The sequence below is a fragment of the Salegentibacter lacus genome (genome assembly GCF_020164555.1).
GTDB lineage: Bacteria > Bacteroidota > Bacteroidia > Flavobacteriales > Flavobacteriaceae > Salegentibacter > Salegentibacter lacus.
In genome coordinates this window covers 1-57,018 of the sequence record NZ_JAIQZB010000023.1, presented here as the reverse complement: position 1 = coordinate 57,018, position 57,018 = coordinate 1, and the positions used below count along the sequence as shown (strand labels likewise).

General features: G+C 36.1%; 54 protein-coding genes. 31 read left to right on the top strand and 23 right to left on the bottom strand.

What is annotated here, in order from left to right; all coding sequences use genetic code 11:
- Nucleotides 1-235 precede the first annotated feature (235 nt).
- The 8 genes from LB465_RS16005 to LB465_RS15970 all read right to left on the bottom strand — a co-directional run bounded on the left by LB465_RS16005 (nt 236) and on the right by LB465_RS15970 (nt 7,018).
- Complete coding sequence (locus tag LB465_RS16005) at nt 236-715, bottom strand: peptide-methionine (S)-S-oxide reductase (protein WP_224470930.1); 480 nt, start codon at nt 713-715, stop codon at nt 236-238.
- Nucleotides 716-724: 9 nt separating this feature from the next.
- Nucleotides 725-1,978 (bottom strand): NAD(P)/FAD-dependent oxidoreductase, encoded by a 1,254-nt coding sequence (locus LB465_RS16000; protein ID WP_224470929.1) that lies wholly within the window; start codon nt 1,976-1,978, stop codon nt 725-727.
- A gap of 263 nt (nt 1,979-2,241) precedes the next feature.
- Nucleotides 2,242-2,697 carry a KTSC domain-containing protein gene (locus tag LB465_RS15995; RefSeq protein ID WP_224470928.1) on the bottom strand — a complete coding sequence of 152 codons (456 nt, stop codon included), beginning with the start codon at nt 2,695-2,697 and terminating at the stop codon, nt 2,242-2,244.
- Nucleotides 2,698-3,030: 333 nt separating this feature from the next.
- The gene (locus LB465_RS15990; RefSeq protein ID WP_224470927.1) at nt 3,031-3,246 is read right to left on the bottom strand and encodes a VF530 family protein; all 216 of its coding nucleotides are present in this window, start codon (nt 3,244-3,246) and stop codon (nt 3,031-3,033) included.
- 2 nt (nt 3,247-3,248) lie between these two features.
- Nucleotides 3,249-4,550: a DEAD/DEAH box helicase gene (locus tag LB465_RS15985; protein ID WP_224470926.1), complete on the bottom strand. Its 1,302-nt coding sequence runs from the start codon at nt 4,548-4,550 to the stop codon at nt 3,249-3,251.
- Nucleotides 4,551-4,761: 211 nt separating this feature from the next.
- Nucleotides 4,762-5,223 (bottom strand): cold-shock protein, encoded by a 462-nt coding sequence (locus LB465_RS15980; RefSeq protein ID WP_224470925.1) that lies wholly within the window; start codon nt 5,221-5,223, stop codon nt 4,762-4,764.
- Between the two features lie 220 nt (nt 5,224-5,443).
- Nucleotides 5,444-6,148, bottom strand: coding sequence for a TVP38/TMEM64 family protein (locus LB465_RS15975; protein WP_224470924.1), 705 nt, complete (start codon nt 6,146-6,148; stop codon nt 5,444-5,446).
- Nucleotides 6,149-6,157: 9 nt separating this feature from the next.
- Nucleotides 6,158-7,018 (bottom strand): SdiA-regulated domain-containing protein, encoded by an 861-nt coding sequence (locus tag LB465_RS15970; protein ID WP_224470923.1) that lies wholly within the window; start codon nt 7,016-7,018, stop codon nt 6,158-6,160.
- Nucleotides 7,019-7,790: 772 nt separating this feature from the next.
- On the opposite strand from LB465_RS15970, the gene LB465_RS15965 reads away from it, so the two are divergent.
- A complete protein-coding gene (locus tag LB465_RS15965) occupies nt 7,791-10,094 on the top strand; it encodes a penicillin-binding protein 1A (RefSeq protein ID WP_224470922.1) in 2,304 nt (767 codons plus the stop codon).
- 234 nt (nt 10,095-10,328) lie between these two features.
- Here the strand turns inward: LB465_RS15965 and LB465_RS15960 are convergent, their stop codons facing one another.
- Nucleotides 10,329-11,843 (bottom strand): DEAD/DEAH box helicase, encoded by a 1,515-nt coding sequence (locus LB465_RS15960; RefSeq protein ID WP_224470921.1) that lies wholly within the window; start codon nt 11,841-11,843, stop codon nt 10,329-10,331.
- 159 nt (nt 11,844-12,002) lie between these two features.
- On the opposite strand from LB465_RS15960, the gene LB465_RS15955 reads away from it, so the two are divergent.
- Both LB465_RS15955 and LB465_RS15950 read left to right on the top strand, forming a co-directional pair.
- On the top strand, nt 12,003-12,701 hold the full coding sequence (locus LB465_RS15955; RefSeq protein WP_224470920.1) for a Crp/Fnr family transcriptional regulator: 699 nt from the start codon (nt 12,003-12,005) through the stop codon (nt 12,699-12,701).
- A 120-nt stretch (nt 12,702-12,821) separates the two neighbouring features.
- A complete protein-coding gene (locus tag LB465_RS15950) occupies nt 12,822-13,385 on the top strand; it encodes a hypothetical protein (protein WP_224470919.1) in 564 nt (187 codons plus the stop codon).
- Between the two features lie 57 nt (nt 13,386-13,442).
- On the opposite strand, the gene cysM is transcribed toward LB465_RS15950, so the two are convergent.
- Together cysM and epsC are read right to left on the bottom strand one after the other, a co-directional pair.
- Nucleotides 13,443-14,327, bottom strand: a complete 885-nt coding sequence (gene cysM, locus LB465_RS15945; RefSeq protein ID WP_224470918.1) for a cysteine synthase CysM — start codon at nt 14,325-14,327, stop codon at nt 13,443-13,445.
- Entirely contained in the window at nt 14,327-15,115 is a 789-nt protein-coding gene (gene epsC / locus LB465_RS15940) for a serine O-acetyltransferase EpsC (RefSeq protein ID WP_224470917.1), read from the bottom strand. Before epsC ends, cysM begins: the two co-directional genes overlap by 1 nt.
- A gap of 445 nt (nt 15,116-15,560) precedes the next feature.
- On the opposite strand from epsC, the gene LB465_RS15935 reads away from it, so the two are divergent.
- Nucleotides 15,561-16,805, top strand: coding sequence for an MFS transporter (locus tag LB465_RS15935; RefSeq protein ID WP_317198444.1), 1,245 nt, complete (start codon nt 15,561-15,563; stop codon nt 16,803-16,805).
- Here LB465_RS15935 and LB465_RS15930 read toward each other — a convergent pair.
- Genes LB465_RS15930 through LB465_RS15920 form a run of 3 tightly spaced genes read right to left on the bottom strand, consistent with a single transcriptional unit; the run spans nt 16,794 to nt 21,431 of the window.
- Entirely contained in the window at nt 16,794-18,647 is a 1,854-nt protein-coding gene (locus tag LB465_RS15930) for a T9SS type B sorting domain-containing protein (RefSeq protein WP_224470916.1), read from the bottom strand. The two genes, LB465_RS15935 and LB465_RS15930, sit on opposite strands and share 12 nt — an antisense overlap.
- Nucleotides 18,648-18,665: 18 nt before the next feature.
- Nucleotides 18,666-19,187: a DUF6155 family protein gene (locus LB465_RS15925; RefSeq protein ID WP_224470915.1), complete on the bottom strand. Its 522-nt coding sequence runs from the start codon at nt 19,185-19,187 to the stop codon at nt 18,666-18,668.
- Nucleotides 19,188-21,431: an FUSC family protein gene (locus LB465_RS15920; RefSeq protein ID WP_224470914.1), complete on the bottom strand. Its 2,244-nt coding sequence runs from the start codon at nt 21,429-21,431 to the stop codon at nt 19,188-19,190.
- A 283-nt stretch (nt 21,432-21,714) separates the two neighbouring features.
- Between LB465_RS15920 and LB465_RS15915 the strand changes: the two genes are divergently transcribed.
- A complete protein-coding gene (locus LB465_RS15915; protein WP_224470913.1) occupies nt 21,715-22,710 on the top strand; it encodes an NADP-dependent oxidoreductase in 996 nt (331 codons plus the stop codon).
- A gap of 100 nt (nt 22,711-22,810) precedes the next feature.
- Here LB465_RS15915 and LB465_RS15910 read toward each other — a convergent pair whose 3' ends face one another.
- From LB465_RS15910 to LB465_RS15895, 4 genes are all read right to left on the bottom strand, one after another.
- Nucleotides 22,811-23,557 carry an SDR family oxidoreductase gene (locus tag LB465_RS15910; RefSeq protein ID WP_224470912.1) on the bottom strand — a complete coding sequence of 249 codons (747 nt, stop codon included), beginning with the start codon at nt 23,555-23,557 and terminating at the stop codon, nt 22,811-22,813.
- A 179-nt stretch (nt 23,558-23,736) separates the two neighbouring features.
- Complete coding sequence (locus LB465_RS15905) at nt 23,737-24,825, bottom strand: ArsO family NAD(P)H-dependent flavin-containing monooxygenase (protein ID WP_224470932.1); 1,089 nt, start codon at nt 24,823-24,825, stop codon at nt 23,737-23,739.
- A 55-nt stretch (nt 24,826-24,880) separates the two neighbouring features.
- Nucleotides 24,881-25,213, bottom strand: coding sequence for an ArsR/SmtB family transcription factor (locus LB465_RS15900; protein WP_224470911.1), 333 nt, complete (start codon nt 25,211-25,213; stop codon nt 24,881-24,883).
- 100 nt (nt 25,214-25,313) lie between these two features.
- Complete coding sequence (locus tag LB465_RS15895; protein ID WP_224470910.1) at nt 25,314-26,024, bottom strand: SDR family oxidoreductase; 711 nt, start codon at nt 26,022-26,024, stop codon at nt 25,314-25,316.
- 267 nt (nt 26,025-26,291) lie between these two features.
- On the opposite strand from LB465_RS15895, the gene LB465_RS15890 reads away from it, so the two are divergent.
- From LB465_RS15890 to LB465_RS15875, 4 genes are all read left to right on the top strand, one after another.
- Entirely contained in the window at nt 26,292-26,666 is a 375-nt protein-coding gene (locus LB465_RS15890) for a hypothetical protein (RefSeq protein ID WP_224470909.1), read from the top strand.
- A gap of 101 nt (nt 26,667-26,767) precedes the next feature.
- Entirely contained in the window at nt 26,768-27,385 is a 618-nt protein-coding gene (locus LB465_RS15885) for a YqaA family protein (protein WP_224470908.1), read from the top strand.
- 260 nt (nt 27,386-27,645) lie between these two features.
- Nucleotides 27,646-28,422, top strand: a complete 777-nt coding sequence (locus LB465_RS15880; RefSeq protein WP_224470907.1) for a DUF1206 domain-containing protein — start codon at nt 27,646-27,648, stop codon at nt 28,420-28,422.
- A 91-nt stretch (nt 28,423-28,513) separates the two neighbouring features.
- Nucleotides 28,514-28,672, top strand: coding sequence for a YqaE/Pmp3 family membrane protein (locus LB465_RS15875; protein ID WP_224470931.1), 159 nt, complete (start codon nt 28,514-28,516; stop codon nt 28,670-28,672).
- An 80-nt stretch (nt 28,673-28,752) separates the two neighbouring features.
- Here the strand turns inward: LB465_RS15875 and galE are convergent, their stop codons facing one another.
- Complete coding sequence (gene galE / locus LB465_RS15870) at nt 28,753-29,793, bottom strand: UDP-glucose 4-epimerase GalE (protein ID WP_224470906.1); 1,041 nt, start codon at nt 29,791-29,793, stop codon at nt 28,753-28,755.
- Between the two features lie 155 nt (nt 29,794-29,948).
- Here galE and LB465_RS15865 point away from each other — a divergent pair, with 155 nt between their 5' ends.
- The 6 genes from LB465_RS15865 to LB465_RS15840 all read left to right on the top strand — a co-directional run bounded on the left by LB465_RS15865 (nt 29,949) and on the right by LB465_RS15840 (nt 36,838).
- Nucleotides 29,949-30,233 (top strand): DUF3817 domain-containing protein, encoded by a 285-nt coding sequence (locus tag LB465_RS15865; RefSeq protein WP_224470905.1) that lies wholly within the window; start codon nt 29,949-29,951, stop codon nt 30,231-30,233.
- 3 nt (nt 30,234-30,236) lie between these two features.
- Entirely contained in the window at nt 30,237-31,544 is a 1,308-nt protein-coding gene (locus tag LB465_RS15860; protein WP_224470904.1) for a mechanosensitive ion channel family protein, read from the top strand.
- Nucleotides 31,545-31,667: 123 nt separating this feature from the next.
- Nucleotides 31,668-32,756: an endonuclease/exonuclease/phosphatase family protein gene (locus tag LB465_RS15855; RefSeq protein ID WP_224470903.1), complete on the top strand. Its 1,089-nt coding sequence runs from the start codon at nt 31,668-31,670 to the stop codon at nt 32,754-32,756.
- 246 nt (nt 32,757-33,002) lie between these two features.
- A complete protein-coding gene (locus LB465_RS15850) occupies nt 33,003-34,847 on the top strand; it encodes a flavohemoglobin expression-modulating QEGLA motif protein (RefSeq protein ID WP_224470902.1) in 1,845 nt (614 codons plus the stop codon).
- On the top strand, nt 34,847-35,896 hold the full coding sequence (locus tag LB465_RS15845) for a glutathione synthetase (protein WP_224470901.1): 1,050 nt from the start codon (nt 34,847-34,849) through the stop codon (nt 35,894-35,896). Before LB465_RS15850 ends, LB465_RS15845 begins: the two co-directional genes overlap by 1 nt.
- 21 nt (nt 35,897-35,917) lie before the next feature.
- On the top strand, nt 35,918-36,838 hold the full coding sequence (locus LB465_RS15840) for a M14 family metallopeptidase (RefSeq protein ID WP_224470900.1): 921 nt from the start codon (nt 35,918-35,920) through the stop codon (nt 36,836-36,838).
- A 108-nt stretch (nt 36,839-36,946) separates the two neighbouring features.
- Here LB465_RS15840 and LB465_RS15835 read toward each other — a convergent pair whose 3' ends face one another.
- The 3 genes from LB465_RS15835 to corA are packed head-to-tail and all read right to left on the bottom strand — an operon-like array spanning nt 36,947 to nt 39,530.
- Nucleotides 36,947-37,273: a hypothetical protein gene (locus LB465_RS15835; RefSeq protein ID WP_224470899.1), complete on the bottom strand. Its 327-nt coding sequence runs from the start codon at nt 37,271-37,273 to the stop codon at nt 36,947-36,949.
- A 45-nt stretch (nt 37,274-37,318) separates the two neighbouring features.
- Complete coding sequence (locus LB465_RS15830) at nt 37,319-38,440, bottom strand: lactonase family protein (protein ID WP_224470898.1); 1,122 nt, start codon at nt 38,438-38,440, stop codon at nt 37,319-37,321.
- Nucleotides 38,441-38,453: 13 nt separating this feature from the next.
- A complete protein-coding gene (corA, locus tag LB465_RS15825) occupies nt 38,454-39,530 on the bottom strand; it encodes a magnesium/cobalt transporter CorA (protein ID WP_224470897.1) in 1,077 nt (358 codons plus the stop codon).
- A 275-nt stretch (nt 39,531-39,805) separates the two neighbouring features.
- On the opposite strand from corA, the gene nhaA reads away from it, so the two are divergent.
- From nhaA to LB465_RS18380, 10 genes are all read left to right on the top strand, one after another.
- Nucleotides 39,806-41,131, top strand: coding sequence for a Na+/H+ antiporter NhaA (nhaA, locus tag LB465_RS15820; RefSeq protein ID WP_224470896.1), 1,326 nt, complete (start codon nt 39,806-39,808; stop codon nt 41,129-41,131).
- A gap of 75 nt (nt 41,132-41,206) precedes the next feature.
- On the top strand, nt 41,207-43,612 hold the full coding sequence (locus LB465_RS15815) for a heavy metal translocating P-type ATPase (protein WP_224470895.1): 2,406 nt from the start codon (nt 41,207-41,209) through the stop codon (nt 43,610-43,612).
- Between the two features lie 60 nt (nt 43,613-43,672).
- On the top strand, nt 43,673-43,867 hold the full coding sequence (ccoS, locus tag LB465_RS15810; RefSeq protein WP_075326798.1) for a cbb3-type cytochrome oxidase assembly protein CcoS: 195 nt from the start codon (nt 43,673-43,675) through the stop codon (nt 43,865-43,867).
- Between the two features lie 2 nt (nt 43,868-43,869).
- Nucleotides 43,870-46,071 carry a cytochrome-c oxidase, cbb3-type subunit I gene (ccoN, locus tag LB465_RS15805; protein WP_224470894.1) on the top strand — a complete coding sequence of 734 codons (2,202 nt, stop codon included), beginning with the start codon at nt 43,870-43,872 and terminating at the stop codon, nt 46,069-46,071.
- Nucleotides 46,072-46,073: 2 nt separating this feature from the next.
- On the top strand, nt 46,074-46,262 hold the full coding sequence (locus tag LB465_RS15800; protein WP_224470893.1) for a CcoQ/FixQ family Cbb3-type cytochrome c oxidase assembly chaperone: 189 nt from the start codon (nt 46,074-46,076) through the stop codon (nt 46,260-46,262).
- Nucleotides 46,259-47,140: a cbb3-type cytochrome c oxidase N-terminal domain-containing protein gene (locus LB465_RS15795; protein ID WP_224470892.1), complete on the top strand. Its 882-nt coding sequence runs from the start codon at nt 46,259-46,261 to the stop codon at nt 47,138-47,140. The genes LB465_RS15800 and LB465_RS15795 overlap by 4 nt, the downstream gene beginning before the upstream one ends.
- 24 nt (nt 47,141-47,164) lie before the next feature.
- Complete coding sequence (ccoG, locus tag LB465_RS15790) at nt 47,165-48,580, top strand: cytochrome c oxidase accessory protein CcoG (RefSeq protein WP_224470891.1); 1,416 nt, start codon at nt 47,165-47,167, stop codon at nt 48,578-48,580.
- A gap of 95 nt (nt 48,581-48,675) precedes the next feature.
- A complete protein-coding gene (locus LB465_RS15785) occupies nt 48,676-49,122 on the top strand; it encodes a FixH family protein (RefSeq protein WP_224470890.1) in 447 nt (148 codons plus the stop codon).
- Nucleotides 49,123-49,824, top strand: a complete 702-nt coding sequence (locus LB465_RS15780) for a sulfite exporter TauE/SafE family protein (protein ID WP_224470889.1) — start codon at nt 49,123-49,125, stop codon at nt 49,822-49,824.
- Nucleotides 49,825-49,840: 16 nt separating this feature from the next.
- Nucleotides 49,841-49,975: a hypothetical protein gene (locus LB465_RS18380; RefSeq protein WP_262902922.1), complete on the top strand. Its 135-nt coding sequence runs from the start codon at nt 49,841-49,843 to the stop codon at nt 49,973-49,975.
- A 195-nt stretch (nt 49,976-50,170) separates the two neighbouring features.
- Here the strand turns inward: LB465_RS18380 and hemN are convergent, their stop codons facing one another.
- Complete coding sequence (gene hemN / locus LB465_RS15775) at nt 50,171-51,526, bottom strand: oxygen-independent coproporphyrinogen III oxidase (protein WP_224470888.1); 1,356 nt, start codon at nt 51,524-51,526, stop codon at nt 50,171-50,173.
- 132 nt (nt 51,527-51,658) lie between these two features.
- Here hemN and LB465_RS18375 point away from each other — a divergent pair, with 132 nt between their 5' ends.
- From LB465_RS18375 to LB465_RS15750, 6 genes are all read left to right on the top strand, one after another.
- On the top strand, nt 51,659-51,793 hold the full coding sequence (locus tag LB465_RS18375; protein ID WP_262902921.1) for a hypothetical protein: 135 nt from the start codon (nt 51,659-51,661) through the stop codon (nt 51,791-51,793).
- 205 nt (nt 51,794-51,998) lie between these two features.
- On the top strand, nt 51,999-52,463 hold the full coding sequence (locus LB465_RS15770; protein WP_224470887.1) for an SRPBCC family protein: 465 nt from the start codon (nt 51,999-52,001) through the stop codon (nt 52,461-52,463).
- A gap of 77 nt (nt 52,464-52,540) precedes the next feature.
- Nucleotides 52,541-53,608, top strand: a complete 1,068-nt coding sequence (locus LB465_RS15765) for an AI-2E family transporter (protein ID WP_224470886.1) — start codon at nt 52,541-52,543, stop codon at nt 53,606-53,608.
- Between the two features lie 193 nt (nt 53,609-53,801).
- Nucleotides 53,802-54,635, top strand: coding sequence for a DUF1853 family protein (locus LB465_RS15760; RefSeq protein WP_224470885.1), 834 nt, complete (start codon nt 53,802-53,804; stop codon nt 54,633-54,635).
- An 86-nt stretch (nt 54,636-54,721) separates the two neighbouring features.
- Nucleotides 54,722-55,600, top strand: coding sequence for a cation diffusion facilitator family transporter (locus LB465_RS15755; protein WP_224470884.1), 879 nt, complete (start codon nt 54,722-54,724; stop codon nt 55,598-55,600).
- Between the two features lie 108 nt (nt 55,601-55,708).
- Nucleotides 55,709-56,869: a baeRF7 domain-containing protein gene (locus LB465_RS15750; RefSeq protein WP_224470883.1), complete on the top strand. Its 1,161-nt coding sequence runs from the start codon at nt 55,709-55,711 to the stop codon at nt 56,867-56,869.
- The last annotated feature ends 149 nt before the right edge of the window (nt 56,870-57,018 follow it).

Genomic DNA, 57,018 nt, shown 5'->3' with positions numbered 1-57,018 from the left:
AGAAGGTATCAAAGCTTACCAAGAAAAAATACTACTTAATAAACAAAAAAGCTTATTCAAAATGGCAAAAGAAATGAACATGGTAATCAGCTATAAAACAGCAACTTGAAAAATACGTCAATGGTAACTTGTTTCAGGATCTAACATGTTTATAATTAATTTCATATTAGAAGCTGAAACAAGTTCAGCTTGACAAAATTTAGACTTTTCAGACAGCCTTTTTTATGCCAAATCCTTAAAAAAACCTTTTCCTCAGTAAGTTAAGTTTTGGATGGATAAAACTTCTACAAAAAGGTCTATATGGGCCTTTCAGATAATAATCCCGGATCTCTTCCCTGGAAGCATCGAACATAGCAAATGGCAAAACCTTCGTGATTATTTCTTCCTCGAAATCTGGTTGCAAATTCAGAATAGTTTCTGAAGCTTTATCTTTAGCATTCTTATCAAAATAATATATCGCCGATCTGTACTTTTCCCGCATACTGTGATTAGATGTGCTTTGGTGCGTATGTAAGTGAATTTCGATTAAACGAGCGATTGAAATTTCTTTAGGATTAAAATGAGCGATAATTGCTTCAGAATAACCTGAATATTTCCCGGTTGAGGCTATATAACCCTGTTCTACCAGTTTCACCCCAACTACTTGTTGAAAAACAGCTTCGGTACACCAATGGCAGCCACCGCCAAATCCTATTTTTTCTAAAGTCGCACTCATAATTAATAATTAGTTTGAACTGCCTTCCAGATTCTTTATTAACCCTAAAGCTGCACGCTCACCAGAAAGTATCGCTGCGTTTTGGGAAGCATTTAATAACTGATCTCCGGCGAGAAAAATAGTATCATTCAATTGAGTCTCCGTCGGATCCATTTCATAATGTAGATCATCTATTTTTGGAAGTGCTTTTTTAATAAAATAATATTTTAAAAACCTTGCTTCCCCTACTCCACAATATCTTTTTAAATCCTGCTCCACTTTATTTTGAAGTTCCGCTTGAGGTAAATCGGTCTTTTTAACCACGGTAACAGAAAGTAATTCTTTTCCTCCATTAGAACCGGTGGCTACGCTGGTATGATAGAAGATATTATTAATTATGGCGTCTTCATCGGTAATCAAGCCAATCAGAGGTTTCTCTATTACTCGCTTTTTTGTTTCGAAATAAAAAGTATGGCAGGATCTCCAATTGGTTTCCTGATTTTTTAGATTACTAACCAGTTTATTGGCTTCGGTAGCGATAATCGTGAATTGGGTCTCAACGAGCTCTCCATTTTCCAAAATAATTTCTCCCTCTTTAACTTGCTTTACCGGAGTATTAAAATGAATTTTGGTAGTTTCTATATCATTAGCCAAATGTTCGGAAATCTCTCCCATTCCCTGCTTCGGGATTACAGCCAGCCCTTCTCCAAACATTTTGAATACAAATTCAAACATCCTACTGGAAGTTTCCAGGTTTGGTTCCAGAAAGATACCGCTGAAAAAAGGTTTAAAAAATTTAATGATTATAGCTTCTGAAAAACCTTTTTGCTGAAGATATTCTAAACTTGTTGCTGCCTTGCTTCTAAAAATGTCTTCCACCTTTTTCTTCTTGAGGTCGCCATAGAGCCTTAAAATCTTTAGTTTATCTGAAAGATTACCGATTCCGGCGAAAATTGTAGGCATCAATAAGGAAGCATCACGCAAAGGATCTCCAACAGTACTGGATTTTCCATTTTCAAAAATCACCGCACCGGGTAGTAATTTTTGCAAATCCAATTTCTTATAATCCAGATATTGTTTAGCTTTTGGGTAAGCACTGAGAAGTACCTGAAACCCACGATCTAATTGATAACCTTCCACCATGTCGGTTTTAATTCGGCCGCCCACCCTATCTGAAGCTTCATAAATTTCAGGGGAATACCCGTGATCTTTCAAAACTTTTGCAGCAATAAGTCCGCTAAGACCTGCGCCAACAACTTTTATTTTATAATCCCTTTTTTCCATGATAAAACTTTCGTTGATACATTCAAAAATACTGTTTTTAAAAACGTACAGGGCATTTACAATTGTTAAGGATAGAAAGAAGAGGGAAAACGTAGTTCAGTAAACTGTCTCGGAGCAAGCTAAAGAGGTATGCATAGTGAGCGATTTTTTAATTTACGAGACAAACCTTGGTGTATTTTAATCTCTATTGTCGAGTAAAATCCATAAAAAACCCACGACTATAAAAGCGTGGGTGCATTCTAAAAAGATAAATTTTGATTAACCTAAGCAGTTTCCAACTCAAGGTCTTTTTTAGATTTTCTATATAAAAAAGAGTTATAAATATTTCTTTTGGCGAATCTCACCTGCTTATCTGAACTGATGAACTTGATAAAAAGTTTCTTATTTACACCAAAATATTCGTAGGTAGTTCCATTAGTAAAAGAGATCTCCAGTAAATTTCCTTTGTGCTGGTAATCGGCAATTCCAGCTTCGCTTATGGTGCGATTATATTCTTCCAGATTTGCATCTCGGGTTTGCGGTGCGATGCTTACCAAAAAATGATAACCATCTATAATTTCTTTACTCTTTATTTCAGCTTCTGCGTGCATTTCATCAGTTTCCCTAAATTTATCGGGATGCCATTCTTTAACCAGATTTCGGTAGCTGGTTTTAAGTTCTTTAAGGTCTATCTCTTTTTCAACATTAAAGAGCTTTTTATAGTGATTTACACGCTTCATTACTTTAAATTTTAAATAAGCGGCAAAACTACTTCTTTTTTTCGGATAATTGACGGGTTAATCTCCTCCCCTTTCTTAAATCTATTTAATAGTTTTGAAAATACATCCAATCGAGCAAATGGTAAGTAACAATGCCGGCAATAATAGCTATTATCAACTTTATTACGTTAGGTTTTAACCATTCTAAAATGCTTTCCATCAAAATATCTATAAAAATTCACTAATAACTGCCCCAAATCGAACTATCAAAGATATTTTTAATTCCTGAGTTTAGTTTACGGTAATCCACATATTTGATGTTAAAACTTAATATTTACTCTTCTACCACCGAATTTAAAGGGATTCAAGGTATAAATTCTCTACTTTGGTTCTGGCCCATGGCGTTTTTCTTAAGAATTTTAAACTGGATTTTATAGAAGGATCCTGGGTAAAACATTTAATATTTATACGCTTACCCATTTCTTCCCAGCCATAACGTTCCACCAGGAATTCCAGAATCTCTGCGAGCTTTATTCCATGCAACGGATTGTTAGGTTGGCTATTTTCCATAATTAAATATAACGGACTCTTACTTTTTTCTTCTTTAGCCTGGAATTATTAAGCGCTGCGATAAGTGCTTCAGCTTTTTCTTCGGGCACAGCAACAAATGCACAATCCTGTTTAAGCTCGATAAGCCCAAGTTCTTCTTTTTTAAGATTTCCCTGTTTTAAGAAAAGTCCGGCAATATCTCCTTTTGAAATTTTATCTTTTCTTCCTCCCGAAATGAACAACGTAGTTTTTTCAACTACATTGGTATCGGTTTTTGAATCCTGAATTTTATAATCATTTGAATTGATAAAATCTGGAAGCGTTTTTCTATCAGAAAGTACATAAGCAATTCCCTCCTGGTGCATTCTCGCGGTACGCCCATTTCTATGGGTGAATTCTGAAGCTTTATATGGTAATTGATAATGAATTATAAAATCGATTTCGGGAACATCAATCCCCCGCGCAGCAAGATCTGTGGCGATTAGTATTCTATGGGTTCCATTTCTGAACTTAATAAGTGATCTTTCCCTATCCTTTTGTTCCATTCCCCCGGAGAAAATCCCATGCTCAATGTTATTTTTATCCAGAAAATCACTTACTTCCGCAATACTATCTTTCAAATTACAAAAAATAATTCCTGAACCTTTAGCATTTTCAGAAAGTAAATTCACCAGGCTTTGAAGTTTCGTTTTGGGATTTACCCGTATGGTTTTAATCTCCAGGGAAGACTGCTCCCCTTTTAAATAATCTATTCGCTTCGGGTTTTTTAGCCCAACAAATCCTGGAACATCAATGTTTTGCGTTGCTGAAGTTAAAATTCGCTTCTGCAAACCGGAAAGTTCCCCAATAATCTCTTTCATTTCGTTTTCAAAACCTACTTCTAAAGATTTATCAAATTCATCTAAAACAAGGGCTTTAATATTTTTTGTAGCAAAGGTTTCCCGTCTAAAATGATCGGCAATTCTTCCTGGAGTACCTATTAAAATGGCCGGTGCGTGTTGCAGTTCTATTTTATCTTTAGAAAAAGCCCTGCCGCCGTAAACGGCATTTGCTTTAAATCCGGCACCCATTTCCCGGGTAACCTGTTCTATTTGAATAGCCAACTCTCTTGAAGGTACTAAAATCAATGCCTGTACTTCTGCCAGATCGGGATCTAAAATTTCGAGTAAGGGTAATAGGAATGCCAGAGTTTTACCCGATCCTGTTGGGGAGAGCAGCACCGTGTTTGGGTTTTCGGCAATAGTTTTGAAAGCTTCCTGCTGCATAGCATTAAGCTGAGAAATCTCCAATTTGTTCAGGATTTCCTGTAAATTCTTAGTTTGCATGTAATTTTGAAATAATAAAGCCTTAAAAAAGACTTTGAAGGGATAACCCCTATTTTAGGAAAGTTAAGTAAAAAAATAAAGGTTCAGCAATAATAGATTACCGAACCTTTTTATGAGAGTTGAGAATTACTCGATAATTGAGATTTAAATGCTCCAGGGCTTGCCTCGAAATTAAACAATTGTTCAATATAAATACCTCTTGAGCTTGCTCTTAGGTAGTTTTTTGTTGTTTAACGCGAACGGCATTCATACCTTTCATTCCTCGTTCCAGTTCAAAAGTCACTTTGTCGTTTTCATCAATCTCATCGATTAATCCAGTAACGTGAACAAAATATTTTTCGTTGTTTTCTGAATCTATAATAAATCCGAAACCTTTAGAATGATCAAAGAAAGAGACCTTTCCGTTTCTTTGCGGATCTTCTTCCGGCATATCCTCTTTCTTAGGAACACCAATTTCTATACTATCAGCCTCAACTTCAACTTTTTGAGAAGGATCCGGCGGAGTATCGGTAAGATTTCCATCAGCATCTACATAAGCGATCATATCTTCAAAATTACCGCCTTTGTTGGAGTTTTCTTTGCGCTCCTGCTTCTTAGCTTCCTTTTCTTTCCGTTTTTTTATTTTCTTTTTTTCTTTTTCAGTTTTACTGAATGTCTGCTGCGATTTGCCCATTAATTAATTTTAATTAGTAATTGAGTGAGTAAGCTTGAATTTTTTTCTTGAAGATTTTTGTGGTAGTAACCCGGCTTGTATTGCCATTAATCTTCAGTAAATGTAAAGAATCCTAATTAGGACACTGCTTAAACTTTTACAAAGATAAGTGATAGAAATTAAATTACTTAATTTGAAGCGAATAAATAATTTATGATTTCACTAAAACACTGCTTCCCTACTATTTTTTGCGCTTTTTCTTATCCCACCACACGTATAAAACAAAAATAACCAAACTTACAATAGATCCCCAGAGAAGCCCGGTTTTTAGGCCATCGGTGCTTTTACCTATAATTGCAATAAAAATGGTGAGCGGGGCAATACCTACAAGGGTTGCACCAATAAAACGCCAGTAACCCATTTTAAGAATTCCTCCTACAAAGCTAATGGCATCGTTAGAAAGAAAAGGATTTATCCTGGTAACGATTACCGCCCAAAAGCCGTAATCATCAATAAAATCCTCAATTTTATTTTCGTTCTTGGGTCCTATTAGTTTCTGAACGATGACCGGTCCAAAATAACGCCCAATAAAATACCCTACACTGGAAGCCGAAAAAATAGCTGCGAAAATAATAAGGCTTCCAAAAAAAGGTCCATAAGCCAAAATTGAAACCACCATTAATGCTACTGAAGGGATCACGATTAAAAACATTTGTGCCACCATAGCCAGGATAAGCATTGTTGGGCCCATCCACCCAAATTCTGAAACCCACTCGGTAATACGTTCTTCGTCGTTACTGGTTAAAACCTCCCAGGCATTGGTGAAAAACTCCCGGACCCCGGGAATAAAAAAATAAGCCGCGATTAAGGCAGCTATTATAATTCCGGAAACAATTAGCGGGGCTTTACTTTTCTTTACTGAGGTGGTTTCAACAGAATCGGGCATAGTATTTATTTAATCGTTTAATTTGACTCTTAAAATATTTGCGGGTTGTCTTCTACTTTCATTGGAAATATACAGGCGATTTTCATCATCAAAAGTTAGCCCTTCTGGTTGAGGAAAATTTTCAGGATCAAGAAGATGAATTTTCACCTCGTTTCCATCCTGGTCTAGAATAATCAACTTTGGCTGATTCCCTTCCATAACATACAATTCTCCTGTAACTGGATGAAATCTAATAGAAGATGGCCTAATAATTCCAGAAGACGGTCCTCCTCTCAATTGTTTATAGATGTCATCGTTTCCGTCAAGGGTAAAATGGCGTTCCTTATTTAATTTTTTCGTAGCAAGATCAAAAGTGTAAATTCCTTTGGTAGCTTTCCTATTATTATATTCTTTTACGGCGAATAATAAACGATTGCTTTTAGCATCAAACTCAAGACTTTCCATCTCGTTAATATCTAAGCCGGAAATATGGTAAGTATCAATTTCGGGATTTTCTTCCCTAAAATTCACAACTTTATATAATTTACCATCACTTCTTGCAACATAGGCCGTATCTTCTATTACGGTAATATCTTCATAGTCTCCGCCTTCCCCAAAAGGAATTCGGGATGTAATTTCTGAAGTTTTTAGGTTATAAATAAAAATAATTCCATCTTCATCCTGGATGCAGGCAACCTCGTTATTTCCCAAATAGCTTATCCCAGAAACTTCCTGAAGAATTGATGGTAAATCCCATTTTTCTTCTATAACATAGGTTTTGTTGTCATCGTCAAAAGACAAGTAACTATTGTTTTTAAAAGCCCAGAAAATAAGTCCGGCGAGGATAAAAACCCCAGCAACAATCCCTACTACTATTTTATTCAATTTCATAAAATGCGCTCCAACTTAAATTCTAAAATAGGTTTAATATTAAAGTCTGCCACGATAATTAATTATTATTAACATCCGGTTTTTAAAATTAGCTAAAAAAATAGGCTGAAACCTTCCCAAAAAATACCCTATTTGTTAAAGATAAGTTAATTTAGTACTATTTATAACATAGTACTGTAACAAACCAAACTCAATGGAGTCTATTAGATATAAACCTTTAAATTTTAGCAATTATGAAAACTTTTGAAACAATCAGCAGACCATTTTTTAATCAGGATAAGAGCAACTCTAAAAATACCTGGAACAGTAAAAGACGCTATTTAAAATAATCTCAAAATATAGAAATCATGAAAAGTTCAGAAAACATCCGTCCGTTTTTAAATCAAAGTAAATCTAACCATCGTAGTAACTGGGAAATTAAACGCCGTTACCTTAAAACTTAAGGCCATGAAAATCCAGGAGTATATAAATTTAAACTGTGGAGGTTCACGAGAGTCCCAGGTTTTTGGAAAGAAACCACGTAATAAATTCCATGAAAACTTCACCAGGAACAACTGGTGTTTAAACCTTAGACCAATGAGTTAATCTTAAAACAAATCCCCTATGGAACTCAGTAAAACCTAGCCGGCACTACCCTAGATTGTAGCCGGCTTTTTTATTTCAGGAATTTAGGATACTGCTGAAAGCATGAAATTTAAAAAAACTTAAATTATCTTTAAAATTTAAATCTTGTTTGTATGGTATTTGTTTATTTGTAACAATTAAACCACCTATGCTAAATAAGATTAAAAAATCTTCCAAAATAAAATGGGCACTAATAATACTTCTCAGCCTTTTTACAATTTTCGTGCTGTTTTTTGCCAGTATTTATTTTGGAGCCTGGGGCCAACTCCCCTCCTCTACCGAGTTGAAAGAACTTAAGCAAAACAGGGCTACTGAAGTTTTAGCCAAAAATGGTGAGCTAATTGGTAAATTTTACATTTTTGACAGGCAACCTATTACCTATAAAGAACTTCCTACACATTTAATAAACGCCCTTGTGGCTACCGAAGATGCCCGGTTTTTTGAACACGATGGTATCGATAATCGAAGTTTGTTACGGGTTGTTTTCAAGTCTATTTTGCTTCAGGACGATTCCGCCGGCGGCGGAAGTACTATTAGTCTTCAGTTAGCTAAAAATATCTACGGAAGAAAAGATTACGGTACTTTAGGCATTGTTGTGAATAAATTCCAGGAAGCCATTATCGCCAAAAGGCTGGAAGATATTTATTCAAAACAAGAAATTATTAGGCTCTATTTCAACACTGTGCCTTTTAGTGATAATACTTTCGGAATTGAAAGCGCGGCTATGAAATTCTTCGGAAAGCATACTTCAGAAATAAATCTTGAGGAAGCAGCGGTTTTAGTGGGTACTTTAAAAGCTTCCCATTCTTACAATCCCAGAATCTTTCCTGAAAGAAGCCGATTACGTAGAGATGTGGTATTAGAACAAATGGGGAAATATGGGTATTTAACTGAAGAAGAGGTTCAAGAGGCCAAGCAGCGCGAATTGGTACTGAATTATAAGAGTTACAGCCACGATAAAGGTCTTGCGCCGTATTTTAGAGAGCAGGTAAGAAAAGATGTAAGTAAAATCCTGGACACCCTTAAAAATAAAGATGGAAAGAAATTCAATATTTACAGAGACGGATTAAGCGTTCACACCACTTTGGATGTTAAGATGCAAACTTTAGCTGAAGAGGCTTTAAAAGAACATTTACAAAATTTACAAAAACAGCACGAAGATGCCTGGGGAAAAGCGGCCCCCTGGTTAACCAATCAGCAGATTGTGAACGATGCTTTGAAAAAGACTTCGGCCTGGAAAAATCTTGCCAAGGAAGGCCACAGCGAAGCTGAAATAATGAAGGTCCTAAACAAAGAACATCCTACCGAACTCTTTAATTATGAAGGTACAGAAACCAAAAATGTAAGTACAAGAGATAGTGTGGCTCACTATCTCAAATTCCTAAACGCCGGGATGCTCGCTGTAACTCCTGAAACAGGTGCAGTGCAGGCCTGGGTTGGCGGAGTTAATTTTCAACACTTTCAGTACGATCACGTCTCGCAGAGTAAACGCCAGGTTGGCTCTACATTTAAGCCATTTGTTTACACCGCAGCTTTAGAAAATGGCATAGAACCTTGCGAATATTTTTCGGCCAGAGAGGTCACTTATGCCGATGGCTGGACGCCTTCAAACTCGGGTGGAGAGGACGAAGATCCGCATATGAACTACAACTTAAAAGAAGCTTTAAGTCAATCTATGAATACCATTGCGGTTAAAGTACTTATGGAAACAGGAATTGAAAATGTGGTGAACCAGGCCAAAGCAATGGGAATTACTTCAGATTTACCAAAAGTACCTTCAATTGCCCTGGGAACTGCTTCTTTAAACTTAACCGAATTAACTGAAGCTTACACTCCATTTGTAAATGAAGGAAAAACAAGTCAGGCGTTTTATATCACAAAAATTGAAGATGGCGAGGGCAATATTTTAGCTGAATTCAAACCTGAAATTTCAGATAATCGTAGTATTTCTGAAACCAACAGGAAAATCATGATAGAGATGATGAAAGCTACTGTTAATGAAGGCACCGCTACCAGGTTAAGAAGTACTTACGGATTAAGAAACGATATTGCCGGAAAAACCGGAACTACCCAAAACAATAAAGATGGCTGGTTTGTGGGAATTACTCCAAAACTTCTCGCCGTAACCTGGGTGGGTTCTGACGATCACAGGATTGGATTTAGAAATACTTATATTGGGCAGGGCGCCAATTCAGCCTTGCCGGTTTTTGCTAAACTGATGCAGAAAATGAATAGCGATCCCGAATTTAATGAAATTACTCAGGCGAGATTTACACCGCTTTCTGCAGAAACAAAAGAAATGATGGACTGTGATCCAGAAAAACGAGATGGCTTCTTTAAACGTCTCTTTGGTAGTGGTGATAAAGATGAAACAGAAGAATCCAAAAAAGAAGAAAAGAAGGAAAAGAAAGGCTTTTTTAAGCGCCTTTTTGGCGGTAAGGATAAAAATTAAAAAGAGACTATCTAAAAAGTTTAGTATAGTTATTCGTCAAGCTGAACTTGTTTTAGCTTCTAACATGATTTTAAATCAATATATTAGATTCTGAACCCGTCAGACGCCTAAGACAGGTCCAGAATAAAAAATGCTACGCAGTCGGGAATTTTTTATAATTCAACTGCAACTTGTCCTGAGCGCATTGAAAAGACTCAGAGTGACAAATTTTTTAGCTTTTAAAAGGAAGACTATTTAAAACTCTTTATTAATTTCCATTCTTAATTTTCTGGAATAATCTTCTTCCAGCCAATCACGGTAATTCTTGGTACTCTTGCTAATGCAATAGGAATATTGCTTGATGCGGGAATTAATATCATCTTTGAGCTCTTTGGCGAGGATTCTGGCATCAAAAACATCTTCAGAATTTTCTACGCACATTTTCACATGTTGCTCCATAGACCATTCTAATACCGCTTTAGATTTTAGTCCTTTTTTAATCACTTTATCATAAGCTTCTTCCACATCAAAATCTACATCTTTGGTATTAGAAAATTGTTCCCTTATTTCAGGAGGCATTACGTATTTGAATTCACGCTCTATTTCTTCATCACTTAATAGATTTTCAAAATAGAAATCTGGAGCTCTAAAGATTTGTTTCCAGTCTACCGGTGAACTCCATTCGCCAAAACGAGCCAGGTTATTACCTAAATCAATCACGTTAAATTCAGATTTTCCAGGCAATACTCTGGAGCCACGGCCTATCATTTGAAAATATAAGGTTAGCGATTTCGTTGCCCTGTTTAATACAATGGTTTCTACCGTAGGTTCATCAAAACCAGTGGTAAGAATACTCACTGAAGTTACAATCGCATCTGGCGTATGCTTAAACCATTTTAGAATGTCTTTTCTATCCTGCTTACTGGTCGTATTATCTAAATGCCGAATAGGTAAACCGGCATTTCTAAAGGTCTCATATACTTCTATAGAAGTATTAATACCATTATTAAAAATAAGGGTTTTCTTTCCGCGGGAGCGTTCGTAATAAGCAGTAAGCAGTTTTTCCTGCATGGAAATATTGGAATACAGTTCTTCTGAAGATTTTACCGTATAATCTCCATTCATCCCAACTTTTAAACTGGTTAGTCCTACATTGTAACTAAACGTATTCGCACGGGCCAAAAAGCCTTTTTCAATTAGTGAGCCTATGGAATCACCCACGATAAGTTCGCGGTAATTATCTTTCATAGGTAATTTAATATTGGAGCTAAGCGGCGTCGCCGTTACTCCCAAGATAAAGCACTTCTCAAAGAATTTGAATAATTTCCTGAAAGAATTATAGTGTGCCTCATCTATAATTACAAGGCCAATATCTTTAATTTCCAGTTTTTCATCGTGTAAACGGTTATTCAGGGTTTCTACCATGGCTACAAAGCACATATAGTCTTCCTGATCTGGTAATTCTTTAACCTTGGAATTTATAATTTTATTAAGTACACCAAACCCATCTAACATATTAGAGGTTTGCTTACATAATTCTATTCTATGGGTTAGAATAAGAACCTTTTTCTGGGTACGTTGTATGTATTCACGCACCATTTGGGAAAATATAACCGTTTTACCTCCACCCGTGGGTAGCTGGTAAAGCAGGTTATAATGTTCAGGATGCTCATCTATCACGCTAAAGATTTTATCAATATCTTTTTGTTGATAGTCATAAAGTTCCTTGTCAACTTTTTTGTTTTCTATTCCAAAGGTTTCCACCGCCATAATTTTTTTTCAGATCTGCAAGTTTGCAAAAATAGCTGATTTCTTAGGTTTAAAGAAATATTTAGGTCAGAAATACACATTAATAATCCAAAATTCAGTAAATTTACTCTTCTTTTTTTGCACCCTCCATAAGGTTTTATATAGTCAAAACATTTGATTATGAAGCGAGAGGGAGCAGCAAAAGATCTTGGTTTAATAACCATAAGCAACACTATTCTTTTTAAGAATCTTGATAAAGAACTCTTACCGGAAATCGCTTCCCACTTTATTATAGAAAAATGGCCTGCACACACCTGCAGTAGTTACTACCAGTTAAGGCATAAATTTCATATTATAATTTCAGGACGTTTAAAAGTTTTTAAGACAAATAGGAAAACGGGTCGTGAATTTACTTTGTTTTTATTGTGCAAAAATGATTTTTTTGATGTGATTACCTTAATAGAAGAATGTTCTCATAAGTTATATTATGAGTCCTTGGAAGATGTGAAAATGTTATCCACTCCTATTTTAATAGTACGGCAATGGCTAAAACAATATCCAGTGCTAAACCAACAGCTTCTCCCATATTTAGGAAAACAACTTTTAAGTATAGAAGAATATGCGGTAAACCATACGCTCTTAGAAATACCTGCGCGCCTGGCCAGGCTTATTTTAAATAATATAAACCAAGATTCAAAAAAACTGGAAGTTATCAATGATCTTTCTAATGAAGAAATTGCCAATCTAATAGGATCTACCAGGGCTGTGGTAAACAGGCATTTTCAAGAATTTAAAAATGAAGGTATCCTCAAATTAGGTCGTAAAAAAATGGAAGTTATTAATCTAACCTTATTGATAAAGAAAGCGACTAACCAATAAAAAACTAATTAGTTAAAATCTTTTAATTACTCTTTTAGTGTCACTTAAGTAGTTTTACTTCAAGTAATACACGATTAACTTTGGGAGACAATTATTTATTAATCTCTAAATAAAATCATTATGAGAAAGTTAATCTTAAGCTTATTGTGTATTGCCTTTGTAAGGATGGCATATTCACAAGGTGTTATTAAGCTAGACGAATTAAAAATGGAGTACAATCCTAAATCCCTGGAAATTGATGAATCTTCAAATTCATTAACATTTAAAGTAAGTGAAGATTATATTGGCCAGTTTCATTCAAACCCAATGAGATATGCCAAAGAAAATTTTAGTATTATGGATTTCATTGAAGCAAACCGGGATAAAGAATATAGTACTTATGTAGTTAGCTTTATTACTAATAAGGGAAATTTAAAAGTTAACTATAATAACAAGGGAGAAATTATTTCCAGTAGTCAAAAATTTACTGATATAAATTTACCTTATAATTCTTTAATAAGTGTTCTAAAAGCTAATGAAGGTTATAGTATTGTTGGTACCAAGCATTTAGCATTTTCTAGATCTGGTGGAGAAATTAACAAGGAATTTTATAAGGTTAAGCTTGAAAATGGCAACAAAAGTAAAACCGTAAAAATGAATATCAACAGAGACGCTTCAGGTGTGGCCGTTGCAACAATTGAATAAAACAAAGTTTTTCATTTTTACTCCGGAAGTTGAATAATTCAATTTCCGGAGTAATTTCTAATCAAAGATATTGGATGACAAATAACGATCTCCGCGATCACAAACTATACTTACCACAATACCTTCCTCCAACTCATTGCATAATCTAACCGCTGCCGCAGCAGCACCTCCACTGCTCATTCCGGCAAAAATACCTTCTTCTTCGGCGAGTTTTTTAGTCATTGCAACTGCTTCATCTTCACTTACTTCCAAAATACGATCTACTTTCTCAGGCTTAAAAATCTTTGGTAAATAAGCTTCCGGCCATTTTCTAATTCCCGGAATACGAGATTCATCGGTTGGTTGTACACCAACAATTTGAATGTCTTTGTTTTTTTCTTTTAAATAGGTAGAAGTTCCCATAATTGTCCCGGTGGTACCCATTGAGGAAACAAAATGAGTAATTTTATATTTGGTATCGTTCCAAATTTCTGGCCCCGTAGTATTATAATGCGCCTGCCAGTTATCGTTGTTACTAAATTGATTGATCATAAAATAATCTCCTCCAGCCATTTTTTCTTCAGCATAATCACGGGCACCTTCTATGCCTCCATCAGCATCTGTAAGAGTAACTTTAGCTCCGTAAGCACGCATAGTTTTTACTCTTTCAATAGTAGAATTCTCAGGCATTACCAGTTCTATATCCAATTTGAAAATTCCGGCTATCATTGCCAGGGCAATTCCTGTATTTCCGCTGGTAGCTTCAATGAGTTTTGATTCCTTGGTAATATCTCCCCGATCTAACGCACTTTTAATCATATTATAAGCGGCCCGATCTTTCACGCTTCCACCGGGATTTTGCCCTTCCAGCTTAAAATAGAGCTGAACTTTTGGGTTTTTTACCAGGGTTTGCGCTTTTACGAGGGGCGTATTACCTATTAAATCTAATATAGAGTCATTCATTATTTGCTCGTATTTTTAATATTGATTTGAGGAGTATGGGAAACCATAGAATCTTTAGGTACTGAAGCGGTTAGCCAAACATTCCCTCCAATTATACTATTGGCTCCTATTACTGTTTCCCCACCTAAAATAGTGGCGTTAGCGTAAATCGTTACATTTTTTTCTATAGTAGGGTGCCTTTTTACATTTTTTAAATTTCGGTCTACAAAAAGAGCTCCCAGCGTTACTCCTTGATAAATCTTCACATTATCTTCTATTACCGCAGTTTCACCAATAACCACACCCGTAGCGTGATCTATAAAAAACGGGGTGCCAATTTGAGCTCCGGGATTAATATCGGTGCCTGTGAGGCTATGAGCACATTCTGCCATTAAACGTGGCACCAGCGGAAGTCCAAATTTGTAAAATTCATGACTAAAACGGTAAATGGCAATAGCGAAAAACCCGGGATACGAGAGAATTACCTCTTCCAGGGAATTTGCAGCCGGATCGTTCTCTGAAATCGCTAAGGCATCTTTATTGAGTTTTTCCAGAATTTCCGGTAGTCTATCCAAATACTCCTGCCAAATATCCCGGCAGGGAGTGTCTGGCTGCCAACAAACAAGATCTGCCAGTTCTTCAAAATCCTTTCCTAATTTTATAATATTCTCTTCTACCGGTGTCTCTTCATCAAACAGCGTGTAAAAAAGATTATTAGTAAAAGCTTCGGTTTTTTCTTTTATACTGAATTTTAAATTCGGTAATTTTTTTAGTGCTTTTATTTGCTCTATAACCTCATTCTGGCTCATTTAAAACTATAATTTTAGAATGATAATCTTTCTTTTATTTCAAATGTAAACAATAGCCCGGCAAATTGCATTTATTTTATAATAAATGCTTTCAATAAGCTCATATAGTTTTTAAGCATTATAGATATTTAATTGAAAAACCACTGCGTTAATATTTTGGTAATTAACTATTTTACAGGCAACTATAATGATATCTTTAAAATTATAATCAATAAAATATAAATATTATGGCACAGCAAGGAAATCAAAAAAAGGACGATGCAAAGAGGGAGCCTAAAAAAAACCAGGACGCACCTAAAAAACAATCAGCCCAGCAGGAAAAACCTAAAAAATAATTTAGGTTTATTTTAAAAAAGAAAATTAAGCCACCTCAAAAGGGTGGCTTTTATATTTTAAACGAATTTAAACCGCTACTGTACTGTCATGTTTCTTGGTAGCCTTATATTTGCAGCTTTCTAAATTTGAAGTAAAGCATTTGAAAGATTATTTCTATTTTTTACGAGGAAATTATAAGAAAGTCAGTTTTGGTTGGCTGCTCACATTTCTGTCCAGTTTTGGCCAGACTTTTCTTATATCATTATATGTTCCCGAAATTGTAAAAGCCTTCGATATTACTGAAGGTACTTTTGGTGCTATCTATGCCGCGTGTACTGTTGCGGCTTCCGTAATTATGCTTAGCGTTGGTCATACTGTAGACCATAAACCGGTAAAAAAAGTTACTGCTTTCACCGTACTAAGCCTTGGACTTTCCAGTATTTTATTGGGTCTATCTTATCATATTGCTATACTTTTTGTTGCTTTAATCGGCTTAAGATTATGTGGACAGGGATTAATGAGTCATATAAGTATGACCATTATTTCCAAGTATTTTGATAAAAACCGCGGAAAAGCTTTGAGTATATCATCTCTGGGATACTCTATGGGAGAAGCTGTTTTCCCAATTATTATCACTTCAATAATAGCTTTTTTCGATTGGAGAATGGCAGCAATTATTAGTGGTGTTGCCCTCTTACTCTATTTAATCCGCTTAAAATTCACTAATCTAATAGCATTTGATAAGCAACTTTCTACCGAAGGAAAACCCTCTACCTGGTCGCTTTTAAAAGATTATAAAGGCGTGGTGGCCGATAAACGTTTTGGGATTATGATGCCCGCCAGCTTTATTCTTAGTTTTACCAACACTGCTATTTTCTTTTATCAATATGTATTTGTTGAAGATAAAGGCTGGTCTCCCCAACTTTATGCTACATTTTTTACGGTTTATGCAATTTCCAGATTTGTATTTTCCCTGGTTGGCGGCACCTGGGTTGATAAATTCACCGCGAAAAAAATGTTTAGGGTTTATCTCGTTCCAATGACCCTGGGTTTAATACCTTTTGCACTAATGGACAGCATTATTGGCGCACTTCTATTCTTAATTACTGCCGGAATTACCACCGGAATGGCCGGAACGGTTAAAACATCCCTTATCGCAGAAATCTACGGTACCGAAAAAATGGGAGCCATACGAAGTGTATTTACAATGTTTATGGTAATTAGTACCGCTTTAGGCCCTTTATTGGTTGGATTTATGATTGACGGCGGATTTGATTTTAGTACCATTATCCTGGTTTTATTTACGGCAATGCTATTGATAAGCATTAACTCCCAACGAATAAAAAATGTCACTAAAACAGCTTCAGCGCTTTAAACTAAAAGACCCTTTAAGCGTCTTAAAACCTTCAATAATAATATGATACCAATAATCGTCTGATGGAAGAGCGCGTCCGTCTAAAGTACCATTCCAGTTAAAAGTTTCACCATCATCGGCTTTTAATAATTTACCATACCGATCAAAAATTCTTATTTCTGAAGAAGGAAAATATTCGAGTCCGTTAATGCTGAAATTATCATTATAACCATCTGCGTTTGGAGTAATAAACTTGGGAATCACAATATGAGGAAATTCCTGTGTAACGGTGTTACAAGATGAAAGATCACGCATATAAATTGTGTGAATTCCGCCGGGAACTAAAGTAAATATATTTGAAGATTGGAAACTAGTTCCATCTATAGAATATTCAAAATCACCTTCGTTAGCCGGGTTAATCACAATATCTTCCACATCTGAAATTACCGATGAAATTTCAGCAATATCTACCTGGTTAATTTCAAAGTTTTTATTCGTTGAGCAACCTTCAGTAGTAGTAAGCTCAACACTGTAATTTCCCGCCGAATCTATTTCAATTTCCTGTGAATTTTCGCCAGTAGACCACTCATAATTAAGTCCACTCAAGCCTGCATTGAGAATGAGACTTCCACCATCACAGAGTTGTAAAACTTCATCATCTACGTGCGGACTTTCATTTATAATAAACTCAATAGCAGTTTTTGTACTCGGTTTGCAGTTAAAACCTTTATTTACCGCTTCTACATAATATGTCCCAGGGGTTTCCGGTAAATAAGATGTGGTATTTTCTGCCAGCAAATTGTTGTTTTCATCATACCAGTTTGCTGTTTCATTTTCTTCAATTTCAACATTTAACGCAGAAATTTCGTCGTCACTGCAAATACTAACATTACCATCAGTTTGCGGCGGCGACGGTCTTTTCAGAATATTTACCATAAAAATTTCAGAAACAGAACTACAAAGATTGGCATTTAAATTTACAGGATCTTCAGCCACTTTCACCCTATAGAATCGCGAATTATTAAGAGCTGGAGTATTATAAATTTCATCATTTTCCCCGGGAATATTTGTCCAGGTTTGATTATCGTTACTCTCCTGCCACTGATAAGCGTGTGAACTATACACCGAATAATCGGGAGTTGCTTCCAGGGTAAGGCTAACGGGTGCTTCTTCAGCGCAAATATCTATTCGGGTTTCATCATTTTCTGCAGTAACCGTAGTGAGATCGCCACAAGACCTAAAAATTATATCATCTATGGCGAGGTCGTTTCCGCAGCCGCCTTCTCCATTGTTGAACATTTTTAAAATTACGGCCTCCTGCCCTACTTCAGTTTGAAAGGTAAGCGCGTATTGCTCCCATTCTGGTGTGCTTAGCGAAGGAATATCTCCGGTATTTCCCTCTTTTAGCAAATTTGTATCATTCTCATCCCAGATTTCAAAACGTACATTTATGGGAATTCCACCATTTTGACAAACGCTACTGGAACGATCGTAAATATTAATTAAAAAAGCCGAAAACTCATAGGTTGTGTTCTCACAAAGTCCGCTAATTTCTGTTCGGTAAAATCGACCGGAAGTAAAAGAAGCGTTTACAATTAAAGCATCACGGTTTGAAACGGTTCCGGGAGGTAAGCTCGAATGCCAAGAAGTAATTACACTTCCTATTTGGCTGGAAACAGTATATTCCCCGTCTTGAGGATCCTGATTAACATAAGTATAGTTGGTGGTGCCTGCAGGTAATTGCGATGCGGTTTCAAAATCTTCGTGAAAAATAGGATCGCCTTTGCTCCCTTCACAAAAGCCTAACTGGGCATAACCGGAAGTACAAAGTATAAGAAAACAAAAAAGAAGAAAACCTTTCATTTTCTCAAAAGTACACAATTACGGCACTTCCTGAAATTGCATTTCAATTTTTTCAAACCTGTAAGCATTTGGCCAGCTTTGATTTTCGGCTTCTGCAGCTAATTTCAGGATTCTATTTTTAAAATCGGGAAGTACGCCTTCCTTCAAAATAAACTTAACGGCTTCTTCATAAGATTTGAACATGCTTTTACAAAAAGCCTCCTTTAAATTGCTTTTTTCTTCAGCAAAAGTTTGCGCAATTTCAATATTAAAAAGCATTAAATCTGCAGTTAAGTGTGGTTCTACCCCAAGTTGCTGAAAATGCTTGATTTCTTTTTGAGCAATAGATCGCCGGGCTTTTGGTTTACGCCTGGTTTCAGGAAAATATTCTTTAGAAATCTTTAATTTGGCTTTCCGCATTAATTCTTCTTCCCGCGGATTAAACACAAAATCGTAGAAAACCTTTACCGGTTTAAAGCGCTCGTAAAGATCTACTATTTGCTCTTCCAGCTGCTCTTTATCTAAATCCTCAAGGTATTTCTTTAATTGCCGCTTACTCATTTAGCTAAATTTTGTTTTCGCTATGGTTTTTTGAAGATTTTCTGAAATTTCTAAAAGCCATTGTACCTGGCTACTTACCAATTGCGCTTCCTGTAACCTTAATTGTACGTCTTTTTGATCGTTTTGCGATTCTTCTTTTAATTGATTATCCCTTTCCGTAAGTAATTCTTTATAGGTTTTCAATAAAGCTGAAGCCGCTTTTTCTGTGCGGGAAGAGTCAAAACCCTTTAATGTTTCAGATTCTTCCAGACCCTTTACTGCATTTTCTAAATTAGTACATATATGGGAAACAAAAACTTCGAAATTTTTAGATGCAGCGGTAGTTTTATGATTTTGTATAAAAGTCCCCAACGAGGCAAGAGCCGAAAGAAAAGTTTGGTTTAGACCTACAATCTTATAGAGTTGTCCCAATTCCTTTTGTTTGTATTTTGGTTCCTGCGTCATTCGTTGAAAAGATGCACTTAAATTCCCCATTTCTAAAAAAGCCCTTTTCCTCGAGAGCTTATAAGATGTAGGCAAGGTTCCTTTTTCGTGGTAAAAACTATCAATTTCTTCCAAATATTTTTTATTGGCACCAATACTTTCTTTAATCACATTTTTAATATGCTGCGATTCCCAGGCCGGCCATAAAACCAGGTTGCCCAAAGCAGCAAGCCCGGCGCCCAAGGCAGTGTCTATCACTCTAAACTGAATCACATTAAAAACATCTGGTTTTAAAAGCGCATAGATAAAAATGATACTCAACGTAATAAAAACCGCTGCCGTACGGTAATTTCGTTGTAACAAGGAAAAAGCCAGTGTAAGTGAAAAAAGACCAAGAATTCCATAAACTACCTGATTTTTTGTTATAAAAACAATTCCCAGAGCAATTACCGCACCTATCAAAGTTCCTACAATTCGTTGTTTAGAACGGTCTTTTGTAAGTCCGTAATTGGGCCGCATAATTACCACGATAGTAAGGATGATCCAGTATGCATTTTCAAACGAAAAATATAATCCTATGCTGAATCCCACAAGAATTACAATAGCCAGCCTTAGCGAATGCTTAAAAATTGGAGAACCAAAATTAAAGTTTTCAATAAGCATTTTGGGATCGTAATCCTGCGGAGTAATAAATTGGGAAACTTCTTTATTCTTTAATAAAACCGGTTCCCGGGTGTCTAAATTGTGTAATACCCTAACTATGGTATTTATCTTTTGCCCCTGCTTTTCTAAATAATCGAATAAATTTTGAAGTAAAAATGCTTTTTCGTTATTCTCTGACGAAATAACCGCCCGCACTTCTTTGAAGTTTTCTTCTACGGCTTTTAAATATTGACGAATTTCTTTAGTTGAAGATTTTTTCTTCTTTTCAATAACCACTGAAAGTTCCTCCAACTGAAAAGCGATTTTTTTAATCAGTTTTTTAAAGCGATTTAGTAACTCCCGGTCACCCTCCAGAACTTCATCCATTTTTTTATAGTCTACAGGATTGGCCATCGCCAACTCTAAAATATCTACTAATTCAATAAATATTAGTAACCGCTTTCGGCCGTAATTTGAATTTCCTGAAGCCCGCCTTGCGTTAATTAGAATGTTACGCAAACTTTCGTGTTTCTCGTTAAGATCGGTTTGTAATAAAAACAATTTTTGCTGAAGTTTTTCTCTTTCAGCGGTTTCGGTAAGTAAATGCGCTCTTGTTTTTAGGTATTTAGCGGTAAGTTCTAGACACTCGGCTAAAAGCTGTTCAGTATGATGTTTAGGATTTAGAAAATTCCAGATATTACTTAAAAGTAAATAAAATAAACCGCCGCCCACAATAAGAAGACCTCGTTCCCAGGGGAGAATTTCAGTAGAAATATTCGCAAAACTCAATACAATCGCAAACAAACCGGCAAAAGCAACCAGCGAAGCCCTAAATCCATAAACCGCCAGATATGCAATTCCGAACATTAAAATGCCTAAAAGTGGTAAAACCAGCCATAAATAAGCTGAAGCATAACCCATAATTATAGAAACAATTCCTGCCAGCAAGGCTGCTAGAATTACTCCTATATTTCTATGTCTAAAACTGCCGGGAATGTCACTGGGAGAACTTAATAGCGCACCCATTGCAAGGACCACACCTATCTCAAAATTACCCAGCCAGATAAAAATTCCAACCGGAGAACCAATCGCTACAGTAAGCACCATAGCTTTAGAGAAATCGGTGCTTCTAATATATTTCAGGAATTCCTGCCAGTAATTAATTATAATATTGGGCAAATCTTGTTCTTTTTTTGAGCAAAGTTACGTTGTATTATAGAGTATCAACCACTTCTTTAAGAAATGATAACATTTACTACTTAAGTTAAGTTCAATCTTCTAAATATTCTATTTGTTCAACTTAATACGTTGCAAGTTTCCCTGAAGTATGATTTTAAGTTTAAATTAATATTCGTGAGTTGCAGAATCTTACACATAGCAGTAATTTACTAAATATGATTATAAGACCGGCTAGTACCGGTAATAAGATTTCAATTCGTTAAATAATTAAATCAGTTTAGAAATGAATAAAAGCATACTTTTAAAAAACCGACCAAAGGGAAAACCTTCCCTTTCAGATTTTGAAATCACCAAAATCGAAAAACCATCCCCAAAGAATGGAGAGATTTTACTGGAAACCAAATATATTTCAGTAGATCCTTATTTACGCGGAAGAATGCGGGACGAGGAATCTTATATCCCGCCATTTGAACTGGATAAACCCATAGAATCTATGTTGGTTGCTGAAGTTGTGGAGAGCAATAACGATGATTTTAACACAGGAGATTTTCTAAGCGGAATGTTGAAGTGGGAACTTTTTCAAACCCATTCCGGTGAAAATCTAAATAAAATCGACACCAATTTAGCAAAACCCAGTGCCTATCTGGGCATCCTGGGCTTAACCGGTCTAACTGCTCATTTAGCACTAAAACATATTGGAAAACCTGAAAAAGATGAAACCCTCGTTGTTTCAGGTGCGGCTGGAGCCGTGGGTAGTGTAGCAGGACAGATTGGAAAAATAAAGGGCTGCAAAGTGATAGGAATTGCGGGAAGCGATGAAAAAATAGATCACATAAAGAAGCAATTCGGTTACGATGCAGGAATCAATTATAAAACCACCGAAAATATGCAGAAAGCTATCGCAGAAAACTGTCTAGACGGTGTAGATGTATATTTCGATAATGTAGGTGGCGAAATCCTGGATGCAGTAATGATGAATATTAACCGTTTTGCCAGAATTATAAATTGCGGTGCAATTTCTATTTACAACGAAAAAGAAATGCCGACGGGTCCACGACTGGAAGGTATTTTAATTAAGAAAAGTGCTTTGATGCAGGGTTTTTTAGTACGTAATCATTTTAATGAATTTGAAAGCGCCATAAAAGAACTGGCCGGTTGGTTAAGTGAAGGAAAATTAAAGTATGATGAAACCATCGTAAAAGGTTTTGAGGAAACACCACAGGCATATTTAGATCTTTTTGAAGGAAAAAATACCGGAAAAATGGTGGTTGAAATTTAAGTAAGTATGTTGGGGCTTTACTTTGCCCGGAAACAAAAAAAGGTTGTCTGGAGAAATTCCAAACAACCTTTTTTAATTTAGGTAAGATTTTACAAAAACTCTATTGTTCCTGATCTGTTGGCATAATATAAACATCGTTTATGTTAGCTCTTTTTGGCTGACTTAATGAATAAAAAATTGCATCTGCAATATCCTGAGCTTGCAATGGAGTTAATTCTTTAAACATTGGCTCCATATCTTTTTTGATCTCATCATCGGTAATTGTATCAGTCAATTCGGTAGATACAAAACCTGGATCGATGGATGTTACATTGATTCCGAAATTAGGAGCTAATTCTGCCCTAAGACCTTCGCTAAACATTTTCACCGCTGCTTTGGTAGCGCAATAAACGGCTCCCCCAGGATAGTATTTATGTCCTGCACTGGAAGAAATATTGATAATATGTCCGCTTTTTTGCTCCATCATTGTTGGCAAAACAGCTGCTACACCATTTGTAACACCTTTAATATTGACATCTATCATTTTATCCCACTCTTCTGTGTGTAGATTTTTAACATAGGAAAGTGGCATTAAACCTGCGTTATTTATAATCCCGTCAATACTTCCAAATTCTTCTAAAGTTGCCGAAACAATCTTTTTAAAATCTTCTTTTTTAGTAACATCGCCCGGAACAACTAAAGCCATTCCGCCATTCTTTTCAATTTCATCTTTTAAAGATTTCAATCTATCTTCACGACGAGCGCTTAGAACTACATTAGCCCCTTCTTGAGATAACTTCTTAGCGGTAGCTTCTCCAATTCCACTTGATGCTCCGGTAATTATTATAGTCTTTCCTTTAATACTCATATCTATTTTTTTTGGTTTTAATCAAAACTATAGGAATGAAAAGACTGAAACCAGTAATTTTAGATTTTTAGTACGCATTTAACGGCATAGCCTAACATACATCAATAATTAGGAAGACAAGCTCTTAAAATTTTTAGGAAATTAGCTATTCTGGAATATTTACTTCTGAATCTAAATAATTAATCTTTAAGAAATTCTATAATCTCCTTACTAGTGCCTCTTGCACTTCTCCCAACGCCAATTAAAGTTGCCGAAGCATAACCCGTCCAGCCGCCATAGCCTACTACCCATAATCCTGCAACATTTTCAGCTTTAGTTCCCTGTGTTTTAATTTTCCCTTTAGTATCGGTTTCTGCAATACTCTTTAAATGACTTGTAGCATAATGAAAACCGGTACACCAAATTACAGTATCAAATTCTTCTTTCGTTCCGTCTTCCCAAATCACGCCATCCTCGGTAAATTCTTTGAAACTGCCTTTACTTTTAAGCACTCCCCTTTCCCTGGCTTCCTTCACCGGTGGTACCATCACAATATTCCCAAGATTATAATCTTTAGGATCAAATTTCTTTCCTTCCTTTTCGGCTTTATACTTTGCCGTGGCCACATCAAAAAGCACCCTACCGTCTACATCGTCGGGTAAAAATTCGGGGTCTTTTAAAGTAGCCCAGCTTGTATTGGCAACTTTGGACACTTCAGCTAAAATTTGTGCTCCCGAGTTTCCTTCACCAATAATGAGTACTTTTTTGCTTTCAAGATCATCCGGATTTCTATAATGAGCTGAATGAAGTTGTTTTCCTCGGAAAATATCAATTCCTTTAACCTTCGGAATAAACGGAGCTTTCCAGGTCCCGGTTGCAGAAATGATTGTCTTAGCTGAAAAATTACCAGCTGAAGTTTTTATCTTAAAAACACCTGATTCTTTTTCAACAACATCAACAATCACTGGTCTCTTTATGTTAAGATCATAACGCTCTTCATATTTGCATAAATAATTAATCACATGATCTTTTGGTGGAAACCCATCTTCGGTTTTTGGCATAAGCCAACCCGGTAGCGAAGAATGATCGGCTGGAGAGAAAAGTCTGAGTGAATCCCAGGTTTTTTGCCAGGCTCCACCACAGGATTCCTGATCGTCAAGAATTAAATAATTTAGCTTTGTTCTTCTTAAATAATAGGCGCAGGCAAGTCCGCTTTGGCCTCCTCCAATTATAATAACATCATAAACTTCAGCCATTTTCACTAATTTTTCTTCAAAATACTTTTTTATTTCATCTAAAACCCTGAACTCAACAGATAGAATAATATAGAAACTTCAACGCCTATTAGCAGCAATCTTCGCCTTCAGGAATATTAGAATCAAGAAAAGCTGCAAAAAGCTCTTTTACCTGGACCCATTTTTCAGGATTAATGCAGTAACAAACCCGGGTACCTTCAATATCTCCTTTGATGAGACCTACATTTTTTAGTTCTTTTAAATGCTGTGAAATCGTGGGTTGTGCAAGTCCGATTTCCTGAACGAGATCTCCACAAATGCAGGATTTCGATTTAATAATTTCCTGAAGAATTGCAATTCTTGCGGGATGCCCTAAAACTTTGGCTATTCCTGACAGTTCGTTTTGCAGCGGACTGAATATTTCGGATTTTGTTAGACCCATTTTAAAAATTATTTATTGCAATATTACGATAAATGAGTTTTCAAAAAAAGAGGTTTTATAAATTAACTTACAAAACCTCTTTTCTAAAACCTTCTATTCTTTATTTCTTAGGTGGTTGCGATGGCCTTACCTCTATCTTACTTGGCAAGGTTCGTTTATTCATTTTAAGTAAATCTACCACTAGTTCTCCAATATCTTCCGGCTGGATTTTCCAGGCATCTTCTTCATTTGGCGTATGGTCGTTAAAATGCGTAGCTACAGAACCCGGCATAATGGTACTTACATTAATTCCTTTTTGTCTAAGGTCTAACATCACTGCCTGAGTAAACCCTGTTAAGCCAAATTTACTAGCGTTATAAGCAGCACCACCGGCAAAAAAGTTAGTTCCTGCAAGGCTGGAAATAGTGATAAGGTATCCTTTAGATTTCTCTAAAGCATCTAAACTGGATTTCACGCTATAGAAAACACCGGTAAGATTGGTGTCTATAGTTTCCTGCCATTTTTCTGGCGATAACTCGTCTATAGATCCAAAATGCCCAATTCCGGCATTTGCAACCATAACATCGAGTTGTCCAAATTTATCTATTGCCGCTTTTACAGCTTTCTCCTGGCTTTCAAAATTTCTAACATCGGCTTCCAATCCTAATGCATCAGTAGCGCTTAATTCTTTTGCAACCTTTTCAGCAGCATCCTTAGATCGGCTTGTTATAGCTACTTTCATTCCTAAGTCTAGAAGTGATTGGGCAACGCCGTAGCCAATACCTTTACTTCCACCAGTTATAAATGCAACTTTTCCTTTTAATGAACTCATATTAATTTTAATTTTTTAATTATGCTAAAGCTACTAAACAATGCTATTTTGCTGAAATCTTAAGGACTAAGATATTGTTAATTTTAAGGACCATTGCCCTCAGGGTATTCAATAAAGAATATTTTCCTACTTAGAAAAATGATTTCCTCAACATCTACCTTCCCTGCTTAATTTGGCTTCTTAATTTCTTTGTTAAAATGTTTTATAAAACTACGAAAGCAGTACATTTGCAAAAAAATTAGTGTAACCTGATTAACTTATATTCTCTTGAATAATATCAAAGCCCAAAAATTACTCAATAAGATTCAGCGTGATTTAATGCGCAACGGAATAATTACCAATACTTTGGTAAACGACCTGAAAGAATTAAGAACCCTTGTTGTAGAAGAAGGGCAGCCTTTATTGGCAAAAGCCATCAGGTTAACTTACGAACATGTAGATACTTACGATTCTTTTAATATTGCCATCCCAGAGGATGATCCGATAGAAGAAGGTGAAGAAGCACCGGTACAGGAAGAAGCAACGGGACAGGAAAGCCTGGATTATTTACTTTCTTTAATGGCCGATCCTTCAAATCGTGTAAATGAATTGGAACTGCGTGAATATGTAAAAGCTTTCAATGAGTATGCTGAAGAAAACTAGATTTTAACTTGAAAAAGTAAACTGGTCTGGTATTTGAATATTAGTCGGCATAAAAATCTTATTAAAATACCTTAATAAGAAAATTGCTAAAGGAGAATTTGATGAAGAAAGATGCGAAATCTAAAAAGAAGTCGCGCATACGCTTGTTGCACCAGTATTATAGTTATACCGGTTTTTATACTTTTGTTTGGAAAAGCGTAAAAAAGGCAATTTTACCCATAATTTTATTTATCGCTGCACTATTAGCCATAGATTGTTGGGTTCTTGATATTGAGCAAATGCTTGTTACAGTGACTGAAACTTATTCGCCACTGGGTATTATTAGTGTTTTCTTTGCTTCAGAATCTTTACTGGGTTTAATTCCACCAGAATTATTTATCGCCTGGTCCGGGAAATCTGCCAGTCCTATTCTATACCTTTCTTTATTGGCTTTAGCTTCTTATTTAGGAGGAGTAATTTCCTATTTTATAGGTAGATGGATGACCAAAATACCGGCTGTACACGAAGCCATTGAAGTAAAAATGGCGCAGCATATAAAGAACACCCGTAAATGGGGTGGGTTTTTAATTATTGTGGGTGCTTTACTTCCAATACCTTTTGCAATGACGAGTATCGCGGCGGGTATCATAAAATTCCAATTCCCGAGTTACCTGATGTTTGGATTACTGCGCTTTGTAAGATTTTACCTGTACGCCCTGGTTATTTTTGAAATGGTTTAAAGTTTTTATCATTAAATATTTTTCATATTTATCTTTTCAAAAATCAAAAATTTAAAGATCATTTCAGTTTTTTAAATTTCCACTAAACCTCCTCGGACCAAGCCCCGAAGCATTCATTATGTACCATTATTTAATTTAGGAGGCAAGCCTGGGAGTTTTTAAATCGCAATCAAGCAAACCTTTAAAATTTTCCCAAGTTTTCGTTTATCTGTTTTCAAAAATTTAAATTTAGTTTACCAACCAAACAAATTTTTAAGAAAATGGATTCTAAATTGAAAAAGATGGCCCGGGTGGGTTATGTCGCCAAAGCCACTGTTTATGGTATCATGGGAATACTTACATTTCTCGCGGCCTTTAATATGGGGGGACAAAAATCAAGTAATTTACAGGTAATAGAATTTTTGCAGAAACAGGCATTTGGAAATGCATTACTGGTTTTAATAGGCCTGGGGCTTTTGTGCTACTCGGCCTGGCGATTTATTCAGTCAATTAAGGATCCTGAAAATATTGGAGACGATAAAAAAGGCAAAGGAAAACGTGTAGCCTATTTTATTAGTGCCGTTTTATATCTGGGTCTGGCAGTCTATGCATTTATGAAATTAATAAATGCCGGTTCCTCCTCGGGTGGCGGATCTGGCGGCGGACTTACAGGAACTCTTGGGGTCGTTGTGTTTGCAGTCATAGGTGTAGGACTGGTTGTAGCCAGTATTGCCCAATTTAATAAAGCTAAAACAAAGAAATTCCTTGACGATTTTGGCTATGATTCTATTACAGATGAAAAGAAACGAAAAACCGTGAAAAATACAGGCTATCTCGGTTTGATTGCACGCGGGATTATTTTCGGGGTTTTAGCTTATATCTTTATAAGAGCAGCTGTAGAATCTAATACTTCAGATATGAAAGGAACCGCTGATGCTTTTTCTTTCTTACAGGATTCACCCTATGGTTCGTGGCTAATGGGATTAGTTGCTGCAGGTTTGGTTTGCTACAGTATTTATGTATTTATGCTGGCTAAATACCGAAAATTTAAAGCATGATATTTTGTTAAACCCGTACCAAGAACCCGTTAAATCTAATTGGAGGATTAGTATTTCTCTGTAATTTCGATAGAAATAACCAATTAAAAAAATTATTATGTTAACCATCATTTTAAATATTCTACTACCTCCTTTGGCCGTTTTCTTAAAACACGGTTTGGGAGTTACTTTTTTAATAAGTCTATTATTAACCGCTTTAGGCTGGGTTCCCGGAGTGATTCACGCATTTATAGTAAATGGTTCAGATTAGTTTCTGAATTTGAATAAGAAAACAAAAAAGGTCTGGCAGTGATTCTACTTCCAGACCTTTTTTATATAAACCAGAAAAAACTAATTCTCTTTTTCTTCTCTTTTTACAACTTCCTTTTGCCAATCCCAGGCACTTTTTAAAGCTTCATCCAAATACTTCTCGGTTTTCCAGCCTAATTCTTCATTGGCCTTTTGGGTATCGGCATAGGCCGAAACAATATCTCCTTCCCTTCTGCCTACAATTTTATAAGGTAATTTTTCGCCGGTAGAACGTTCAAAAGAATTAATCACTTCTAAAACTGAGCTTCCTTTTCCCGTTCCCAGATTAAAAACTTCAAAATTGCTTTTCTCCTTATTTTGCTGAAGTCTCTCTAAAGCAACAACGTGAGCTTTAGCCAAATCCATCACATGGATATAATCTCTAATGCAAGTCCCATCCGGAGTTGGATAATCGTCTCCAAAAACCGAAAGTTCTTTTCTTTTTCCAATAGCGGTTTGCGTAATAAATGGAATTAAATTTTGTGGAGTACCAATTGGCAATTCTCCAATTTCAGTTGAGGGATGCGCTCCTATCGGATTAAAATATCTAAGCGAAATCGCTTTAAAATTCTTATTGACTTTAGCGGTATCAGTTATAATCTCCTCTCCTATTTGCTTGGTATTTCCGTAGGGAGATTCGGCTTTTTTAACCGGAGCATTTTCAGTAATAGGTAAACTATCGGCCTGGCCATAAACCGTGCAGGAAGAACTAAAAATAAAATATGCATTTTCTTTTAGCTGTAGTTCCTGAAGCAAATAAATTAAGCTTGCTACGTTATTTTCGTAATACAACAAAGGATTTTCAACACTTTCACCAACTGCTTTAGAAGCAGCAAAATGAATTACTCCTTCAATATCAGGGTATTTTTCGAAAAATTCTTTAACCTGGTTTTTATTCCGAAGATCAATATTTTCAAAAGCCGGGTTTTTTTGAGTAATTTTGGTAATTCCTGCAAGTACATCTATAGAAGAATTAGAAAGGTTATCTATAATCACTACCTCGTGACCTTGTTCCTGAAGCGCAACAACCGTGTGAGAACCTATAAAACCAAGTCCGCCGGTTACCAATATTTTAGAGCTCATTTCTTTAATTTTTATTTGTACGCAAATTAATAAAAATGAATTTGTTAAACCTGTCAGGAAAATACTAATTCGGTTATTAATTATTTTAACGAAAAGTCTATTCTAAATTACCAGATTCTCTATAAAACCTATCTTTGCAATCTAAATTTTAAACTATGCCCTTAGAAAAGCAAAAAACTGTTTTTAAATATGTAAGTATCCTGGAAGGACTTTCATTTTTAATGTTATTATTTATCGCAATGCCACTAAAATATATTTGGGAAATGCCACAAATGGTGCAACAAGTGGGAATGGCTCACGGCGTACTTTTTATCGCTTATGTATTTGGTGCTGTTTGGCTATTTAAACCCTTAAATTGGAATTTTAAAGAACTTCTAATAATACTTGGATGCTCACTGGTGCCTTTTGGACCTTTTTATGTTGAAAAAAAATATCTTTAAACTATGAATATAGAGGAAGGATTTAAAAATCTTATTTGTCTTTTTGAAACTTTTCTAATAGACCAGGGGGTAAATCCTACGCTTGCGCTCTATCTAAATTTACTTTTGAATATCCTGGTGCTAATCCTATTAATTCTTGGAATAAATTACCTGATAAGAAATTTTGTGATTGAGGCATTTAAAAGTTTTAGTAATAAAACTCAAACTACTTTCGACGATTTTCTTATAAAAACTAATTTCCCAAAATATATAGGACAGATCCTTCCATTAATCATCATTTACCTGGCTGTTCCTTATATTTTAGTAGAGTTTCCCCTGGCGATTAAAGCCTTCTTTTTTCTAATTGATATTTATATCATTTTTCTTATCGTTTGGCTTATTAGAAGCTTTTTGCGCGCCACCAAAAACTACCTAAGAACCTTAGAATCATTCAAAGATAAACCGGTAGAAAGTTATATTCAGGTAGCGATGATCATTGTTTGGCTCTTCGCCTTTATCTTTATTATCGCTGAAATTACCGGAAAAGATGTCATAAATTTTATTATTTCCCTGGGTGCCGCATCGGCAATTTTACTATTAATTTTTAAAGATACCATCTTAGGTTTTGTGGCGTCTATTCAGGTTAGCGTGAATGATATTGTAAGAATTGGCGACTGGATTACTTTTAGCAAATATGGCGCCGATGGTACCGTAACTGAAATCACCCTCGCCACGGTAAGAGTTCAGAATTTTGATAATACATTTACCTCTATTCCCACCTACAGTTTAATTTCTGAATCATTCCAGAACTGGCGCGGAATGCAGGAATCTCCCGGAAGAAGAATTAAACGTTCGGTTTTTATTAAACAGAATTCAGTGAAATTTATCACACCAGAAGATTTTGAAAAATATAAAAACATACAGTCAATTTCTTCCTATCTCGAAGAACGGCAGAATGAAATTGACGCTTACAACACTACAAACGAAATTGATACAAAACTTCCTTTAAACGGGAGAAATCAAACAAATCTTGGTATTTTTAGAAAGTATATTGATACTTATTTAAACACTCACTCGGCTGTTCATAAAGAAATGTACATTATTGTAAGGCATTTACAACCAACAGAACACGGGATTCCCTTAGAAATTCTATGTTTTAGTCGCGATAAACGCTGGGAAAATTTCGAATATATCACTGCCGATATTTTTGACCATATAATAGCTGCCGTTTCCTATTTTGATCTCCAATTATTCGAAGCTCCATCGGGTGACGATATTCGTGATTATTTGAATGAAAAAATTACTTCTAATCAACTAAGTAAAGATCAATAGTTCTTCTGAGGAAAAAATAAATTCAGTTTATATCAGGTTAAGAATCGTCATTTTATGGATCTCACTTAGTGAGTAAATCCGAATAAACTATTATCTTTCAATGACCAAACCAATCAAAAAAATATGACTTTAAAAGGGTTTCTTCAGGTCTTTGGGATTATCGCGGTGGTAATGACACTTATTCCGCTAATTGCTGCAGATTTCTGGTGGATACGTATTTTTGATTATTTACATATCCAGTTAACACTGCTCACCTTAACGGCGCTTGCTGCATACTTTATCAGGTTTGATATGAAACGTGCCGAAGATTATATTTTTATGCTTGTATTGCTGGCTTGTTTTCTCTTTCAAGTGGTGAAAATCTATCCTTACTTTCCGCATAAAGACTATGAAGTTGGCCAGGTTACCGAAGAAAATTTCAGCAATAAGTTTAGCCTTTATGCTGCGAATGTGCTTCAGAAGAATGAAAATCCTGATTTGGTAATAGCCGATATTAAAAAACAAAATCCTGATGTTTTACTTTTTACTGAAACCAATACCCGATGGAAAGAGGATCTTACTGTAGTTACTGATACTTATCCTTATAAAATTGAAATTCCTTTAGATAATACCTACGGGATGTTATTCTATTCACGATTAGAGCTTACAAATCCACAAATACGTTATTTGGTAGACGATAGTATTCCTTCTATTCACAGCATCTTAAAACTAAGATCTGGAGAAGATATAATGTTTCATGCTATTCATCCCACACCACCAATGCCACAGCACAACCCTTCTTCTACAGACAGGGATACCGAAATGATGAAAATTGCATTTATGGTAAGAGATTCTAAACTACCGGTGGTGGTAGCCGGAGATTTTAACGATGTTGCCTGGTCTTCTACCACCGCCCTTTTTCAAAATGTGGCCGGCTTATTAAATACCCGGATTGGTCGTGGCTTTTACAATACTTTTGATGCTACCAGTACCGTGATGCGCTGGTCTCTAGACCACGTTTTTGTAACCGAAGAATTTAGGGTAGCCGATTTTAAATTGGGTAGCGAAATAGATTCAGATCACTTTCCACTGTATATTGAACTTAATCTCGAACCTGACAAAGCTGAAGAACAAAAACCAGAGCCCGCTACAGAAGAAGAAATAAAAAATGCCCGGGAGCAAATTGAAAAAGAGGAAGAAAAAACAAGGGAAGACGCTCAGGAAAAAGAGTAAATCGCTTCTTATCCATCTATTTTTACCAAATTAGTAATTTCTGCTTCCTTTAATAATTATTTGTTTATTTAAGTAATTTTTCACCTAATGTCTTAAATAAAACCCAAAGTAAGTTTACGATCCAGAATTCCTTAGTTTTCTTTCTAAATTTAATTATTGTTCAACCACAATTCTAGCCATTATTTCGCTTAGAAACAGTGGTTTTCGTTTAATAATATTCATTTAAAAATATAGAGGAAACACAGAATGCTGAATATATCTGAATTATCGGAGAAATCAATTAAACAAATTTTAACAATCCTTGAAGAAGATGGCAAAATAAGTGCTTCGCTTCCGGGTGGAGGTTTAATTCATATAGAAGATAATTTACCTTACCTGGTTGTTTACCGAAAGAGAAAAAATGATGCGGGTACAGAAAGAATTATTATAAGTGAAGCATCTTATCTTTTAATTGGAAATAAGTTCTTTGAAGCCTACCAAAGATTAATTTATGCCCTTGCCGATAAACTTTCTTCAGATTTTAAATCGTACATGATTTTTGAAATCTATACGGGAGAACCTAATAATTGTTTTACCATAAAGGCTCCGGCACAAAAACTGCCCAGCTCAGTAAAGGTTTTAGAAAAAGAGCTCAACAATATTAACAATATATTTTCGGGACTTTATTTAAAAGCTGAAATTAAAGATACGCCCCATCGTCAAAAAGAAGGTGATGAAGAAATTTTGAGTGTTGATGAGGCAAAAAAATCTGGTGCAGTAATCGTAGGACTTGAAATACCACCTGTTTATAGGGATGAAAATAATGAAGTGTATCCCGTTTTTCTAAGGCAGTTCAAGGATTACCTTATAACCTGTATTCATAAAGCAATTTTTGATTATGTAAGGGTACAAACTACAAGCGGGGTGGGAAGTTATCTTGCCCTGGGTAGAAAACATCTAAAGGAAAAGGTTTTTGAAATAGATAAAGCCCTGGCAAAAATAGAACGTTCTTACCAGTTTTTATGGTTGGTTTCCCCGGCTAATATTCAGGATATAAAGGAAACTTTTTTTGAAAGTAATTATGAAAAGGTATTAGACTATCACTATCGCTTACTTCCTATAGACCCCGATTTGCTAAAAAGGGAACTTTATAACCTTAAAATTGAAGAAATAGACGATCCTGCTATGTCTCATATTTTCAGGGAAAAGCGTGAAGAGTTGGATCAGCAAATCACGATGTTAAGTGAACGTGGAACCTCTAATTTCTTTTATAATAGTATTAGATTATACAAAGGCTTAGACCCAAAATTAAGTCAGGAAGCAGGTCAAATTCTTAGGGAAGTAGACGAAGTTGCAGAGGAAGATGATGCGGAATTTATAGATGCCAAGGGCTTTAGTAGTCTTGCACGCCGCGAGTTTGATTATTTTGTTGAACAGGATGAAAATTTTAAAAGCAAGGTTCACATTCGTAAAGATGTGAATATTATGATGGTGAATAAAGGTGAACTCTATATTCCGGCAGATTATAGAATGAATAAAACTGAAGCTACGGCACTTATTCAGCACGAGGTTGGAACTCATGTGCTTACCTATTATAACGGAACGCGCCAACCTTTAGAATTATTAAGCAGCGGCCTTGCAGATTACGATCCACTTCAGGAAGGACTTGCAGTAATGTCTGAGTTTTTAGTAGACGGACTTACCGGTAATAGATTAAGGACTTTGGCTGGAAGAGTAATTGCAGGATCGGCCTTGATGGAAGGAGCAGAGTTTCCGCAGTTATTCAGGTTATTAAAAATGGATTATGGTTTTACCGCCGAAAGAGCTTTTAATATAACTTCCAGAATAATGCAGGGAGGAGGATTTTTAAAGGATATTATCTACTTAAAAGGCCTGGTTCAACTTCGCGATCATCTTCAAAATGGTGGGGAATACGAACCTTTACTGGCAGGAAAATTCGGGTTGAAACATACCAAAATCATCGAAGAATTAACCGAAAGAAAAGTATTAAAAACGAGCGCCTTGCGCCCAAGTTATTTATTAACCGAGAATATAACCAATAAATTAAACTTAATCAGAGAGGGGCTTCCCCTTTCACAAATGATAACCTAATGAAAATTTGCTTTGTATTAAACGATATTGAATCCGAGAGCTGTGGAACCTCTGTTATGTTAATGACTACTGCCCACGCTCGTGGTCACGAGGTCTATGCAATGGGAGTTGGTGATTTCAACTTTCATCACGATGCGCCTATTAGTATAAATAGTACCCAGGTACCTAAAAATACAAAAACCAAATCTCCAAAGAAATTTTTGGAAGCTTTGCAAAGTTCTAAAGCGAGAAAAAAGAGGATAGAATCAACTAAACTGGATGTACTTTTTATAAGAAATAACCCTACCGAAGAAGGTTCTGGCCGCGAATGGGCTGAGCAGGCGGGAGTTGCTTTTGGAAGAATGATGCAACAACAGGGTGTTTTGGTATTGAATGATGCCTATGCCCTATCCCACGCTTTTATAGATAAACTTTATTTTGAGGAACTACCGCAAGAAATAAAACCAGATTCTTTAATAACCAGGAACAAAGAAGATATTCTGAAATTTTGGGAAAAGAACGATAAAAAAATCGTTTTAAAACCGCTGGAAGGTTCCGGTGGCCAAAACGTTTTTCTTATAGATGAAAATGAAAAAAACATCAACCAAATTATTGAGACCATTAGTCAGGACGGTTATGTTATAGCACAGGAATTCCTACCGGCCGTTAAGGATGGTGATGTAAGGATTATTTTAATGAATGGTCGTGTTATGGTTAAAGATGGCAAACAGGCAATTATTAGACGCGTGAGTGGTGAAGGTGAATTCCGAAGTAATTTCGCCCTTGGCGCCACTGCAGATAGCAGCGATCTTACTCCGGAGATGCAACGCATTGTAGATCTAACTGCTCCAAAGCTTATTAGAGACGGACTCTTCTTTGTAGGTCTTGATGTAGTGAAAGATAAATTGATAGAAATCAATGTTTTAAGTCCAGGCGGTATGGAGCATTTTAAAGATATAGGCCTCCCGGATTTTACCGATACAGTAATTGAAGCTATTGAACGTAAGGTTGAATATAAAGAGCTATACGGGCACCAATTTGACAACAGGGAGATTGCCTGTATGGAATAAATAAACTGAAAGGAATTTATTATGAGTAATAAACCAGATAAACATATACCAAGGATAATTGGGAAATATACCAGTAATAAAAAAGGGCCTCTACTTTTTGTAACCGCTGGAATTCACGGAAATGAACCCAGTGGCGTAAAGGCTTTGGAAGAAGTTTTTAAACAACTCGAAAAGACCAAACCAGAAATTGAAGGAACTTTGGTAGGAGTTTCCGGAAATCACAAAGCGCTCAATCAAAATAAGCGTTATATAGATGAAGACCTTAACCGGGTTTGGACCAAGGAAAATATTGAGCAGAAAAAAGCTGAAACCCACGAGCAGAAAGAAATGTGGGAAATTATAGATATTCTGAAACAATTTCCGGAAGAAGATTTTACTAAACGTTACTTCCTGGATTGTCATACCACCTCATCGGCGAGTTTACCTTATGTTTCGGTACAGGAAGTGAACGATAATGACGAATGGGCGCATAATTTCCCAACTTTTATCGTACGTGGTTTTAGCGATATTATTACCGGAGATATAGACCATTATCTAAGCCGAACAGGAATGACAGGCTTTGTATTTGAAGCCGGACAACACGAAGACAAAACTTCGGTTGAAAATCACGAAGGTGTGATTTGGCTGGCTTTAAAAGAAGCCTGTAAGCTCGATCTTTCTAAAATTGAAACCTATCCTGAATGTGTAAACCGTTTTGCGGAGAAAAACGCTCCGGACCAAAAAACCTTTGAACTAGTTCACCGCCACGGACTCGAAGATTCAGATGTATTTGAAATGGAACCGGGGTATGAGAATTTTCAGAAGATTAAAAAAGGAGAACTTCTTGCAAAACAGAATGGCAACGAGGTGAAAAGCGAATGGGATGCCAGGATTTTTATGCCGCTTTATCAATCGCAGGGTAACGATGGTTTTTTTGTTATTGAAGAAGTTGAAAGAAAGTGATTGAGTACAAATAACTGAGAAATCACACGTCATTCTGAATTCATTTCAAAATCTAATACATTAAACCTCACAGGTTTTGTGAGGTTTATTTTTAATAGGTATTTGGCGTTACTTCTTCACAATTCCAATTAGTTTTCCGGTTTCGCAATTTACACGTAAGAATTCTCGTTTTGCAAGTCCATATTTACCTTCTGGAACTTCATAATCTCCTATCCCGTTTCCCCAGGAACGAACCATAATTAGTTCAGTTCCATCTTCAGGATCTACCATCGGACTTTTACAAACGTTTTCTTCAAAATTCATCCCATTTGCCAAAGCGAAATTTGCTGGTGCATCTTCGGGTTGTCGAATTATTTGATCAGAATCGGGAGTGGTCATAGACCCGCACGACATTAGCAAAAAGACTATAACCGCAGTAAAAATTTTCGTTTTCATATTTGCTGATTTAGCCTATTCAATTTTTTAAAAATTTAAGCCAAATTAATTTTCAGCAAATTCTACGCAAACCGGAGACATCACCTCAACGGGAAGTAAATGTTCTTCAAGTTCACCCGTTTCCAAATTAACTTTAAAACTACTAATTGTAGAAGTGTCTTGATTCGCCGCATAAAGAAAATTTCCAGCCGGGGAAATTGCAAAATTTCGTGGGGTTTCCCCTTTTGTCGGGTAATGGCCAATCACGCTCAATTTACCCGAATTTTCATCTACTTTAAAAGCCGCTAAACTATTATGCCCTCGATTAGAAGTATAAACGAATTTCCCCGAAGGGTGCAAATGAATATCTGCTCCTGAATTTTTCCCTTCCAAATCTTCTGGAAGATTCGAGATATTTTGAATAGCTTTCAGATTGCCGTCTTTTTCAATTTTAAAAACGCTAACAGTAGAATTAAGTTCATTCATTGAAAAAGCGAAGTTTTCATCTTTAGAAAAACTAAAATGTCGTGGACCAGAACCTTTTTCTAACTGCACAAAAGGCTTTTCTTTCGGACTTAACTTCCCAGTTTCCGCATTAAAATTAAAGATCCAGATCTTATCATTTCCCAAATCAGAGATATAGGCGGTTTTATTATCTGCTGTAATTGAAGTCGAATGCGCATGCGAGGCTTCAGGATTTTCTAACTGAATTTTTTGCTGTTTTCCCAGCTTGCCATCTTCTCCCCTTTTATAAACCATAACTACTCCGCCCATATAGTTTGAGACAAAAACATATTTTCCGGTTTGGTCTATTTCAATATGGCAGGGCGCAAAACTCTCAGTAGAAATTTTACCTAACTCTTCCAGGCTATTATCCTTATTCCTTTTAAAAGAATAAATAAAACCGGATTCTGCATCACCGCCCCCCAATTCGCTCACGGCGTATAGATTTTCATCATCATCAGAAGCCTTTACAAAACTGGGATTAATAATTTTGGCTACCGTTTTTTCAGGTTGTAAACTTCCATTTTCAGGGTTCTGCATGGCTAAAAATATTCCTTTTGCCTTTCCATCTACGTGGCCTTCTTTCTTGGTGTAAGTTCCAATATAGACAGGAATTTCAGAATTCTGGGCAGCACAGCTACCTGTTAGAATCATTGCCAGAGTAATTAAGGTAAATCTTATCATAATTATAATTGCGTTATAGCCAGTTTTTTCGTTTAAAATAGTAGATCATAAGGAGAAAAATAACGATCATTACTCCCCACAATACAAAATAACTGTATTCCCACTGTAGTTCGGGGATATATTCAAAATTCATCCCATAAATACCGGCAATAAATGTCAATGGAATAAAAATAGAGGCCATAATGGTTAAAACCTTCATTACCTCGTTCATTTTATTGCTAATCGTGGTCATATACATATCCATAAGGCCCCAGGCCATCTCTCGATACAAATCTATATTTTCTGAAACCTGAAGGATATGATCGTGAAGATCGTTTATGTAATTTTTGGTACGGGTTTTTATAAGATCATTTTCTAAATTCTGAAATCTGGAAATCACTTCCTTAAGTGGAAAAACTGCCCGGCGAACCCTTAAAATAGCTCTTTTAAGATCCTGAATTTCATAAGTAATATCGTCACTTGGCTGACTTTCAAAAAGTTGTTCTTCCAGTTTTTCCACTTTCTCGCTCAGCTCGTCTACCACCAGGAAATAATGATCTACAATAGCATCTAAAAGTGCAAAAACCAGGTAATCTGAACCATTTGTACGAATACGGCCGTAAGCTTTTTCCAGCCTGCCTCGAACGCCATCAAAAACATCCCCACCTGCTTCCTGAAAAGTTAACACGTAGTCTTTTCCTAAAACAAAACTTATATGTTCATTAACCAATTGCCCGTCCTGATGATAGAGCATCTTGGCAACAATAAACAAATAATCTTCGTACTCATCTATTTTTGGCCGTTGTGTAGTATTTACAATATCTTCAATAATTAAGGGGTGAAGATCATAATATTTACCAAGTTTTTCGATTTCTACAGTATTGCTTAATCCATCAATATTAAACCAGGTTATACGGTCTTCAGCTTCAAACTTAAAAGCATCTTCGGTAGAAGAAGAAATATGCTTTTCATAATTATCTTTATTATAATCTATAACTTCCAGCCTTGTTTCACCAGATTCTTTTCTACCAACATAGGTTACCGTTCCCGGCGGTTGATTTACCGATTTCATTTTTGGCCGGCGTAAGCTCTGCGTAATCTTTTTTACCATAATCGTACTTTGTAGGCTAAAGGTAGCAAAGTTTTGTTTTTGGCTGCATTAAAAACCGGGCTAAACTAATTTGCAGCATTAAAAAAATACTGGTAAACTACCTTGGGCAGAGCCCAAAAAGCATTATTGGAAAATATATCTTAATTTCGAAGGAAACCGGAAATTTTTAAATCTCGATAATCGAATAAAACTGAGTTTCATCATATTTATACGTAGAAAACGGATATAAATTTATCTAAACGCTATAATCGAATATCCCCAATAACCAGGTTATTATGAAAAAATCTCGCCTTGATATCTACCTGCTGTTACCCATTAAAAAATTTATCGAGAAAAAAACCTCAGTTGGTCTTTTATTAATTTTTTCAGCGATTCTTGCGATGATTGTGGCTAATTCACCACTTGCCGATGCCTATCATAATCTTTGGAAGCAATACATTCATTTAGGAATAAACGATTTTGTAATCAGGAAAAATCTACTGCACTGGATTAACGACGGACTCATGTCTATTTTCTTTTTTATGATCGGCCTGGAACTAAAACGAGAAATATTACAAGGTGAACTTTCCAGTTTTAGAAAATCGATACTTCCCATTGGGGCTGCTGTTGGTGGAATGCTTTTTCCAGCGCTTATCTATTTTTATTTCAATACCGGTTTAGATTCGGTTTCGGGATGGGGAATTCCCATGGCTACCGATATCGCATTTGCCCTTGGAATTCTTTACTTGCTCGGAGATCGGGTGCCTCTACCCTTAAAAGTTTTTTTAACCGCAATCGCTATTGTGGATGACCTTGGTGCGGTTTTGGTCATTGCCTTTTTCTATACCTCAGATATTTCCCTGCAAAGTCTCGCAATTGCTGGAATCTTTGTACTAATCCTGGCAATAGCCAATCTAATAGGGATTAGAAACACTTTATTTTATGCTGTTATGGGAATTGGTGGTTTATGGCTGGCAATCTTACTTTCAGGAGTTCACGCTACTATTGCGGCGGTTTTGGCTGCTTTTGCAATCCCGAATACCAAAAGAATTAACACACCTTTATTTCTTAGGAAATCTAAACTCCTAGCCTACGAAATACAACAGGAATTTAGAAATAGAAAGAAAAATCCAAAAGAAGCCGAAGAACATATTACCCATAACATAGAAAAATTCTCTTCCTTAACCGAAGATGCTACTCCGCCTTTACAGCGTTTAGAGCATGCGCTTTATCCGTTTGTGAGTTTTGTGGTTCTTCCAATTTTTGCATTTGCCAATGCAGGCGTTAGCCTTGGAGGTGTCTCTTTTGATGCCCTTTTAAGTCCGGTTACGATTGGTGTAATAATCGGGCTTATTTTTGGGAAATTCATCGGGATCGTTTTCTTTTCCAGGCTTATGGTTTGGTCTAAAATAGCCAGTTTACCGCATAAAGTGAAGTGGAAACACGTCTACGGCATTGGATTTCTCGCGGCCATAGGTTTTACCATGTCATTATTTATTACCGAACTTGCATTTGAAAATGAAAACTACCTGTCTCAGGCAAAAATAGGAATACTCTCTGCCTCTTTAATTGCCGGACTCATCGGATATTTTTACTTAAGAAAAACGGGGAATGGAGATTAATTTATCCTAAAGCTGATTCCTATCATATTATTTTTTGTTAATTTTCTCAAAATTTGCGGCTAAAATACACGAAGAATGAATAGCTGTTTTCACTGCGGTGAAGAATGTCAGGAGGATCACATTGTTTTTCAGGAAAAAGATTTCTGTTGCACCGGCTGCAAAACAGTTTTTGAGATTCTTAACGAAAGTGACCTTACTTACTACTATGATATTCAGGAGAAGCCCGGAATTTCTCCCGGTGCTTCAGAAGGAAAGTTCGATTTTCTTGATAACGAGGAAATAGTCGAAAAACTGCTGGAGTTTAATGAGAATAACACCCAAATCGTTGATTTTCTTATTCCCTCCATGCATTGTAGCTCATGTATTTGGGTGTTGGAGAATCTAGGAAAATTAAACAAAGGTGTAAAATCGGCGCAGGTAGATTTTCCAAAGAAAACAGTACGAATTAGTTTTTCTTCGGAAACAATAAGTTTAAAAGAGCTGGTGTATCTTCTTAGCAGAATTGGTTACGAACCCTATATTTCCCTTAAAGATTACGATGAAAAAGATCACAGCATAAACCGAAGCTTAATCTATAAATTAGGCGTTGCTGGCTTTGCATTTGGAAATGTGATGTTCCTTTCTTTCCCTGAATATTTTGAAGTAAAAGAATTCTGGCTGGAGCAATTCAAACATCTATTCCGATGGTTGATGTTTGCTTTTTCCCTTCCCGTTGTTTTTTATTCAGGATCAGATTATTTTATTTCGGCTTACAAAGGTTTACGTGCCAAAATTTTAAATATAGATGTTCCCATAGCCCTGGGAATCGCTGTACTTTTCATTAGAAGTACCACAGAAATTCTACTCGATCTCGGCACCGGCTTTTTTGATAGTCTTACAGGACTTGTTTTCTTCTTGCTTCTTGGGAAATTCTTTCAGCAAAAAACCTATTCCTATTTATCCTTTGAGCGGGATTATAAGTCCTATTTCCCAATGGCGGTAACGCGTTTAAAAACCAATGCTTCAAAAGAGATCACAGAAGAACAGGTTCAGGTTTATAACGTACAACCCGGAGATAGGATTTTAATAAGAAACGGGGAATTAATTCCTATAGATTCGGTATTAATGAAAGGCCGTGCGAATATAGATTACAGTTTTGTAACCGGCGAGGCCGAAGCCGTTAAAAAAGAATCTGGCGAAACGCTTTATGCAGGTGGCCGCCAACAAGGCGGAATTCTTGAAATTGAAGCCATAAAAGCCATAGACCAAAGTTATCTAACCAAACTCTGGAGCAATGAGGTCTTTAAAAAGGATAAAAAAGGACAGTTTCAAAGTTTAATCAACCAAATAAGTAAGCGATTTACCGCCGGGGTTTTAAGCATAGCATTTCTGTCCACCCTTTTCTGGCTGATTTATGATCCTTCCATTGCTTTAAACGTTTTTACTGCAGTATTAATAATTGCCTGTCCCTGCGCCATTGCGCTGGCCACGCCTTTTACGTTAGGGAATCTACTGCGCATCTTCGGAAGAAATAAATTTTACTTAAAGGAAGCCGGGGTAATAGAACAAATTGCAAAAATAGATTGCCTGGTTTTTGATAAAACCGGAACTATAACTTCAAACAAAAAAACGGAAGTCTTCTATCAAGGATTAAAACTCAATGCTGAAGAAGAGCAACTACTTAGCAGTAGCTTAAGAGCCTCAGGGCATCCACTTAGCAGACAACTTTACCAGATTCTGGATAAAAATAATATCCTGAGTTTAGATGAATTTAATGAACATACCGGGAAAGGTATTAGCTCCGGGAGCAATGGCAGTAAAATGAAGATTGGTTCATCTTCCTTTGTTAGGGAAAGCGAAACTGAAACAAAAGAACTGAACAAAACTGCGGTTCATATTAGCAGTAATGAAGAGTATAAAGGCTGCTATGTCTTTAAGAATTCTTACCGCGAAGGACTTGCCGACTTATTTAAAGAATTAGGAGAAAGCAAGCAGCTATTCATATTATCTGGCGACAATGATGGGGAAAAGGAGAAACTTGAAAATATGCTACCCCTTAATACTAAATTTTATTTCAATCAAAAACCTGATGATAAGCTCAATTTTATTAAAAAGCTTCAGGAAGAGGAGAAATCGGTGATGATGATTGGCGACGGACTTAACGATGCGGGGGCACTTGCACAAAGTGATGTTGGGATTGCAATTTCAGAAAATATAAATGTTTTCTCCCCTGCTTGTGATGGAATCCTGGAGGCTTCAAACCTTACCAGGTTAGGCGAATATTTTAAACTTTCAGAAAAAGGAATCAAAATTATCAAATGGAGCTTTGTATTGAGCCTTTGTTATAATGTAGTAGGACTTGCATTTGCAGTTACCGGAAATTTAATGCCGGTAATCGCTGCGATTTTAATGCCGTTGAGTTCCATTAGTATTGTGGCTTTTACAACCCTGGCAACAAACCTTGCGGGAAAGAAATTAAAACCAGTATTGATCAAAACCTGATTTCGATCATATTTTAAATTTTAACACCGCTTTAAGTTTGCTGAAAATAATTCATTTTATATGAACATCATTTACCTCTTGCTTGCATTAAGTGTTTTAGTAGCCCTCATTTTCTTCGTTGCCTTTATTTTTTCAGTTAAAAAGGGACAGTATGATGATGTCTATACACCATCGGTAAGAATGCTCTTTGATGATGAATTAGTTAAAGAAAAATCAGATAAATCCAATTCCACCAAAAACAAGAAATCTAATTAACTATGGAAGTAGAACAGTTTCATTACGATAATAAAATCGTAAAAAAGTTTACTATGGCTACCCTGTTCTGGGGTATCGTAGGTATGAGTGTAGGGCTGCTGCTCGCCTTTATGTTTATATTCCCCGATATAACCGATGGAATTTCGTGGTTAAGTTTTGGTCGTTTAAGACCATTACATACTAACGCAGTAATTTTTGCTTTTGTTGGGAACGCCATTTTCGCAGGGGTTTATTACTCTACCCAGCGCTTGCTTAAAGCACGAATGTGGAGTGATTTCTTAAGTAATTTTAACTTTTGGGGTTGGCAGGCTATTATTGTTGCTGCCGCGATCACGCTCCCAATGGGTTTTACAAGTTCCAAAGAATATGCTGAACTGGAATGGCCAATAGATATCGCAATTACTTTGGTTTGGGTTGCTTTTGGAGCCAACCTTATTGGTACCATGATCAAGAGAAGACAGCGCCACTTATATGTAGCGATTTGGTTCTATCTCGCAACATTCGTAACCGTAGCCGTGCTTCATATTGTAAATAATATTGAAATTCCTGTTACTGCCTTTAAAAGTTACTCCGTTTACTCCGGAGTTCAGGATGCTTTGGTACAATGGTGGTATGGGCATAATGCGGTGGCATTCTTCCTTACTACACCTTTCTTAGGATTAATGTATTATTTTGTTCCTAAAGCGGCAAACAGGCCAGTTTATTCTTATAGACTATCCATTATTCACTTTTGGTCCCTTATTTTCATCTATATCTGGGCTGGACCTCACCATTTATTATATTCAACTTTACCAGACTGGGCTCAAAACCTTGGTGTAGCCTTTTCAGTTATGTTATTATTCCCTTCCTGGGGAGGTATGATCAACGGTCTTCTAACCTTGCGTGGGGCCTGGGATAAAGTACGAACAGATCCTGTTCTTAAATTCTTCGTAGTAGCAATTACCGGGTATGGGATGGCAACATTTGAAGGACCAATGCTTTCGCTTAAAAACGTAAATGCTATCGCGCATTTTAGCGACTGGATTATTGCTCACGTACACGTTGGAGCTTTAGCCTGGAACGGTTTCTTAACTTTTGGTATGGTTTATTGGTTAGTACCACGTTTGTTTAAAACCACCCTTTATTCAGTAAAATTAGCCAATGCGCATTTCTGGATAGGAACCTTAGGAATTATTATTTACACCTTACCAATGTACGTTGCAGGATTCGTACAGGCTTCTATGTGGAAACAATTTAATCCTGACGGAACCCTTACCTACGGAAACTTCTTAGAAACGGTTACTTCCATTATGCCAATGTACTGGATGCGGGCTATTGGAGGTAGTTTATATATTGTAGGTGCATTTATCCTGCTCTATAATATTATACAAACTGTAAGACAGGGAAGCGAAGTTGAAGATGAGTTAGCTGAAGCTGCTCCGCTACAAAAAGTAACACGAAAAAGAACCAAAGGGGAAGCTTATCACTCCTGGTTGGAAAGAAGACCAGTAAAACTTACAATTTTCGCTACTATAGCCATTTTAATTGGTGGTGTGGTTCAAATTGTTCCATCCTTAATGGTAGATGAATATGTACCGGTAATTTCCAGTGTGAAACCATACACCCCGTTAGAACTTGAAGGTCGGGATATTTATATCCGGGAAGGTTGTGTGGGTTGCCACTCGCAAATGATTAGGCCCTTTAGAAGTGAAGTAGAACGCTACGGTGAATATTCTAAAGCCGGGGAATATGCATACGATTATCCTTTCCTATGGGGAAGTAAGCGTACCGGTCCCGATCTTATGCGGGTAGGCGGTAAATATTCCGATAACTGGCACCTTAACCATATGTACGATCCGCAAAGTACTTCTTCAGGTTCTATTATGCCTTCTTACAAATGGATAATTACAGACGAACTTGATAAAAGTGATACCGAAGCTAAAATGAGAGCTCTTAGTAAGCTTGGCGTGCCATACACTTTAGAGGAAATTGAAAACGCCCAGCAGTGGATGACAGAACAGGGAACTCAAATTGAGAAGAACCTTTATGCAGATCCTGATTTCGTTAAAACTTATGAAGCTGAGAAGGAATTTGCAGCAGAAAACGACACCGAATTCGTAGAAATGCGAAACCGTGAGATTGTAGCTCTAATTGCTTATTTACAGCGTCTGGGAACCGATATCAACGCTAAAGAAGTAGAAGTATCAACCACTAAAACTAACTAAGCATGTTTAAATTCGTAAAAGGCCATATGGAAAGTATAGACGGTGTAATGATCTACCCGTTAATTTCCCTGCTTATATTCTTCATCTTTTTTGTAGTGCTTTTCCTGTGGGTAATTACCGCAAAAAAGAAAGACATAGAAGAGGTAAGCAAATTACCCTTAGATACTAACCCGGAAAACCAGGAATTATGAAAACGACAGCATATTTAAGAATTTTAGGATTTTTAATTCTTGCCCTGGTTTTAATAGAACTAACCGTAGAGACTGAAAGCGGATGGGCAATTGAACAATATCCGGTTATTTGGTGGATACTGGCAGTTGTTCTTGTAATTGCTATATCCATAGAAGTTTCAATCTCGGCTTTAGAGAATATGGTTTTTAGAAGTTTAAAGCCAGATGCTCAGGAACGCTATACTAAGCTGAAAGCTGAAAATAGTGAAAAGCAATTTTCGGGCTTGAAAAAGTTCTATAAGAAAATGCTGACTCAAAAACCTGTGGAAAAGGAAGAGGAAATTCTTTTAGATCACAATTACGACGGCATTAAAGAACTGGACAACGATCTTCCCGCTTGGTGGCTCTATGGTTTCTATATTAGTATTGTATTTGCTTTTGTCTATATGGCCTATTATCACGTTTTTGATGGTGAAACGCAAACAGAAGAATACCTGGCTGCTGTTGCCGAGGCAGAAGAAGAAATTGAAGCTTATAAAGCTGCAAATCCAGATCTTATAGATGCTTCCTCAGTCGAATTGTTAACCGATGCTTCCGATTTAGAAGCAGGAGAAACAATTTATATGGCGAGCTGTATGGCTTGTCACCGTGCCGATGGTGGTGGAGCCATTGGCCCTAACCTTACCGATGAGCATTGGATTTTAGGAGGCGGAATTAGTAATGTATTTCAAACTGTTTCTGAAGGAGGCCGTGATGGAAAAGGTATGGTTGCCTGGAAATCTGAATTAAACGCACAGGAAATTGCGCAGGTATCCAGCTATGTTTTAAGCCTACAGGGAACCAACCCGCCAGATGCAAAAGCAGCCGAAGGTGAAGTTTGGGAAGCTGAAACAGAATAATTTAAATTTTAAGAAAGAAAGGTTTTGGAAAATAAGGAAAAATTCAGGGATACGATTGCCACTGCAGATGACGAGGGTAAGAGATTATGGGTTTTTCCAAAGAAACCTTCAGGAAGATTTTACGAGTATAGGAAATACGTTAGCTATGTTTTGCTAGTTCTACTTTTTGCCGCTCCGTTTGTTAAAATAAATGGCAACCAGTTTTTAATGTTCAATATCCTGGAAAGACGTTTTAATATTTTTGGCTTTCCTTTCTGGCCACAGGATTTTCACATTTTTGTGATTATGATGGTGATTGGGGTGGTTTTTATCATCCTCTTTACCGTAGCCTTCGGAAGAATTTTTTGTGGGTGGCTTTGCCCACAAACCATTTTTATGGAAATGGTTTTCCGTAGAATTGAATACTGGATAGAAGGAGATAGAGGAAAACAAATGCGACTCGAAAAGCAAAAGTGGGACGCCGAAAAAATTAGAAAGCGTTCTCTCAAGTGGTTTCTGTTCTTTGTCATCTCTTTTTTAATCGCCAATGTTTTCCTTGCTTATTTAATGGGAAGTGACCGTCTTATTCAATATGTAACCGACGGCCCACTAAACCACCTGAGTACTTTTATTTCATTATTGATTTTTACAGCGGTATTCTATTTTGTATTTGCGTGGTTTAGAGAACAGGTTTGTGTTATTGCCTGTCCTTATGGTAGGCTTCAAGGGGTGCTTCTAGATAATAAATCTATAGTAGTAGCCTACGATCACAAACGGGGAGAAAAAGAAAAAGGAAGGGCGAAATTCAAGAAAAATGAGAACCGTGAAGAAACCGGAAAAGGCGATTGTATAGACTGTTTTCAATGTGTACAGGTTTGTCCTACTGGAATAGATATTAGAAACGGCACGCAGCTGGAATGTATAAATTGCACCGCTTGTATAGATGCCTGCGATAATATGATGGAAGCTGTAGATCTTCCCAAAGGCTTGATTAGATATGCCAGCGAAGAAAATATAGAAAAGAAAGCAAAATTTAGATTTACGCCGAGGTTAAAAGGTTACAGTATTGTTTTAGGAATTTTAACTGCGGTTTTGGTAGGAATGTTATTTATAAGAAGTGAAGTTGAAGCCAGAATTTTAAGGTTGCCCGGGCAGTTATATGAACGAAAAGCCGATAATGTGATCAGCAACGTCTTTACCTATAAACTGGTAAACAAAACCACCGCCGATTTTGAAGATATTGAATTCAGGTTATTATCCCACCAGGGAGAAATAAATCCGGTAAAACAATCGAATATTATGGTGCCGGGACAGGAATTAACCGAAGGTACGCTGTTTATAGAGATTCATACAGCAGCACTGGATGGAGAAAAAGAAAAACTCGAGATTGGTGTTTATAGTGGCGATAGGCTAATAGAAACTACAAGTACTACGTTTATGGGACCTCGTAGTTTTAATTAAACCAGCATGTTGCTGGAAACAATAATCGGCTACACTCAGTGATAGGATTAAAAAACTGTATTAATTTCCCAGTTCTGGGATCAAAATAAAAAATTATGAAAATAAACTGGGGAACAGGAATTGTGATTGGAATGGCACTTTTTATCACTTTCATAATGTATTTAGTGATTAATATGCTCACAGATTCCAAATTTGATCACGATTTGGTGACTGAAGAATACTATCAAAAAGAATTACATTATCAGGAAGAAATTGATGCAGAAAACAACGCATTTTCCCTGGAAGAAAACATCAGTGATCGTCGGGTAAAAGATGGATGGTTTGTTGAATTTCCCGAAAATTTGGAACTTTCTAAAATTTCAGGAAATCTGAATTTCTATCGTCCATCTGACGCAAAGCTTGATTTTAATATTCCGCTGGAATTAACATCACATCAAATTTTTATTGCTGATAAAAAGTTGGTTAAAGGACGTTGGAATATTAATATTCATTGGGAATACGAAGAGACTCCTTATTTATATAAAAATGAAATAGTTTACTAAATGTGGATTTCGGCATTAATATTCGGACTTTTAGGAAGTTTTCACTGCGTGGGAATGTGCGGCCCTATTGCGTTTTTATTGCCGGTAGATCACAAAAACAATCTTAGAAAACTCGGCCAGATCTCACTTTACCATTTTGGCAGATTAAGTTCTTACGCCATTATTGGACTTTTATTTGGTCTGTTAGGCAAAAGTTTCAGGCTGTTTGGGCTTCAGCAGCAACTTTCAATTTTAGTAGGAATATTAATGATTTTGGTTATTCTTATTCCATATAAAAAATTCAGTAAATACAACGGTTCAAAATTCATTTTCAAAATTGTTTCAAAAGTAAAAAGCAGCCTGGGAAAACAACTGAAACAAAAATCACCAGATACTTTTTATACCATTGGATTTCTAAATGGTTTTCTCCCCTGCGGACTCGTTTATATGGCGGTTTTTGGAGCTATTGCTTCGGGAACAGCATTAGAAGGAAGTTTATATATGGCACTTTTTGGTTTGGGAACAGTTCCTCTAATGACTGCCGCAATTTACCTGGGAAATTTTATAAACCTGAACCTTAGATCTAAAATTAGAAAAGCGGTTCCTGTTTTTGTAGTACTAATGGGATTACTATTTATACTAAGAGGAATGGGACTCGGAATTCCATACCTCTCCCCTATGGAAATAACTCCGGAAATTACAGCAGCACAAAGTTGCCACTAACCTAAAAACACTCGTTATGAAATTATTAAACACAATTGCACTGGTAAATTGGGAAATGGGAAGTTTTCTTATTGCTATTTTCGGTGTTGTTTGCGTCGGCCTGATACTTATCGTTTTAAATATGATAAACAGCGGAAAGGATAAAGAGTAAACAACTTCAGAGAAAGCTCACGAATTATTATTAGTGTAAAATATAATTTGATATAGAGGCATCCCGACTCTTCGGGACGAAGCAATTAATCTCGATTATCGAATAAAATACTTTACTCTTAGCTTAAAATGAAGAATAAAAAAGTCCGTTAGGAAATTCTCCCAACGGACTTTTACTTCGGTTTTAACACTTAAATTAAACCGTCATAGAAAATAATTGGGTATTTGGCTTTTGTGCCTGCATTCTTAGATCGAATGCCATACAAATATTTCGCACAAAAGGTCTTCCCTTTTCAGGTATTGTTAATCCGTTTTCAGAAAAAGTGACGAGTTCGTCAGCTTCCATTTCCCTTAATTTAATCAGCACCTCCGGTAATTCTTCAAAATAATCTTCGGCTGTTGCCCAACTTGTTTCCATACGGCACATTAAATTTAGAATGTGTTTCCTTATAACAAGATCTTCTTCATTTAAAATATGCCCACGAAAAACCGGAATAATTCCTTCAGCAATTTGCTCCTGGTAGGCTTCAACCGATTTTTCATTTTGTGCAAAACCGTACCAGCTATCGCTAATAGCGGAAACACCCAAACCAATCATAGATGCACCTGAAGAAGTGGTATAGCCCATAAAGTTTCTATGTAGTTTTTTTTCTTCCACAGCTTTATAAAGAGAATCAGTTTTAAGAGCGAAATGATCCATCCCAATCTCTACATACCCTGCATCTTCAAGCATTTGCTTTCCAATTTCATACATTTCGCGTTTTTCATCAGCTTCGGGAAGATCTGAATCCTTAAAGCCACGCTGCCCATTTCCTTTAATCCAGGGTACGTGAGCATAACTATAAAATGCAATACGATCTGGCATTAATAATTTTGTCTTTTCTACGGTATCAATAATATCTTCTTTGGTTTGAAATGGTAAACCAAAAATAATATCGTGTCCTACCGAGGTAAAACCCGTTTCCCGGGCGTGCTCTGTAGCATTTTTTACATGTTGAAAAGGTTGAATTCTATGTATAGCTTTTTGTACTTTTTCACTATAATCCTGCACACCATAACTTACCCTTTTAAAGCCAAGACCGGCCAGTACTTTTAAATGCTCTTTTGTAGTATTATTTGGATGTCCCTCAAAACTTAATTCTGTCTTACAATCTCTCTCGGCTTTCCGAAAAATCATATTGAGCAAAAATTTTAGATTTTCAGGAGCAAAAAAGGTAGGCGTACCACCGCCCAGATGCACTTCCCTAATAAAGGGTTTTTCTTCCAGAATTTCAAGGTAAAGCTCCCATTCTCGCAACACACTTTCTATATAAGGAGTTTCAACGGCGTGTTTTTTGGTAATTCGCTTGTTGCACCCACAAAAAGTGCACAGGCTCTCACAAAACGGCAAATGTATATAAAGGCTAATTTCTTTATTTTCATTAAAGCTTCGTTTTAAACTTCTTTTCCAGGACCCAGGCGAAAATGTGTTTTCGTCCCAATACGGCACGGTTGGATAACTGGTATACCGTGGTCCCGGTACGTTATATTTACTAATAAGATTATAAGACATATAAGCTATAGTTTGCTGCAAACTTAAAACAGGTATGTATTAATTAATATGAGTAAAATCAGCTTCTGTATAATAATAAATATTTTCTTTAAATTGGATTTCAAAATAGATCTTAACTCAAAAAACATTAATATGGAAGAAAATACATATCAAATTGAATTACTAAAGAGTATTAGAAACTGGTTACGTTTTATTGGGATTGTGATTATTCTGGGAATCCTGGCATCAATAGTTCCAATGATATTTGCCTTTTTTCATCTTTTATAGCAGCTTGGATTACAAAAAACTGTTTGTCCAGTTTTTTAAGCAATAATGAAATTTCCATTTTTAGGAATTAATAATTACGATTTTTACAAATTACCTTGTTAATTTTTCTTAAATTTAATTGAATAAATAAAAAGCAGATAATTTTTAATACTCGTTTATAGAGGTTTTATTTTGAGCTTCACTGTTTAATATTAAATTCAATTTTATGTCCCGAAAAATTAAAAAGGAAATTCGAATTAACGAAAATGGAAGTAAGGTTTTTAATGCCCTTGTAACTCCCAATTTGATAAAAGAATGGTGGGGTGCATCGCAAGCCATTGTGGTGCCCGACGAAGATGGTGTGTTTGCCTTAAGTTGGGGAGATAATCCTGATAAAGCAGATTATATTGCCGCTGCTACTATTTCAGAATTTAAACCGCACGTAAAGCTTACTTTAAGCGATTATACTTATCTAAGCGAAAATGAATATTTACCCTTCAAGGCGAAATTTAAAGTGAAATTTAGAATTGAATGTGAAACTAATTATTGTGTTTTAAAATTAGAACATTCAGGTTTTCCTAATAAATCTCAAGCCGATAAATTTTATTCAGATTGTGATACCGGCTGGGATGAAAGTTTAGAATCACTCAAAAACCTTGTAGAAAAAGAAAATATTCTGGCCTATAGCTAAAAAGTCCTTTCGTTTAAATGAACTGTAGAAAAAGTAAATATCTTTTTCTACCTTCATAGTTCTAAACTAACCATTAAATGAATACGGCACATAAAACTTTACTTTACCCTCTCGTTGCACTAATAGTAGGGGCATATTTCTTGTTTACCGGATTAGCCGATGCCAGGGGCTTTTTGGCTCCTTTAGTTACGGCGATTATTTTAGCTCTTCTACTTATTCCATTGGGTAATCTTATGGAAAACAAACTAAACCGCCTGGTTTCTTCGCTTTTAAGTACCGTATTATTGCTCTTGTTTTCTTTTGGGGTTTTTATTTTACTTTCTTTTCAAATTAAAAATTTTGTAGACGATTGGAATAAAATTAAAGAGACTATGACGCCCAAAATAGAACAGCTGCAAAACTATGCCTACGAGCATACCGCATTAAGCAGTGAGGATCTTGAAAAGTATAAAGAGAAAAATGATATTCAAAGCATATTAACCTCCAGCGGAAATTCAGGACAAAAAGCTTTCAATTTTATTAATTCGGTTACCAGTTTTTTAAGCAATTATTTACTCACATTTATTTATATATTTTTTCTGCTGAATTATAGAAAGCGCTTTAAAGTTTTTATTCTCAAGCTTTTCTCAAAGGAGCGAAAACAGGAAGTAAAACGAACTATTAATCAAACTGCCAGGGTAGCACAGTTCTATTTAAGAGGAAAATTAATTTTAATTATTATACTTTCAATTCTTTATAGTATAGGCCTTGGAATTTCAGGAGTTAATAACTTTATTCTAATCGCGGTAATTGCTTCATTTCTAACATTAATACCTTTTATAGGAAACATTATCGGGATGGGTCTTGCACTTATTTTCGGTTATCTCACCCAGGGTGAAACCAGTATTTTAATTGGTGTAATCCTAACCTTCACGATAGTTCAATTTATTGAAAGTTATGTTTTAGAGCCATTTATCGTTGGTGATAAAGTAGATATTCACCCTTTTTTCGTAATTCTCGCGATTATTTTAGGCAACATGGTTTGGGGTGTTATGGGAATGATCTTAGCGATCCCCGTCTTAGGAATTTTAAATGTAATCTTTAACCATACCCCGGCTTTAAAGCCTTTTGGATATCTTTTAAGTACAGATGAAGATGAGGACTAAAGTAAACTATCTCGGGGCAAGCCCCAAGAGGCATTATTGGAAAATATATCTTGATTTCGAGGCAATTCCGCCTGAATGATTCTGGCAGGGCTCGGAGCATTTAAATCTCGATTAACGAGTAAATCAACTAATCTTAGTTAATTGATGTTATTGTTTAATTTTTCAATAGTCTATGTCAGGGCTTTAAATTGGAATGATGCAAAATCGAATAGAAAAGCAGTTTGAAGGCTTTTTAGAAACACCTGCACTCTGGGAAAATTCTTTTCAGGAACTCTTCCAGTTTGAATTACCGGAATTCCATACTCCCGTACAGCAATCTTTAGATAAAGATCTGCCATCACTCGCTACCAATTTTGTGATGGGAAAGCGTGTAGAACGCTTTTTTGAATGGATAATTCAGAAAAATCCCAATTATAAACTGTTGGCTGGAAATATGCAAATTAGCCGGAATAAAATTACGCTGGGTGAACTTGATTTTTTACTGGAAGATTTAATAAACCAACAAGTATATCACATAGAAATGGTTTATAAATTCTATGTATACGATCCTTCTTTGACTTCAGAAATGGATCGCTGGATTGGCCCAAACAGAAGAGATACTTTACTACAGAAAACTGAAAAACTAAAAGAAAAACAGTTCCCTTTACTTTTTAAACCTGAAACAGACGACCTATTGAATTTATTAGATTTAAATTCAATAAATATTCTTCAGCAGGCTTGTTTTAAAGCTAATTTATTTGTTCCAAAGGAACTTCAAAATCAACAATTTCCAGAAATTAATAATAAATGTGTAGCGGGAATCTGGCTCCATTTTGAAGATTTTAATTCTACAGGTTATCGCGATTTTCAATTTTACGCGCCAAAAAAGCAAGATTGGCCAATTTTACCCAAGCATGGCGAGATCTGGGTTAATCATTCAGAAATAATTATTCAAATTGAGAATTCCTTCGCAAACAAAAAAGCACCATTAATCTGGGCAAAAAAACCTGGCAATAAATTTGAAAGATTATTTGTGGTATGGTGGTAGTTTAAATGATTTCTCAGAAATACAGTCTAATTTCCAGAGAATAATATTATTCCCATTAAATTTGCAGTCCAAATCACACTTCCTAAATGAACCAAAACACCAATGAAGCAATTAAAGCATCCTGGCTTAGCATTATAGGAAATGCTTTATTGGCAATTGCTAAATTTATAACCGGTGTTTTTGGTAATTCTTACGCGCTAATCGCTGATGCAATAGAATCTACAACCGATGTGTTTTCGTCATTTTTAGTGCTTCTCGGGCTTAAGTATTCGAGTCGCCCACCAGATAAAAATCATCCTTATGGTCACGGAAAAGCAGAACCCTTAATCACCTTTGCAGTAGTAGGTTTTTTAGTAGTTTCAGCTACAGTGATCGCTTACGAGAGTATTCAACATATACAAACTCCACATAAAGTTCCGGAGCCATACACCCTTATTGTCCTTGGTGCGATTGTAATTATTAAAGAATATTTCTATAGAAAAGTTTCTAAAAAGGGAGATGAAACTAATAGCACTTCTCTTAAAGCTGATGCCTGGCACCATCGCAGCGATGCTATTACTTCTTTAATGGCTTTTATTGGAATTTCAATCGCGCTTTTTATGGGAAAAGGCTACGAAACTGCCGATGACTGGGCTGCTCTTTTTGCTTCCGGCTTTATTTTATATAATGCCTATCTCATTTTACGGCCTGCTCTTGGCGAAGTAATGGACGAACATATGTATGATGATATGATCTATGATATAAGAAAAATATCCAGCCAGGTGCCGGGAGTTCTGGATACCGAAAAATGTTATGTTCGAAAAACCGGAATGATATTTCACGTAGACCTTCACATTACCGTGAATGCAGAGATTAGCGTAAAAGAAGGCCACGATATAGCCCATAATGTAAAAAATGAACTCCTGGCCCACTTTCCTGAAATCTTTGACGTACTTATTCACGTTGAACCAGATGAGTTCTACTAAATTATTTTATTGACATCTTCTTAAGATTAGCGTTAAAGCCCTGCTAAAGCCTATTGAAATAAGGAGAAATCAACTTATCTTGAGTATAAGTTAACCAAAAAATTTAGTATGATGAGTTTGATAAATGAAAAAGACTTGCAAAGATTAAGCAATCAAGAAGATAAAACCTGTATTTCTATTTTTATTCCTACCCAACGTGCGGGAAAAGATGTATTAGAAGAAAAAAATAAAACCCACCTAAAATCTTTGTGGAAAGAGGTTGGGAATGAGCTTAGGAAAAAAGACGTTTCTGATGAAAAGATTCAGGAAATAGGCAAACCTATTGAAGATCTTATTAACGATAAATCTTTCTGGCGCCATCAAAGCGACGGACTCGCAATTTTTGCTGCGGAAGGATTTTTTGAGAAATATACACTCCCGGTAAATTTTGAAGCCCATACTTATATTTCTAACGACTTTTATATAAAGCCGCTGGTTCCCATGTTTTCTGAAGAAACAAGTTTTTACGTATTAGCCCTTCAATTGGAGGATGTTGAACTTTACGAAGCTACCAGATATAGTATTGGTAAAGTAGACATAGACGACCTTACTCCTTCTAAATTAGAGGAAAGAGTTGGTTTCGATTATAAAGAAAAAACCCTTCAATTTAATAGTAGCTCTCCAGGTCAGGGTCAAGCAAATATGCACGGCCATGCTGGTGCCGATAGGGAGCGAAAAAATGAGATTTTAAGATATTTTAGAGCTATAAATGATGGTATTACCCCTCTTTTAAATAAAGATAAAACCCCATTATTAGTTGCCTGCCAGGAAAATTTCTTTTCAATTTATCAAGAGGCAAACTCCTATAATCATTTATTTGAAAAAGTAATTCCCGGAAACCCTTCAGATACCGATATGCTTGGTTTGCATGAAAAGGCCTTGAAAGTTCTTGAACCGGAATTGGAAAAAACGAAAAGGGATAAAATGAAAAAATTTGATGAATTGAATAATACCGATAATACCGGGACTTCAGTTACCGATATTTTACCAGCTGTGCAACAGGGAAAAGTAGATACATTATTTCTTGAAAACCAAAGCGAGATATGGGGTACTTATAATAGTGATAATATGAACGTAAGTATAGATGATGACCAGACAAACAAAAACTATTCTTTAATGAACTGGGCAGCCAAAGAAGTTTTAAGACAGGGCGGAAATGTTTTTTTAATTCCAGAAGCTCAAATGCCAGATAAACAATCAAAAATGAATGCCCTTTATCGGTTTAATTAATAATAGTATTATATCACAAAAAAAGGAAGAGGCCGTCTAAAAAGTATTTAGATGGCCTTTTTTATTGATAAAAGTTTTTGTGAGAGAAGCGCTTCTTCTTTTGTAGATATTCTTAATGATAAAAAAGGCAAGGAAGCCCCCTTCCTATG

Excerpts from the sequence above, each read along its gene's own strand:
- LB465_RS16005 (WP_224470930.1), bottom strand. The coding sequence starts at position 715 with ATGAGTGCGACTTTAGAAAAAATAGGATTTGGCGGTGGCTGCCATTGG.
- LB465_RS16000 (WP_224470929.1), bottom strand. The coding sequence starts at position 1,978 with ATGGAAAAAAGGGATTATAAAATAAAAGTTGTTGGCGCAGGTCTTAGC.
- LB465_RS15995 (WP_224470928.1), bottom strand. The coding sequence starts at position 2,697 with ATGAAGCGTGTAAATCACTATAAAAAGCTCTTTAATGTTGAAAAAGAG.
- LB465_RS15990 (WP_224470927.1), bottom strand. The coding sequence starts at position 3,246 with ATGGAAAATAGCCAACCTAACAATCCGTTGCATGGAATAAAGCTCGCA.
- LB465_RS15985 (WP_224470926.1), bottom strand. The coding sequence starts at position 4,550 with ATGCAAACTAAGAATTTACAGGAAATCCTGAACAAATTGGAGATTTCT.
- LB465_RS15980 (WP_224470925.1), bottom strand. The coding sequence starts at position 5,223 with ATGGGCAAATCGCAGCAGACATTCAGTAAAACTGAAAAAGAAAAAAAG.
- LB465_RS15975 (WP_224470924.1), bottom strand. The coding sequence starts at position 6,148 with ATGCCCGATTCTGTTGAAACCACCTCAGTAAAGAAAAGTAAAGCCCCG.
- LB465_RS15970 (WP_224470923.1), bottom strand. The coding sequence starts at position 7,018 with ATGAAATTGAATAAAATAGTAGTAGGGATTGTTGCTGGGGTTTTTATC.
- LB465_RS15965 (WP_224470922.1), top strand. The coding sequence starts at position 7,791 with ATGCTAAATAAGATTAAAAAATCTTCCAAAATAAAATGGGCACTAATA.
- LB465_RS15960 (WP_224470921.1), bottom strand. The coding sequence starts at position 11,843 with ATGGCGGTGGAAACCTTTGGAATAGAAAACAAAAAAGTTGACAAGGAA.
- LB465_RS15955 (WP_224470920.1), top strand. The coding sequence starts at position 12,003 with ATGAAGCGAGAGGGAGCAGCAAAAGATCTTGGTTTAATAACCATAAGC.
- LB465_RS15950 (WP_224470919.1), top strand. The coding sequence starts at position 12,822 with ATGAGAAAGTTAATCTTAAGCTTATTGTGTATTGCCTTTGTAAGGATG.
- cysM (WP_224470918.1), bottom strand. The coding sequence starts at position 14,327 with ATGAATGACTCTATATTAGATTTAATAGGTAATACGCCCCTCGTAAAA.
- epsC (WP_224470917.1), bottom strand. The coding sequence starts at position 15,115 with ATGAGCCAGAATGAGGTTATAGAGCAAATAAAAGCACTAAAAAAATTA.
- LB465_RS15930 (WP_224470916.1), bottom strand. The coding sequence starts at position 18,647 with ATGAAAGGTTTTCTTCTTTTTTGTTTTCTTATACTTTGTACTTCCGGT.
- LB465_RS15925 (WP_224470915.1), bottom strand. The coding sequence starts at position 19,187 with ATGAGTAAGCGGCAATTAAAGAAATACCTTGAGGATTTAGATAAAGAG.
- LB465_RS15915 (WP_224470913.1), top strand. The coding sequence starts at position 21,715 with ATGAATAAAAGCATACTTTTAAAAAACCGACCAAAGGGAAAACCTTCC.
- LB465_RS15910 (WP_224470912.1), bottom strand. The coding sequence starts at position 23,557 with ATGAGTATTAAAGGAAAGACTATAATAATTACCGGAGCATCAAGTGGA.
- LB465_RS15900 (WP_224470911.1), bottom strand. The coding sequence starts at position 25,213 with ATGGGTCTAACAAAATCCGAAATATTCAGTCCGCTGCAAAACGAACTG.
- LB465_RS15895 (WP_224470910.1), bottom strand. The coding sequence starts at position 26,024 with ATGAGTTCATTAAAAGGAAAAGTTGCATTTATAACTGGTGGAAGTAAA.
- LB465_RS15885 (WP_224470908.1), top strand. The coding sequence starts at position 26,768 with ATGAAGAAAGATGCGAAATCTAAAAAGAAGTCGCGCATACGCTTGTTG.
- LB465_RS15880 (WP_224470907.1), top strand. The coding sequence starts at position 27,646 with ATGGATTCTAAATTGAAAAAGATGGCCCGGGTGGGTTATGTCGCCAAA.
- galE (WP_224470906.1), bottom strand. The coding sequence starts at position 29,793 with ATGAGCTCTAAAATATTGGTAACCGGCGGACTTGGTTTTATAGGTTCT.
- LB465_RS15865 (WP_224470905.1), top strand. The coding sequence starts at position 29,949 with ATGCCCTTAGAAAAGCAAAAAACTGTTTTTAAATATGTAAGTATCCTG.
- LB465_RS15860 (WP_224470904.1), top strand. The coding sequence starts at position 30,237 with ATGAATATAGAGGAAGGATTTAAAAATCTTATTTGTCTTTTTGAAACT.
- LB465_RS15855 (WP_224470903.1), top strand. The coding sequence starts at position 31,668 with ATGACTTTAAAAGGGTTTCTTCAGGTCTTTGGGATTATCGCGGTGGTA.
- LB465_RS15850 (WP_224470902.1), top strand. The coding sequence starts at position 33,003 with ATGCTGAATATATCTGAATTATCGGAGAAATCAATTAAACAAATTTTA.
- LB465_RS15845 (WP_224470901.1), top strand. The coding sequence starts at position 34,847 with ATGAAAATTTGCTTTGTATTAAACGATATTGAATCCGAGAGCTGTGGA.
- LB465_RS15840 (WP_224470900.1), top strand. The coding sequence starts at position 35,918 with ATGAGTAATAAACCAGATAAACATATACCAAGGATAATTGGGAAATAT.
- LB465_RS15835 (WP_224470899.1), bottom strand. The coding sequence starts at position 37,273 with ATGAAAACGAAAATTTTTACTGCGGTTATAGTCTTTTTGCTAATGTCG.
- LB465_RS15830 (WP_224470898.1), bottom strand. The coding sequence starts at position 38,440 with ATGATAAGATTTACCTTAATTACTCTGGCAATGATTCTAACAGGTAGC.
- corA (WP_224470897.1), bottom strand. The coding sequence starts at position 39,530 with ATGGTAAAAAAGATTACGCAGAGCTTACGCCGGCCAAAAATGAAATCG.
- nhaA (WP_224470896.1), top strand. The coding sequence starts at position 39,806 with ATGAAAAAATCTCGCCTTGATATCTACCTGCTGTTACCCATTAAAAAA.
- LB465_RS15815 (WP_224470895.1), top strand. The coding sequence starts at position 41,207 with ATGAATAGCTGTTTTCACTGCGGTGAAGAATGTCAGGAGGATCACATT.
- ccoS (WP_075326798.1), top strand. The coding sequence starts at position 43,673 with ATGAACATCATTTACCTCTTGCTTGCATTAAGTGTTTTAGTAGCCCTC.
- ccoN (WP_224470894.1), top strand. The coding sequence starts at position 43,870 with ATGGAAGTAGAACAGTTTCATTACGATAATAAAATCGTAAAAAAGTTT.
- LB465_RS15800 (WP_224470893.1), top strand. The coding sequence starts at position 46,074 with ATGTTTAAATTCGTAAAAGGCCATATGGAAAGTATAGACGGTGTAATG.
- LB465_RS15795 (WP_224470892.1), top strand. The coding sequence starts at position 46,259 with ATGAAAACGACAGCATATTTAAGAATTTTAGGATTTTTAATTCTTGCC.
- LB465_RS15785 (WP_224470890.1), top strand. The coding sequence starts at position 48,676 with ATGAAAATAAACTGGGGAACAGGAATTGTGATTGGAATGGCACTTTTT.
- LB465_RS15780 (WP_224470889.1), top strand. The coding sequence starts at position 49,123 with ATGTGGATTTCGGCATTAATATTCGGACTTTTAGGAAGTTTTCACTGC.
- LB465_RS18380 (WP_262902922.1), top strand. The coding sequence starts at position 49,841 with ATGAAATTATTAAACACAATTGCACTGGTAAATTGGGAAATGGGAAGT.
- hemN (WP_224470888.1), bottom strand. The coding sequence starts at position 51,526 with ATGTCTTATAATCTTATTAGTAAATATAACGTACCGGGACCACGGTAT.
- LB465_RS18375 (WP_262902921.1), top strand. The coding sequence starts at position 51,659 with ATGGAAGAAAATACATATCAAATTGAATTACTAAAGAGTATTAGAAAC.
- LB465_RS15770 (WP_224470887.1), top strand. The coding sequence starts at position 51,999 with ATGTCCCGAAAAATTAAAAAGGAAATTCGAATTAACGAAAATGGAAGT.
- LB465_RS15765 (WP_224470886.1), top strand. The coding sequence starts at position 52,541 with ATGAATACGGCACATAAAACTTTACTTTACCCTCTCGTTGCACTAATA.
- LB465_RS15760 (WP_224470885.1), top strand. The coding sequence starts at position 53,802 with ATGATGCAAAATCGAATAGAAAAGCAGTTTGAAGGCTTTTTAGAAACA.
- LB465_RS15755 (WP_224470884.1), top strand. The coding sequence starts at position 54,722 with ATGAACCAAAACACCAATGAAGCAATTAAAGCATCCTGGCTTAGCATT.
- LB465_RS15750 (WP_224470883.1), top strand. The coding sequence starts at position 55,709 with ATGATGAGTTTGATAAATGAAAAAGACTTGCAAAGATTAAGCAATCAA.